This window comes from Blautia intestinalis (genome assembly GCF_014297355.1).
GTDB classification, from domain to species: Bacteria; Bacillota; Clostridia; order Lachnospirales; family Lachnospiraceae; genus Blautia_A; species Blautia_A intestinalis.
On record NZ_JACOQE010000001.1, the window covers coordinates 1 to 57,671 of the forward strand.

The 57,671-nt window shown below is 43.0% G+C and carries 51 protein-coding genes and 1 pseudogene (1 of these 52 running past the window's edge); 45 read left to right on the forward strand and 7 right to left on the reverse strand.

Features of this window, described 5'->3' with window-relative positions; all coding sequences use genetic code 11:
- Window positions 1–294 precede the first annotated feature (294 nt).
- From H8Z79_RS00005 to H8Z79_RS00085, 17 genes and pseudogenes are all read left to right on the forward strand, one after another.
- Window positions 295–714, forward strand: coding sequence for a dihydrofolate reductase family protein (locus H8Z79_RS00005; RefSeq protein WP_456298196.1), 420 nt, complete (start codon window positions 295–297; stop codon window positions 712–714).
- 84 nt (window positions 715–798) lie between these two features.
- On the forward strand, window positions 799–1,533 hold the full coding sequence (locus H8Z79_RS00010) for a replication initiation factor domain-containing protein (protein ID WP_263970802.1): 735 nt from the start codon (window positions 799–801) through the stop codon (window positions 1,531–1,533).
- Window positions 1,534–2,403: 870 nt separating this feature from the next.
- A complete protein-coding gene (locus H8Z79_RS00015) occupies window positions 2,404–2,613 on the forward strand; it encodes a hypothetical protein (protein WP_002303258.1) in 210 nt (69 codons plus the stop codon).
- A gap of 111 nt (window positions 2,614–2,724) precedes the next feature.
- Window positions 2,725–4,338 (forward strand): recombinase family protein, encoded by a 1,614-nt coding sequence (locus tag H8Z79_RS00020; protein ID WP_044904667.1) that lies wholly within the window; start codon window positions 2,725–2,727, stop codon window positions 4,336–4,338.
- Between the two features lie 64 nt (window positions 4,339–4,402).
- Window positions 4,403–4,858 (forward strand): XRE family transcriptional regulator, encoded by a 456-nt coding sequence (locus tag H8Z79_RS00025; RefSeq protein WP_187002652.1) that lies wholly within the window; start codon window positions 4,403–4,405, stop codon window positions 4,856–4,858.
- Between the two features lie 1,080 nt (window positions 4,859–5,938).
- Window positions 5,939–7,246 carry a Na+/H+ antiporter NhaC family protein gene (locus tag H8Z79_RS00030; RefSeq protein ID WP_015541745.1) on the forward strand — a complete coding sequence of 436 codons (1,308 nt, stop codon included), beginning with the start codon at window positions 5,939–5,941 and terminating at the stop codon, window positions 7,244–7,246.
- 151 nt (window positions 7,247–7,397) lie between these two features.
- Window positions 7,398–8,039 (forward strand): MerR family transcriptional regulator, encoded by a 642-nt coding sequence (locus H8Z79_RS00035; protein ID WP_015541746.1) that lies wholly within the window; start codon window positions 7,398–7,400, stop codon window positions 8,037–8,039.
- Window positions 8,020–8,331, forward strand: coding sequence for a YbjQ family protein (locus tag H8Z79_RS00040; RefSeq protein ID WP_005423341.1), 312 nt, complete (start codon window positions 8,020–8,022; stop codon window positions 8,329–8,331). The genes H8Z79_RS00035 and H8Z79_RS00040 overlap by 20 nt, the downstream gene beginning before the upstream one ends.
- A gap of 75 nt (window positions 8,332–8,406) precedes the next feature.
- Window positions 8,407–9,033 (forward strand): DUF3786 domain-containing protein, encoded by a 627-nt coding sequence (locus tag H8Z79_RS00045; protein ID WP_015541747.1) that lies wholly within the window; start codon window positions 8,407–8,409, stop codon window positions 9,031–9,033.
- Between the two features lie 12 nt (window positions 9,034–9,045).
- A complete protein-coding gene (locus tag H8Z79_RS00050) occupies window positions 9,046–9,252 on the forward strand; it encodes an RpnC/YadD family protein (protein ID WP_118039267.1) in 207 nt (68 codons plus the stop codon).
- Between the two features lie 150 nt (window positions 9,253–9,402).
- On the forward strand, window positions 9,403–10,740 hold the full coding sequence (locus H8Z79_RS00055) for an MATE family efflux transporter (protein WP_118039268.1): 1,338 nt from the start codon (window positions 9,403–9,405) through the stop codon (window positions 10,738–10,740).
- A gap of 4 nt (window positions 10,741–10,744) precedes the next feature.
- Complete coding sequence (locus H8Z79_RS00060) at window positions 10,745–11,830, forward strand: endonuclease/exonuclease/phosphatase family protein (RefSeq protein ID WP_118039269.1); 1,086 nt, start codon at window positions 10,745–10,747, stop codon at window positions 11,828–11,830.
- A 127-nt stretch (window positions 11,831–11,957) separates the two neighbouring features.
- A pseudogene (locus tag H8Z79_RS00065) lies at window positions 11,958–12,062 on the forward strand (glycerate kinase); the annotation flags it as partial.
- Window positions 12,063–12,143: 81 nt separating this feature from the next.
- On the forward strand, window positions 12,144–12,935 hold the full coding sequence (gene udp, locus H8Z79_RS00070) for a uridine phosphorylase (RefSeq protein WP_118039270.1): 792 nt from the start codon (window positions 12,144–12,146) through the stop codon (window positions 12,933–12,935).
- A 41-nt stretch (window positions 12,936–12,976) separates the two neighbouring features.
- Entirely contained in the window at window positions 12,977–13,396 is a 420-nt protein-coding gene (locus H8Z79_RS00075) for a cytidine deaminase (protein WP_118039271.1), read from the forward strand.
- Window positions 13,397–13,424: 28 nt separating this feature from the next.
- Window positions 13,425–14,204, forward strand: coding sequence for a protein-ADP-ribose hydrolase (locus H8Z79_RS00080; protein ID WP_118039272.1), 780 nt, complete (start codon window positions 13,425–13,427; stop codon window positions 14,202–14,204).
- Window positions 14,205–14,275: 71 nt separating this feature from the next.
- Window positions 14,276–14,764 carry an ureidoglycolate lyase gene (locus H8Z79_RS00085; RefSeq protein ID WP_118039273.1) on the forward strand — a complete coding sequence of 163 codons (489 nt, stop codon included), beginning with the start codon at window positions 14,276–14,278 and terminating at the stop codon, window positions 14,762–14,764.
- A gap of 36 nt (window positions 14,765–14,800) precedes the next feature.
- On the opposite strand, the gene H8Z79_RS00090 is transcribed toward H8Z79_RS00085, so the two are convergent.
- Window positions 14,801–16,201 carry a sodium-dependent transporter gene (locus tag H8Z79_RS00090; protein ID WP_015541754.1) on the reverse strand — a complete coding sequence of 467 codons (1,401 nt, stop codon included), beginning with the start codon at window positions 16,199–16,201 and terminating at the stop codon, window positions 14,801–14,803.
- A gap of 236 nt (window positions 16,202–16,437) precedes the next feature.
- Here H8Z79_RS00090 and H8Z79_RS00095 point away from each other — a divergent pair, with 236 nt between their 5' ends.
- The 8 genes from H8Z79_RS00095 to H8Z79_RS00130 all read left to right on the forward strand — a co-directional run bounded on the left by H8Z79_RS00095 (window position 16,438) and on the right by H8Z79_RS00130 (window position 23,751).
- Entirely contained in the window at window positions 16,438–17,142 is a 705-nt protein-coding gene (locus H8Z79_RS00095; RefSeq protein WP_118039274.1) for an HAD family hydrolase, read from the forward strand.
- Between the two features lie 85 nt (window positions 17,143–17,227).
- Complete coding sequence (locus H8Z79_RS00100) at window positions 17,228–17,686, forward strand: ferritin-like domain-containing protein (RefSeq protein ID WP_118039275.1); 459 nt, start codon at window positions 17,228–17,230, stop codon at window positions 17,684–17,686.
- A gap of 223 nt (window positions 17,687–17,909) precedes the next feature.
- Entirely contained in the window at window positions 17,910–18,773 is an 864-nt protein-coding gene (locus tag H8Z79_RS00105; protein WP_117943743.1) for a substrate-binding domain-containing protein, read from the forward strand.
- A gap of 129 nt (window positions 18,774–18,902) precedes the next feature.
- A complete protein-coding gene (gene pstC, locus H8Z79_RS00110; RefSeq protein ID WP_072523394.1) occupies window positions 18,903–19,760 on the forward strand; it encodes a phosphate ABC transporter permease subunit PstC in 858 nt (285 codons plus the stop codon).
- Between the two features lie 31 nt (window positions 19,761–19,791).
- A complete protein-coding gene (gene pstA / locus H8Z79_RS00115; RefSeq protein WP_118039427.1) occupies window positions 19,792–20,655 on the forward strand; it encodes a phosphate ABC transporter permease PstA in 864 nt (287 codons plus the stop codon).
- A 6-nt stretch (window positions 20,656–20,661) separates the two neighbouring features.
- Complete coding sequence (gene pstB / locus H8Z79_RS00120; protein ID WP_015541760.1) at window positions 20,662–21,420, forward strand: phosphate ABC transporter ATP-binding protein PstB; 759 nt, start codon at window positions 20,662–20,664, stop codon at window positions 21,418–21,420.
- Between the two features lie 2 nt (window positions 21,421–21,422).
- Window positions 21,423–22,076, forward strand: a complete 654-nt coding sequence (phoU, locus tag H8Z79_RS00125) for a phosphate signaling complex protein PhoU (protein WP_118039276.1) — start codon at window positions 21,423–21,425, stop codon at window positions 22,074–22,076.
- Window positions 22,077–22,080: 4 nt separating this feature from the next.
- Complete coding sequence (locus H8Z79_RS00130; RefSeq protein ID WP_118039277.1) at window positions 22,081–23,751, forward strand: sensor histidine kinase; 1,671 nt, start codon at window positions 22,081–22,083, stop codon at window positions 23,749–23,751.
- 52 nt (window positions 23,752–23,803) lie between these two features.
- Here H8Z79_RS00130 and H8Z79_RS00135 read toward each other — a convergent pair whose 3' ends face one another.
- Both H8Z79_RS00135 and H8Z79_RS00140 read right to left on the reverse strand, forming a co-directional pair.
- Window positions 23,804–23,992 carry a hypothetical protein gene (locus tag H8Z79_RS00135; protein WP_015541762.1) on the reverse strand — a complete coding sequence of 63 codons (189 nt, stop codon included), beginning with the start codon at window positions 23,990–23,992 and terminating at the stop codon, window positions 23,804–23,806.
- A 111-nt stretch (window positions 23,993–24,103) separates the two neighbouring features.
- Window positions 24,104–24,964: a class I SAM-dependent methyltransferase gene (locus H8Z79_RS00140; protein WP_118039278.1), complete on the reverse strand. Its 861-nt coding sequence runs from the start codon at window positions 24,962–24,964 to the stop codon at window positions 24,104–24,106.
- A gap of 322 nt (window positions 24,965–25,286) precedes the next feature.
- On the opposite strand from H8Z79_RS00140, the gene H8Z79_RS00145 reads away from it, so the two are divergent.
- From H8Z79_RS00145 to H8Z79_RS00170, 6 genes are all read left to right on the forward strand, one after another.
- Window positions 25,287–26,576, forward strand: a complete 1,290-nt coding sequence (locus tag H8Z79_RS00145; RefSeq protein ID WP_015541764.1) for a PLP-dependent aminotransferase family protein — start codon at window positions 25,287–25,289, stop codon at window positions 26,574–26,576.
- Window positions 26,577–26,633: 57 nt separating this feature from the next.
- Entirely contained in the window at window positions 26,634–28,067 is a 1,434-nt protein-coding gene (locus H8Z79_RS00150) for a L,D-transpeptidase family protein (protein ID WP_118039279.1), read from the forward strand.
- Between the two features lie 258 nt (window positions 28,068–28,325).
- A complete protein-coding gene (locus H8Z79_RS00155) occupies window positions 28,326–29,360 on the forward strand; it encodes a D-alanine--D-alanine ligase family protein (protein ID WP_015541766.1) in 1,035 nt (344 codons plus the stop codon).
- Window positions 29,361–29,370: 10 nt separating this feature from the next.
- Window positions 29,371–30,741: a UDP-N-acetylmuramoyl-tripeptide--D-alanyl-D-alanine ligase gene (locus tag H8Z79_RS00160; protein ID WP_118039280.1), complete on the forward strand. Its 1,371-nt coding sequence runs from the start codon at window positions 29,371–29,373 to the stop codon at window positions 30,739–30,741.
- A 106-nt stretch (window positions 30,742–30,847) separates the two neighbouring features.
- Window positions 30,848–31,468: a hypothetical protein gene (locus tag H8Z79_RS16785; protein WP_015541768.1), complete on the forward strand. Its 621-nt coding sequence runs from the start codon at window positions 30,848–30,850 to the stop codon at window positions 31,466–31,468.
- Window positions 31,469–31,492: 24 nt separating this feature from the next.
- Window positions 31,493–32,563: an acyltransferase gene (locus H8Z79_RS00170; RefSeq protein WP_118039281.1), complete on the forward strand. Its 1,071-nt coding sequence runs from the start codon at window positions 31,493–31,495 to the stop codon at window positions 32,561–32,563.
- Here H8Z79_RS00170 and H8Z79_RS00175 read toward each other — a convergent pair whose 3' ends face one another.
- Window positions 32,564–32,830 carry a hypothetical protein gene (locus H8Z79_RS00175; protein ID WP_118039282.1) on the reverse strand — a complete coding sequence of 89 codons (267 nt, stop codon included), beginning with the start codon at window positions 32,828–32,830 and terminating at the stop codon, window positions 32,564–32,566. It lies immediately after the preceding gene.
- Between the two features lie 210 nt (window positions 32,831–33,040).
- Between H8Z79_RS00175 and H8Z79_RS00180 the strand changes: the two genes are divergently transcribed.
- The 6 genes from H8Z79_RS00180 (at window position 33,041) to H8Z79_RS00205 (ending at window position 44,428) form a co-directional block, all read left to right on the forward strand.
- Window positions 33,041–35,299: a hydratase gene (locus H8Z79_RS00180; protein WP_118039283.1), complete on the forward strand. Its 2,259-nt coding sequence runs from the start codon at window positions 33,041–33,043 to the stop codon at window positions 35,297–35,299.
- 1,769 nt (window positions 35,300–37,068) lie between these two features.
- Window positions 37,069–37,770 (forward strand): RluA family pseudouridine synthase, encoded by a 702-nt coding sequence (locus tag H8Z79_RS00185; RefSeq protein WP_015541772.1) that lies wholly within the window; start codon window positions 37,069–37,071, stop codon window positions 37,768–37,770.
- Between the two features lie 141 nt (window positions 37,771–37,911).
- Window positions 37,912–39,036, forward strand: coding sequence for a substrate-binding domain-containing protein (locus H8Z79_RS00190; RefSeq protein ID WP_015541773.1), 1,125 nt, complete (start codon window positions 37,912–37,914; stop codon window positions 39,034–39,036).
- Window positions 39,037–39,330: 294 nt separating this feature from the next.
- Window positions 39,331–40,827 carry a sodium-dependent transporter gene (locus tag H8Z79_RS00195; RefSeq protein ID WP_118039429.1) on the forward strand — a complete coding sequence of 499 codons (1,497 nt, stop codon included), beginning with the start codon at window positions 39,331–39,333 and terminating at the stop codon, window positions 40,825–40,827.
- A 206-nt stretch (window positions 40,828–41,033) separates the two neighbouring features.
- Window positions 41,034–42,224, forward strand: coding sequence for a pyridoxal phosphate-dependent aminotransferase (locus H8Z79_RS00200; protein ID WP_015541774.1), 1,191 nt, complete (start codon window positions 41,034–41,036; stop codon window positions 42,222–42,224).
- A 17-nt stretch (window positions 42,225–42,241) separates the two neighbouring features.
- Window positions 42,242–44,428 (forward strand): alpha-galactosidase, encoded by a 2,187-nt coding sequence (locus tag H8Z79_RS00205; protein WP_118039284.1) that lies wholly within the window; start codon window positions 42,242–42,244, stop codon window positions 44,426–44,428.
- 120 nt (window positions 44,429–44,548) lie between these two features.
- Here the strand turns inward: H8Z79_RS00205 and H8Z79_RS00210 are convergent, their stop codons facing one another.
- Window positions 44,549–45,259, reverse strand: a complete 711-nt coding sequence (locus H8Z79_RS00210; protein WP_015541776.1) for a GTP pyrophosphokinase — start codon at window positions 45,257–45,259, stop codon at window positions 44,549–44,551.
- Window positions 45,260–45,657: 398 nt separating this feature from the next.
- Between H8Z79_RS00210 and adhE the strand changes: the two genes are divergently transcribed.
- Together adhE and H8Z79_RS00220 are read left to right on the forward strand one after the other, a co-directional pair.
- Entirely contained in the window at window positions 45,658–48,267 is a 2,610-nt protein-coding gene (adhE, locus tag H8Z79_RS00215; protein WP_118039285.1) for a bifunctional acetaldehyde-CoA/alcohol dehydrogenase, read from the forward strand.
- A gap of 261 nt (window positions 48,268–48,528) precedes the next feature.
- The gene (locus tag H8Z79_RS00220; RefSeq protein ID WP_225876891.1) at window positions 48,529–49,830 is read left to right on the forward strand and encodes an AI-2E family transporter; all 1,302 of its coding nucleotides are present in this window, start codon (window positions 48,529–48,531) and stop codon (window positions 49,828–49,830) included.
- A gap of 83 nt (window positions 49,831–49,913) precedes the next feature.
- On the opposite strand, the gene typA is transcribed toward H8Z79_RS00220, so the two are convergent.
- Window positions 49,914–51,746 carry a translational GTPase TypA gene (gene typA, locus H8Z79_RS00225; protein WP_015541778.1) on the reverse strand — a complete coding sequence of 611 codons (1,833 nt, stop codon included), beginning with the start codon at window positions 51,744–51,746 and terminating at the stop codon, window positions 49,914–49,916.
- 198 nt (window positions 51,747–51,944) lie between these two features.
- On the opposite strand from typA, the gene H8Z79_RS00230 reads away from it, so the two are divergent.
- From H8Z79_RS00230 to dapB, 4 genes are all read left to right on the forward strand, one after another.
- Window positions 51,945–52,571 carry a single-stranded DNA-binding protein gene (locus H8Z79_RS00230; RefSeq protein ID WP_015541779.1) on the forward strand — a complete coding sequence of 209 codons (627 nt, stop codon included), beginning with the start codon at window positions 51,945–51,947 and terminating at the stop codon, window positions 52,569–52,571.
- Window positions 52,572–52,714: 143 nt separating this feature from the next.
- Window positions 52,715–53,224, forward strand: coding sequence for a cob(I)yrinic acid a,c-diamide adenosyltransferase (locus H8Z79_RS00235; protein ID WP_118039286.1), 510 nt, complete (start codon window positions 52,715–52,717; stop codon window positions 53,222–53,224).
- 37 nt (window positions 53,225–53,261) lie between these two features.
- Window positions 53,262–54,155 (forward strand): 4-hydroxy-tetrahydrodipicolinate synthase, encoded by an 894-nt coding sequence (gene dapA, locus H8Z79_RS00240; protein WP_118039287.1) that lies wholly within the window; start codon window positions 53,262–53,264, stop codon window positions 54,153–54,155.
- 26 nt (window positions 54,156–54,181) lie between these two features.
- Window positions 54,182–54,940 carry a 4-hydroxy-tetrahydrodipicolinate reductase gene (gene dapB, locus H8Z79_RS00245; protein ID WP_015541782.1) on the forward strand — a complete coding sequence of 253 codons (759 nt, stop codon included), beginning with the start codon at window positions 54,182–54,184 and terminating at the stop codon, window positions 54,938–54,940.
- 101 nt (window positions 54,941–55,041) lie between these two features.
- Here dapB and H8Z79_RS00250 read toward each other — a convergent pair whose 3' ends face one another.
- Complete coding sequence (locus H8Z79_RS00250) at window positions 55,042–56,289, reverse strand: serine hydrolase (RefSeq protein ID WP_118039288.1); 1,248 nt, start codon at window positions 56,287–56,289, stop codon at window positions 55,042–55,044.
- Between the two features lie 134 nt (window positions 56,290–56,423).
- On the opposite strand from H8Z79_RS00250, the gene H8Z79_RS00255 reads away from it, so the two are divergent.
- A complete protein-coding gene (locus tag H8Z79_RS00255; RefSeq protein ID WP_118039289.1) occupies window positions 56,424–56,870 on the forward strand; it encodes a hypothetical protein in 447 nt (148 codons plus the stop codon).
- Window positions 56,871–57,087: 217 nt separating this feature from the next.
- Window positions 57,088–57,671 carry the 5' portion of a phosphoribosylformimino-5-aminoimidazole carboxamide ribotide isomerase gene (gene hisA, locus H8Z79_RS00260; RefSeq protein WP_118039290.1) on the forward strand. The gene runs 184 nt beyond the window's last position, so only the first 584 of its 768 coding nucleotides appear in the window; it begins with the start codon at window positions 57,088–57,090; the stop codon falls past the right edge of the window.

The following is a 57,671-nucleotide window of genomic DNA, read 5'->3' on the forward strand; positions in this document are numbered from 1 at the left end:
GATTTTTCTTGCCCTTGTATTTGCCCTTATCAGAGTGCATAAACACTGATGGGACGATATAACACAAGGGAAATAATAAGGGAAAGCTCACCTGCGACAAATCCAGTGTTTTCAAGGGGTTGCGAAGAATTTAATAATAAAATATAACAGTTATTAAATTTCTTAAAACAGGTGAAATCTCAATCGTAAGTTGGTGGAGGATGCTATAATGAATTTTACAATCAGACCATATAGACAAGGTGAAGAAAAGTATGTTGCAGATCTTCACAAAGCACTCTATTCAACTGAATACTCATGGGAACCGAGCTTACCAAAGATATAGATACTGTCTTAATGGGGTGGAATACTTCTCATCAGGTTGTTACTGAACTTTCTCCGCAAGAATGGGTATATAATAAATTTACAACTTATGTATTAACACATAAAGAGTGCAATTCTTCCCAACAAATTCATTTTACAAGTGAAAATCCTGTTTTATTATTGGAACGGCTAAAACAAGAAGCAGGAAAGGATATTTGGATTTGTGGCGGAGCAAATCTTGTTCAGCAGTTGGTAAGCAAAAATATGATTGATAAATATTACATTTCTGTTATTCCTACTCTGTTAGGAAATGGGGTTCGTCTTTTGGGCAACATAGACAGGGAAATAAAGTTAAGGCTTTGTAAAACACAGACTTATAACGGAATAACCGATTTGATTTATATGCGTAGATAACTAGAGAGAAACAGAAAAGCTGTTAAACCGACGGAGCGATCCGACCACGTTGGCGGGAAAATCCTTAAGATTTTTCCGCCATGCTTGCAAGGGGGCGGTTCGCTTCGGCGGTTCGGCGAGCTTGCGAGCCGTTCAAAGCCCCCGTTATCTAACAGGGGGGTAGCAATCAATGATATGGGCGGATTGCTGGATATAGAAATTCTAAGGGAACGCTATTATGCCAACAAGGTATGGAAACGTTCAAGAACCCATGAAGCAGTAGACAGCGGAAAATTATCGGGTACAAATGGAGATACTGCAAAAACTTTTTATATTGGTTCAAAGAGTAGTTCTATTTACTTTTGCTTGTATGAAAAAGAAAAGGAACAAAAAAGCAAGGGCATAAAAACAGACATTAAGAACCGCTTTGAAATTCGTTTGAAAAATGGAAAAGCAGAACAAACGATAGAACAACTTGTTTTTTCAAGAAATCCCGAACAGACCATAGCAAATCTTATCCTCACACAAATAGATTTTCCCGATTATATTTTATGGGATATATTTTTAGATAATGTAACGACTTCACTTCCATTTATTATGACACCTGTTGCTGTCAATATGGATAAAACAAAACGCTGGTTAGAAAGACAGGTCATGCCCTCTTTATTGATGATAAAAGAGATTGAAAAGAAAACAGGAGCAAAGTATCTGGAAGAAATCGACAGGCATACAAGACTAACAGAAAAGCAGGAATTAAAAATCAAACAAATGACAACAGATATAGCAGATATGATTGAGAAAGATACCGCTGTTCCACAAAGGAATGACGGTATTTTTTAATTTCTTCAAAAAATCTGCAACAAAACGGCTACTTGTGTACAGATATGGTGCGAGGAAAGGAAATCTAACTTTTTAAATAAGGTCATAAAATCTTCCTTTGGTGTACAGATACGGAATGTAAGAAGAAATTGAAATTTTTTTGAAAAACCTGCAACAAAATAAGACTTCTATTCCTTATATGGTGCGAGGAAAGAAAATCGAAACTTTTTTTGAAAACAGGTCATCAAATCGGTGGTTGCTGTCCTTATATGGTGTGAAAGAAGAAACTATTTTCATTTTTAACTTAACAATCCGTAGTTTCCGTTCCCTATATGGAGCAAAGAAAATCTTTCATTCCATTTTTGGCAGGAACGGTAGTGTATGGGGAGTTAGGGCGTGGAAAGAAAAACAATCTTTTTTCATCATCAACTTAGCAAACCGATACTTGCTATCCCTATATGGTGCATGAAAAGAAGTTAAAATTTTTCTATTTCAACTTAGCAAATGGACGTTTGCTGTACAGATAGTAGTGAAAAAGGGAAAAAGTTTTGAATTTTAGTTACATTTCTCCTCTTTTCCAACGCGGTATATAGGAAAGATGATTTTCTTCTTTCAATCGTTCTTTGACAACTGAATAAAGCAATTCAATACGTTTGACAGACAGCGAGCCGTTGAAACAGATACGCCATGACCTTTCCCCTGCAAAAGCGAGCGATAACCTATCTGTGTTCTTGTAAAAGACTTGTCCTCTTTTATCGCTATGACCTGTGCTGTCAGATAATGATACTCCCGTACAGCCACAGCTTGAGCGTTCAGAGCGTCGCACGCAATGGGTACGGCTACATAAGAACTATGCAGAGGTGGAACTCCTGTGGGCTATGACAAAAGCCGTTGAATTGCTTAGAAAGATTTTACAGAAAGGGGGTATGTGTTATTGATAATGCTGTAAAAACAATTCAAAAGAAAAATGGCAAGTGTGGCATTGGCAACAGAGGAAAGACAAAGATTGTTGTAAAAGAGCATTTTTCCGAAAAGGGAAAGACAATGGAAGAACTTCTAACGGATGTCATGTTGGAAAAAGCAAAGCAGACAATCGCATAAAATCGGTGCAGTTGTAAGAAATAGATTGAATGACAAAAAGTACCCGTGTTATACTTTACTTGCAAGCAGGTATTGTAAACACGGGTTAGTTATAAAGGAGGATAACTGACAATGAAACAACAGATTTACAATACTGCACTTTATCTTAGGTTAAGCCGAGATGATGAATTACAGGGCGAAAGTTCCAGCATTACCACACAAAGAAGTATGTTGCGTCTATATGCAAAAGAACATCATTTGAATGTGATTGATGAATATATTGATGACGGCTGGTCGGGAACAAATTTTGAAAGACCGAGCTTTCAAAGAATGATTGAGGATATAGAGGCAGGAAAAATCAACTGTGTTGTAACAAAAGACTTATCACGACTTGGCAGAAATTATATTATGACAGGGCAATATACTGAATTGTATTTTCCCAGCCATAATGTCCGTTACATAGCGATTGACGACGGTGTAGACAGCGAAAAAGGCGAAAGTGAGATTGCACCATTTAAGAACATCATCAATGAATGGGTAGCAAGAGATACGAGCCGTAAAGTGAAATCAGCGTTTAAGACAAAATTTGCAGAGGGTGCGTATTATGGGGCTTATGCTCCGTTAGGATATAAGAAACACCCCGACATCAAAGGGAAACTGTTGATTGATGATGAAACAAAATGGATTATTGAAAAAATCTTTTCCCTAGCTTATCAAGGTTACGGAAGTGCAAAAATCACAAAAATACTGCGAGAAGAAAAAGTCCCGACAGCGTCTTGGCTGAATTTTACAAGGTATGGTACTTTTGCTCATATCTTTGAGGGAAAGCCCGAAAGCAAGCGTTATGAGTGGACGATTGCTCATGTAAAGGCGATATTGAAAAGTGAAGTCTATATCGGGAACAGCGTTCATAATCGACAGTCAACCATTTCTTTCAAAAGCAAGAAGAAAGTACGAAAACCCGAAAGCGAATGGTTTCGAGTAGAAAACACGCATGAACCGATTATTGACAAGGAAGTGTTCTATCGTGTACAGGAGCAGATAAAATCAAGGCGTAGACAGACAAAGGAAAAGGCAACGCCGATATTTGCAGGGCTTGTCAAGTGTGCGGATTGTGGTTGGTCTATGAGGTTTGCGACAAATAAGGCAAATAAAACACCGTATAGTTATTATGCTTGCAGTTACTACGGGCAGTTTGGTAAAGGTAATTGTTCTATGCACTACATTCGTTATGACGTGCTGTATCAAGCTGTATTGGAACGATTGCAGTATTGGGCTAAGGCAGTACAGCAGGACGAAGAAAAGGTATTGCATAAGATACAGAAAGTCGGCAATGCAGAGCGAATACGGGAAAAGAAGAAAAAGGCAAGTGCCTTGAGGAAAGCCGAGAACCGACAAAATGAGATTGACCGTTTATTTGCGAAAATGTATGAAGATAGAGCCTGTGAGAAGATAACGGAACGAAACTTCATCATGCTGTCGGGGAAATATCAAAAAGAGCAGATAGAACTGGAACAGCAGATAACCAACCTAAGAGAAGAATTAAGTAAAATGGAACAGGATATGATAGGTGCTGAAAAGTGGATTGAGTTAATCAAGGAGTATTCCGTACCAAAGGAACTGACAGCACCATTATTAAATGCAATGATAGAAAAAATCCTTATTCATGAGGCAACAACGAATGAGGAGAACGAAAGAATACAGGAAATAGAGATATACTACCGATTTATTGGAAAAGTAGATTGATAAAGAGGGTTCATATCTTTAACTAAGGGAAAGCGGAAACAATATGCCGGATATCAGTATTCTTGTGGATATTGCAGATTATTATGATATCAGCATTCCTGAGATTATCAGTGGAGAAAGGAAAAGCGAGATGATGAACGAAGAAGAAAGAAAAATTGCTAAAACAATGTCAGATTATGCAACTACAGAGAAAGAGAAGATTTTTAAGGAAATGAAGCTCCAAAGTGTCATGGGAGTTTGTGCATTGGTTCTATACTGGATTCTGCATGAAACAGGTGCATATATGTATAATGATGTGTTAGGAAAGCTTGCCGGCTATTGTGAGACCTTGGTATCTGTGTCAGTCATAATGATGGCAGCATTTACGACAGGATCTTTAAGCAAGGTGCGGAGCAAGAGTAGGAAAGTTTTTGTGTTCGAAAATTTCCCAAAACCTATGCAATTAGTTGTAACTGCAGTTGTTGCTTTTGGTGGAGCTGCTGTGATCAAGCTGGTACTGGTGTATTTTTTCGGCTTATAAGTATTTTCAAATTCGTATTACATACTATGGAAAAAGAACTTTTTGACATTTTCACAGATGCGTGATAATATGATTATAGAAAAAGAGTGCTACCGATAGACGGTTAGTCCGTTTTACTATTAAGATATCAAAGATAACCGCTTAGTTTGCAGACCGGGCGGTTATTTTTGTGGTTTATGATTATCTTTGCCTAGTGTATATCCGATACTAAAGCAGGTTAAGCCGAAGCTAACCACAGCTATAAAATCAACAATACTCATGGCTTAGCCCTCCTTTCCAGTGGATTCCCTTTCGGGTTTCTATGTAATCAGAGGGGTGCTGAGTGCCGGTGGCACTCGTTTAGCACCGACCGTAACGGAGTGTAGACCACAGTCCCTCTGTTGAAGGACTAACCGCCTACCGTTATGGTAGCACTCATATTCTGATTATAACAGCCTGAAACTGTCGGCGCAATATGAAGTTGACAGATGAGAGTAGGGCAACTGTAAAAAAGAATTTTTTCGACCAGAGTTTCCGGTGCCAAAACGGTGCCAAGAAATCAGGCAAATAAAAATAGAGCATGTAAATCAGCCATTTTTCACTGTATTTTGGATAGAAAAACATAAAAAATGCAGGGTAAAACGGGATTAAAGTATCGTGAAGGTGGACGTACTGTAGGATCAGGACGTGTTGCTACAGTTATTGAGTAAGAATAACTAATTATATATAGAGTACCGCAAGGTACATTGTGTCCAAACGTAAGATACCCCGGAACCGTAAGGTTTCCAGGTTTTTTCTGTTGTGTGGAAATATATTTAGACCGGTATTACAGATATTTGAATATGTCGTACAAACGGAACGAGAATTTATTAACCAACAGCAGGTGGCAAATTTACTCGGAATCAATCACACGATATTTTATAGGATATATAGTTGCTGTGAACGGTGACACTTAAATTATTTTGGGTAAGGGTTCTGGGATTGTAATTGACAGGAGTGGTGAAATAACCTATTATAATTACAGAGATAAAGATTTCTATGTGGGAAGCTTAGACTTCCCATATTTTTTTACTTTACTAAATGGAGGAGGGAATTTTGATAATGAAGAAAGAAAAAGGCAATGCCATTGCACTTCTGCCGATCGGGGTATTTCTTGTATTGTATCTGGGGCTGGGTATCTTATTTGAATATGTAATGAAAATTCCGATGGGATTTTATAATGTGCCGATTGTTGTTGCGTTTCTTGCGGCAATTCTGGTCGCATGCCTGCAGAATCGAAAAGTAGATTTTGATAAAAAACTGGAGCTTATGGCACGTGGTGTCGGGGACAAAAATATCATCACAATGCTTCTGATTTTTCTTGCAGCAGGCTCTTTTGTCGGCGTAGTAGGAAGAAGCAGCGCGGAAAGTGTGGCATACTGCATGCTGACACTGATTCCGGCAAGATTTTCCGTGGCGGTATTATTTGTCGTGGCCTGTTTCGTTTCTGTGGCAATGGGCACTTCAGTTGGAACGATTACACTTCTGGTACCGATTGCGACAGCAGTGTCAAAAGCGTCTGGTTTTGATCTTGCATTTTGTGTGGCATCGGTTATGGGCGGAGCAATGTTTGGAGACAATCTTTCATTTATTTCCGACACGACGATTGCGGCATGCAACGGACAGGGTTGTGAAATGAAAGATAAATTCCGGGAAAATTTCTGGATCGCATTTCCGGCGGCGGTCGTAACACTGGCCGTGATTCTTATTCTTTCTTTTCAGACAGAAATAAAAGGACATGTCACGCAGTCCTATCATTTGCTTCAGGTGCTTCCGTATGTGCTGGTGCTGATCGGTGGAATTATCGGCATCAACGTATTTGTGGTTCTTTTGACCGGAATTGTGTCAGGAGCTGTTATCATGCTTGCCGGAGGACATATCACCCCGGTGGAACTTCTGACAAACATGGGTTCTGGTGTATCTGGAATGTTTGAGACATGCATGGTAGCGATTCTTGTTGCGGCGATGTGTGCCCTGATTCGTGAATATGGTGGATTTGATGCGCTGCTTGGATGGATTCACAAGATTTTTCGAGGCAAAAAAGGCGGGCAGCTTGGCATGGGACTTCTGGTTGGTGCGATGGATATTGCGACGGCAAACAACACAGTTGCAATTGTGATGGCAAATCCGATCGCAAAAGAGATGGCACAGGAGTATGGCATTACACCACGAAAGACAGCGTCAATTCTCGACACATTTTCCTGTATCTTTCAGGGAATCATTCCATATGGTGCACAGATGCTCGTGGCAATTTCGGCAGTTAATGAGCTGGGCAGTGAAATTTCTGCTTTTCAGATTATGCCGAAGCTTTTTTATCCGATGCTCCTTTTGCTGGCATCCATTGTCACAATATTAAAGAGTGACAAATAGCAGTGGTTCAGAGAAAGCGGCATATTTATATACAAAAATAAAGAAATTTGAAAAAACACTTGACCTTCCACCTTATGGAAGCTGTATAAAACAGATACAGACAGCGACGTGAATGGTTTCCGGGGCTGTCAGAAAAGTAAGAGGTAGCAGTATGAAAATCAAACAGGTGGAAGAGCTGGTTGGAATCACAAGAAAAAATATCCGTTTTTATGAAGAGCAGGGATTACTCAATGTAGCACGTGCAGAAAACGGGTACAGGGAATATCATCAGGCAGATGTCGATCGGCTTATGGAAATCAAACTGTTCCGCAAGATGGATATTTCCATAGAAGAAATGAAAGCTCTCTTCGAAAAAAAGAAAAGCCTGCAGATTTGCCTCGAACAGCATCTGAAAGAACTGGAACACCGTAAGGAGGGTCTTTCGAAAATGCAGGATATCTGCGAACGCCTGATTCTGGAACACCGGTCACTGGATTCTCTCAATGCGGAGGACTGTCTGGAAGAAATTGAGCAGATGGAGAAAGAAGGTGCAAAGTTTATGGATATAAACAAAATGGATGTCCATAAGAAAAAAAGAAACGGGGCGATCATAGGTGCGGCAGTTATGATATTGCTTATGCTGATTACGATCGTAATCGTATTCTGGGCAAACACACAGGATCCGATCCCACTGGGAATGCTTCTGCTTATAGCAGGGATTCCGGCAGTGATCATTGTGGGAACACTCGTAGCACTTGCAGGAAGAATGAAAGAGATCGAAGGAGGAGAAGAGGATGAAGCTTCTAAGTATTGAGTATATTCCGGGTGTGGATTTTGAGCCACTTGGAATTGTAAAAGGAACAGTTGTGCAGACAAAAAATGTCGGCAGAGATTTTATGGCAGGTATGAAAACTCTGGTCGGCGGGGAAATCGTCGGTTATACGGAGATGCTGAACGAGGCAAGACAGATTGCCACAAAGCGTATGGTCGACGAGGCCAAAGAGATGGATGCTGATGCAGTGATCGGTGTAAAGTACGGATCTTCACAGGTCATGTCCGGTGCCGCAGAGGTGATTGCTTACGGAACAGCGGTGAAGTATAAATAAACGTTAAAAACTCACATCACAATAAAACGTGGTGTGAGTTTTTGGCAGCTGACGGAAATTTATGGGGAAAGAAATATGCAAAGAGAATCTAATTATGAGATTATGAAACACCGAATGCGAGATGTTTTTGCACAGAAAGATCTTGTATTGGCAGCGGAAAAATGGAATCTTGTCATAAATGCAAAAAATATTTATGTCCGTTTTATAGCAAGAGACTATGCTATTAATGTAGAAAATGGGATTATCCTGCGAGCCGATGATGGTACCGAAGCCGATTATAATGAAGCAATGACATTGTATGACATTTTATCTCGAGAACCGGCACTTGCATTTAAAAAATATGTCTCTATTGATTCATTAAGTAGCCTGAAAAGCACATTTGGAAGAAATAATATTTTTGACAGCATAAAAGGTACATTTGATCATCAGGAACCAGAACTTGCACGTGCATGTGAAAAACTTGGCGGTGTGCCCTTTGGTAAATCAGATGTAGGCTACAAATTGCCGGTTTTTCAGGAGTTAAGTGTAATATTACAATTCTGGAGCAGCGATGATGAATTTGAGCCAGAACTGAAACTTCTGTGTGATCAGAATATTATGTCTTTTATGAAATATGAAACAATGATGTTCATGTTAAGCCATCTTATAAACAGATTATGTGAGGAAATGCAAAAAGATGGATATTCCCATAGAAAAAGATAAAGCTTCTAAGTATTGAGTATATTCGAGTATGACAAAGAGGAAGAAGAACGGAAGCTTCGAAAGGCAGAATATGAGGCCGGAATAAAAGAAGGAGAATTGCAGAAAGCAAAGGAAACGGCGGTAATGATGAATAAAATGAAGTTTCCGGTAGAGAAGATTGCCCAGGCGCTACAGGTAGATGAAGATGTAATTGTGGAATGGATAAAGACTAATAAATGATATGTTTTGTGTGCTGGTCAGGAGTCAAATCTGACCAGCTTTGTTGCCGTAAAGAAATTATATAATTAGCAGAATTATAATGAAAATGGAACATGAACCATGTATAATAGGAGTACTGGATGGATGAATAAAAACGGATGAGGGAAGAGAATGGAAGGAAACTTAACAAAAGGTCCTATTCTGAAGACACTGACGAAGCTGGCGATTCCGATCATGGCTTCTTCGTTTCTCGGGACCTTATATAATATTACAGACATGGCATGGATTGGACTTCTTGGGTCGAAGGCAGTTGCCGGAGTAGGTGTCGGCGGTATGTTTACCTGGTTTTCGCAGGGACTGGCAGCTATGGCAAGAATGGGTGGGCAGGTGCAGGTAGCACAGTGCATCGGACGCGGTGAACGTGACAGAGCACATAGATTTGCTCAGGCAGCAGTACAGCTTGCGACACTTATGGGAATGGCATACGCGGTTATTTCGCTTTTGTTTACACGGCAGATGGTCGGATTTTTTCAGTTGACGGATCCGGAGGCACAGACCGCAGCGTTAGCTTACACAAAGATTGCGTGTGGTCTGATCGTATTTTCGTTTCTGACGCTGACAATGACAGGGTTGTATACGGCACAGGGTGATTCGAAGACACCGTTTCTGGCAAATCTGATCGGACTTGTCACAAACATGATACTTGATCCTGTGCTGATCCTCGGACCGGGACCGTTTCCGAAGCTTGGAGTGGTCGGCGCCGCAATCGCAACAGTAACAGCTCAGGCAATCGTTATGACGATTATGATCCTTGGTGTGTTCATACAAAAGAAAGAGAATGTATTAAAAGGCATCAGTCTGACGGCGAAAATTCCAAAAGAATATCTCAGTGGTATCTGCAGGATTGGCATTCCGACTGCAATTCAGGGTATGGCTTACTGTGCGATTTCCATGGTACTGACGCGAATGGTATCTGCCTACGGTGCCGAAGCCGTTGCCACGCAGAGAGTCGGCGGACAGATCGAATCTATTTCATGGAATACGGCGGATGGTTTTGCGGCAGCGCTGAATGCCTTTATTGCACAGAATTATGGCGCCGGAAAGATGGATCGTGTCCGTAAAGGATATCGCGCGTCTCTGTGGACGGTAGGTATCTGGGGACTGCTGATCAGCTTTGTATTTATCTGTTTTCCTCAGGCAATTGCAGATATCTTTTTTCATGAACCGAAAGCAGTCGCAACGGCTGTCGGCTATCTGGTGATTATTGGTTTCAGCGAGGCTTTTATGTGCGTGGAACTGACGACCGTCGGGGCCTTGTCCGGACTAGGCAGGACGAGACTTTGCAGTATCATTAGTATTACCTTTACCAGCGCAAGAATTCCACTTGCAATCATACTGGGTGGTCTGATCGGACTCAGCGGAATCTGGTGGGCACTTTCCGTGACATCAATCGTAAAAGGAATCATATTTACATGTACATTTCTGTGGATAACGAGGAAACGAGGATAAAACCATGAAAACAGCGAAAAAATTTTTTAAGATCATTGGTATCATCATTAGCATTCTTGTAATTGTACTTCTTGCATATCTTATTTATCTTTATGCGAGCTATCATCGAATCGAAGACAATCTGCCGCTTGAGGTGGAGTCCCGCGTGGAGCAGGCAGATGCGAAACTTACAACAGGCAAAGAGTATTCTGCGCTTACATACAACATTGGTTTTGGAGCATACACGCCGGACTTCAGCTTCTTTATGGATGGCGGGAAATCTTCCTGGGCAAAGAGTAAAGACAGCGTTCTAGAGACAGTTCAGGGAGCCGGAGATCTGGTTACATCTTATGATCCGGATTTTGCACTGATCGAGGAAGTGGATCTGGATTCTACAAGAAGCTATCACGTGAATGAATATTCTATTCTGAAAGACTGTATGCCAGATTATGACTGCGTATTTGCACAGAATTACGATTCTGCGTTTCTGTTTTATCCTTTTACACAGCCGCATGGCAGCAGTAAATCCGGGCTTGCTCTGTTTTCCAGATATCCGGTGACGGATTCTCTGCGAAGGAGTTTCCCGGTATCCACTTCTTTCAGCAAGTTTTTTGATCTGGACCGCTGCTACAGCATCTCTCGCGTTCCGGTTGACAACGGAAAAGAACTGGTGATTTTTGAACTTCATATGTCTGCGTATGGAAACAGTGACGAGATCCGGGAAGGCCAGATCCGGATGCTTACGGCAGATATGAAGAAAGAATACGATGCAGGTAATTATGTGCTTTGTGGAGGTGATTTTAACCATGATCTGAAGGCGGCTGAGGACGATTCCGCAGAGAGAGAATCATGGGCATATCCGTTTCCGAGAGCAGAACTTCCGGATCATTTTTCTTTCTGTATTGACCAGCTGAGTGATGAAGAGCGTGCTTCCCTGTGGGACAGTGCACGTAATGCAGATATGGAATATATTCCGGGCGAGACATATACGGTCACCCTGGATGGTTTTATTGTTTCTGACAACATTGAATGTACGAAATATGAAAATATCAATACCGGTTATTCTTATTCAGACCATGATCCGGTATATGTACAGTTTAAATTACAGTAAAGACAATAAAAAGAACGGAAGTATTGGGAAATTGAGGTACGCCTCAAAATACTTCCGTTCTTTTTTATTTGACAATAATTTTATCCACGGAATAATAATATGCCATATTGCTGTTTGAGCGGGGTATACAACCTCCTATGGAACAGGTGAAATGATTCTGGATGCTTTAAATAAAGGCTTCCATGATATTTCTATAACAATCGGTGGTTCTGCGACAAATGATGGAGGAATGGTTGAAAAAGCTTTCAATGGCATTTATACTTAATATAGATTAAATGATTGTTCTTATCAACCGGAAAAGGAGGAAGCGAACATGAAAAATTACTCAGAAGATGCAAGCAAACAGTATCATATTCAGGTGGGAAAGGGAGAGGTCGGCCGTTACGTGATCTTGCCGGGAGACCCGAAACGCTGCAAAAAGATCGCGGAGTATTTTGATGATCCGGTTTTTGTAGCAGACAACAGAGAATATGTAACTTATACAGGAACACTGGATGGTGTAAAGGTAAGTGTGACTTCTACAGGTATCGGCGGTCCGTCAGCTTCAATTGCAATGGAAGAACTTTATCGTTGTGGTGCGGATACTTTTGTCCGCATAGGAACATGTGGCGGAATGCAGCCGGAAGTAAAGAGCGGCGATGTGATTGTTGCGACAGGCTCTATTCGTATGGAAGGTACCAGCAAAGAGTATGCTCCGATTGAATTTCCGGCAGTGGCAAATCTGGAAGTGATCAATGCGCTTGTGGAAGGTGCAAAGAGAGAACACTGTGAATTTCATACAGGAGTAGTACAGTCTAAAGATTCATTTTATGGTCAGCATGAACCAGAGGTAAAACCTGTCAGCTATGAACTGATAAATAAATGGGAAGCCTGGAAACGTCTAGGCTGTCTTGCTTCTGAGATGGAATCTGCGGCACTGTTTGTTGTGGCAAATTACTTAAGAGTACGTGCGGGAGCCTGCTTCCTTGTGATTGCCAATCAGGAAAGAGAAAAATCAGGGCTGGAAAATCCGGTAGTGCATGACACGGACAAAGCAATTAAAGTTGCAGTAGAGGCAATTCGTGAACTGATCCGTGCAGATAAAGAACAGGAAAAAAGAAAATAAAACCGGACGATTCAGAGAGACTCAGAAAGGCAGGCAGAATCATGGACAAAAAACAGATTGAAGAAATGATTGATCTGGCAATTAAGCAACTGGATTATTCTTATGTACCGTATTCACATTTCCATGTGGGAGCGGCACTTCTGACAAAGAATGGAAGGTATTATACAGGGTGCAATATTGAAAATGCAGCTTATACTCCAACAAACTGCGCGGAAAGAACCGCTTTTTTTAAGGCAGTCAGCGAAGGGGTGAAAGAGTTTGATGCTATCTGTATTGTTGGCGGCAAGGAGGGGGTTCTTACAGAGTATGCGGCCCCGTGTGGTGTGTGCAGACAGGTAATGATGGAGTTTTGTGATCCGGAAACATTTAAGATCATTCTGGCTGTCAGCAAAGATAAATATGATGTCTTTACCTTAAAAGAACTTCTTCCGCTTGGGTTCGGACCGGCTAATCTGGCATAGACTGTAATAGAATAAAAGAGGTGATAGCATGAACCAGAGTGAGAGAAGAAGATATCTGATCCAGAAGTTATTAAACGAGCAAAAAGAATACAGCAATTATTCGATTCCGGAAGATTCACAGGGGCAGAAGGATCTCCTTCGTGGACTTCTTAATGTACGTGCACCGAAGGTGCTCAGCAGAGAATTTCTGAAGATTCAGGATGAGTATTTGAAAGAGGAGACAGAGAAAAAAGGCATCACAGAGCTTGCTGATCTCACTCCGGTCGAGCAGGGAATCTATCTCTGGCAGGGTGATATTACTACGCTTCGCTGTGACGCGATCGTCAATGCGGCGAACAGTGGAATGACCGGATGTTATGCACCGAATCACAAGTGTATCGACAACTGCATCCACACCTTTGCAGGTGCGCAGCTTCGCTATGAATGCGCACAGATGATGAAAGCACAGGGGCATGAGGAACCGACAGGGCAGGCGAAGATCACTGCCGCATATAATCTGCCGTGTCGTTATATCCTGCATACGGTAGGACCGATCATTTATGGCAGAGTGACGGAGAAAGATTGTGAACTGCTTGCCGAAAGTTATCGTTCCTGCCTCGAACTTGCAGCGCAGAATCATCTCGAAAGCGTAGCATTCTGCTGCATTTCCACAGGTGAATTTCATTTCCCGAAGGAACGCGCAGCCGAGATTGCTGTTCGGACAGTGAGAGAATTTTTACAAAAAGAAACCAGCGTAAAAAAAGTAATTTTCAATGTATTTAAAGATTATGACAGGGAAATATACGAACATACACTGGCAAAAAAATAAAGGAATGTGTTATACTAAATGCATTGAAATATCAATGGGGATTTTTTACAGAACAAGAGGAGGTTTTTCCAATGAGAGAAGTAAAAGCAGTCAAGATCAACGCAGCAGATTTTGCACCATACGGCACATTCTGCAATATGACAGAACCGGAGGGATATCCGCTGTCAGGAGAAATCCATAAGTTTTATCCGGACCGCATTTCCGGAACCTGTGTAGGCAGCATGGCATTTTCTCCGATCGCAGTCCGTAAGGACGACAGAATTGTCAAAATGGCAGAATATCATACAACGACATGGGAAGGCATTGTGGCACTGGATGATGATATGATCATTCATGTTGCACCGGCATCCGGCGGTACACCTGTTCCGGAACTGACGAAAGCATTTATCGTGCCGAAAGGATACATGGTAAAAATCAATGCGGCAATCTGGCATCTCTGTCCACTTCCGCTTAACAATGATGAACTTCATGCGATGATCATTCTTCCGGAATGTACATACGCAAATGACTGCACAGTTGTTGAATTTGAAGAAAAAGACTGGTTCAAAATTACAGTCTGAAAAAATCCTCCGGGTTTATTGCCCGGGGGACTTTTTTCAGAAAACCAGATCTGTGAATCCGGTGGATACAAGAAACAGGATCAGCATTACGACCGGCACGACATAGCGGATCATGAAACGGTACAGACCGGCACGTTTGAAATGCTCGCCATTTCGTTCTACCTCTCCGACGATCCAGTCAGGTCCGATTACCCAGCCGATCAGAATACTGGTCAGCAGAGAAATAAACGGCATCAGGAAGCTGTTGCTGATGTAGTCCATGACATCAAGAAGCTGTCCGACGGAACCATTTGGAAGGCTAAGTTCGAAGTACAGTTTGTTGTATCCGAGACAGATCAGAATTGCGGTGATCAGCGAATAAATACCGACAGCACCGCACATTTTTTTGCGCGGTTTATGGTAAAGTTCCATACAGTTAGCAACCAGAGTTTCCATGACGGAAACGCAGGATGTCAGCGCCGCAAAGCCCATCATCAGGAAGAACGCGACTGCGACAGGACGGCCGAGGAATCCCATGGCATTGAAGACTTTGGGCAGTGAGATAAAGATCAGGCTTGGTCCGGAAGCCATGCCGTCTGTGCCGAGAAATACGAATACAGCCGGAATGATCATCATTCCTGCAAGAAAAGCAACGCCCGTATCAAAAATTTCAATCTGGTTGGTCGCCTTGTTCAGATTGACTTCATTTTTTACATAGGATCCGTAAGTGATCATGATACCCATGGAAACACTCAGAGAAAAGAATAACTGGCTCATGGCATCCAGAAGAATTTCAAGAAAGCGCTTCACGGTAAGACCGCTGAAATCAGGCGTTACATAAAAAGCAAGTCCCTGCAGACCTGTACGGACACTTCCGTCTGTATCGGTGTGTGTCAGCGTCAGTGAAAAGATTGCGATGATCAGGATAAGTAAAATCAGGCCAGGCATAATGATCTTTGAAAACTGCTCGATTCCTTTTTCTACGCCACGATATACGACCCATGCGGTCAGTGCAAGAAAAATAAGCATAAATACGATCGGTGCGATGTCTGAGGTGATAAAAGATGTAAAATACCCGTCAGCTGCGGCATCTTTTCCATCGGAGATAATATAGGTAAGAAAATATTTTGTGATCCAGCCACCGATGACAGAGTAATATGTCATGATCAATGCCGGCACAAGAAATGTCAGTTTACCGAGAAACTTCCATTTCGGCTTGAGTGCTTCAAACGCCCGGAGTGCATTTTTCTTGGTTTTTCGCCCAATCGCAATATCTGTTGTGAGCAGAACGAATCCGAAGGTAAGCACCAGTACCAGATAAACCAGTAGGAACAGACCACCGCCGTCTTTCGCACAGAGATATGGGAAGCGCCATATATTTCCCACACCTACGGCGCTTCCGGCCGCGGCAAGAACGAAACCGATCGAGCCGGAAAAACTACTTCCTTTTTCTTTCATTATTAATTCCCCCTGCAAATTGAATTAAGGGCCAGGAAAACCTGACCCGTTAAGTCTATTTTAGCAGAAAAGAACAGAAGTGCAACCGGTAAAAATTATGCCTGAAGTACAGTTTCGTGTTTGTGAAGCAGAACTGTACAGGCGATGCTTCCGGTTGTCTTCTGGATCATAAAGGTATCTTACTGCATTTAAACTGAAAAATGATGAGGGGTTACAAAAAACAAAGGAGAATTTACATGGATCATAAGATAAAGGTCCTCTTTCTGGATATAGACAATACACTTCTGGATTTTGATGCAGGTGCTGCATGGGCGATGAATCTGTGCTTTGAAAAAGCAGGACTTAAGTACCGTCCGGAAATGTTTGCGGTATTTAAAGAAGAAAATAATAAAATCTGGCGTCGGATCGAACTCGGGAAACTGACGATGGACGACCTCTTTTATGTGCGCTGGCAGACGGTGCTCCGACATCTCGGACTTACCGCAGACGGTGTGGAGATGGAGAAAGAATTCCGCAGGCTTCTTCATTTAAGTGCAGTCCCGGAAGAGGGGGCAAAAGATATTCTCAAGTATTTATATAAGAAGAAATATTGCCTTTGTGCTGCAAGCAACGGTCCTTATGATCAGCAGATCAACCGTCTGAAAAGTGCGGATATGTTGAAATATTTTACACACTGTTTTGTTTCTGAGACAGTTGGGGCGGATAAACCCAGCCGGCAGTTTTTTGACGGCTGCATGAAAGAATTTACGGATGTTCTGCCATCGGAATGCATGATGATCGGTGATTCCCTGACCGCAGATATTGAAGGCGGACAGGCTTACGGGATGTCCACATGCTGGTTTGTGCACTCTGGGGATAAAAGTGCCATTCGGCAAAATAATGGTGGAAAAGTAGCTGATTATATCATCTATGAGCTTGCGGGACTGAAAAATATCTTATAAAAAGATTTCCGAAATCATGCATAAAATCCGTTTTCTTCCAGATACTATCACCGTATTGCAAATAAAAAGAGAGGAAGCGGATACGATGATATTAAAAGAAAAAGAACGCACAACGATTCAGGACTTACAGACACAGGAAAAAAGCTGTATTGAAAAATACGGAAGATATGCGCAACAGGCAAAAGATCCGGAACTGAAAAATCTTTTTCAGACTTTGCAGCAGAAAGAAAGAGAACATTACGAATCTCTGGATCGTGTACTTCGCGGAGAAGTTCCGCAGTGTAACTGTAACGACAGTGACGGCAGGGACTATCAGCCGAAAGCTGCTTATACTGCAATGAGTTCTCTGGAGGACAAACAGCAGGATGCTTTTCTGGCAACTGACTGTATTGCGACAGAAAAGCTTGTTTCCGGAGAATATAATTCAGAAGTGTTTGCTTTTGGCGACAGTGGTGTGCGCAAGCTGCTTGCAGACATTCAGGTAGAAGAGCAGAACCACGCAGAGATGCTTTACAAGTACAAAACCGTAAACGGTATGGTATAAAATACAACAACAGAATATAATAACAAAAAGCATATAAATGCTCCCGGACGGCAATTAACAAGGCTGTCTGAGGAGCTTTTTTGCGTTATGCTGTCAAAATATAAATTCATTTTTACAAACATTTTACAGTGTTATGATTATGCATTTTACTTTTCGCCCTTATACTTGCACTTGTCAATGAGGAAAACAATTGAATATAGCAAAATAAAGAGGAGATTTTATCATGAAGAAAAAATTTTTAGCAATCGTTACAGCAGCACTTATCGGAACAACCGCATTTGCAGCAACTGCAAGCGCAGCAAGCGGAACTATTGATGTAATTTCCCGTGAAGACGGATCCGGAACAAGAGGAGCATTCATCGAACTGTTCGGAATCGAAGAAAAACAGGGTGATGAAAAAGTTGATATGACAACAGAAGATGCAAGTATCACAAACAGCACTTCCGTTATGATGACAACAGTTGCAGGCGATGAGAATGCAATCGGTTACATTTCCCTTGGTTCTCTGAATGATACAGTAAAAGCAGTAAAGATTGACGGTGCAGAAGCATCCGCAGAAAACGTGGCAAATGATACATACAAAGTATCCCGTCCATTCAACATCATAACAACTGACAAACTCAGTGATGCAGCAAAAGATTTCGAAAACTACATTCTGAGCTCCGACGGACAGCAGATCGTGGAAGACAACGGATACATCAAAGTAGCAGATGATGCAAAAGCATATGAGCAGAGTGATGCAGAAGGTAAAGTCGTAGTTGCAGGTTCTTCTTCTGTAACACCGGTTATGGAAAAACTGAAAGAAGCATATGAAAAAGCAAACGGTGGCAAGATCACAGTAGAAGTACAGCAGAGCGATTCCACAACAGGTATCACATCCGCAGCAGAAGGTATCTGTGACATCGGTATGGCATCCCGTGAACTGAAAGACGAAGAAACAACTGAAAATCTTACAGCAACTGAAATTGCAAGAGACGGCATCGCAGTTGTAGTAAACAATGACAATGATATTGATGAGCTGACCAGTGATCAGGTAAAAGCAATCTTCACAGGTGAGACAACAGACTGGGAAGATCTGGCTAAATAAGTAAGACCGATACAAAACGACAGAAGATGAAGCCCGGGTCACCGGGCTTCGTGTATGTCCTGCATTACATATCAGGGACGTGCCGGCGGTGCGCATCCGATGATAATTATGAGAGAGGAAGAGTCCTGTATGAATAGATTTAAAGAACAGGCCATGAAAATTGTATTTATGGTGGCTGCCTGTGCTTCAGTCCTGGCAGTATTTCTGATTTGTTTGTTCCTGTTTGCCAATGGAATTCCGGCGATTGCCAAGATCGGACCGCTGAAATTCTTACTCGGAACAGTCTGGAAACCATCCAATGACAAATTTGGAATTTTCCCGATGATCATTGCCAGTATTTATGTAACAGGCGGCGCAATTCTGGTGGGTGTACCGATTGCCTTACTTACATCTGTATTTATGGCACGCTACTGTCCGCAGAAAATTTATCGTCCGCTGAAATCCGGAATTGAACTGATGGCAGGAGTTCCTTCCATAGTTTATGGTTTCTTTGGTCTTGTACTGATGGTACCGCTTATTCGAAACACATTCGGAGGAACCGGTACAAGCTGGCTGGCAGCATCCCTTCTTTTGGGAATCATGATTCTTCCGACAATTATCGGACCGACTGAATCCGCTCTTCGAAGTGTACCGGAAAGCTATTATGAAGGTTCACTTGCACTGGGGGCAACAAAAGAAAGAAGTATTTTTGTGGTTATGCTTCCGGCAGCAAAATCCGGTATTCTGGCAGCTGTAGTTCTCGGAATCGGTCGTGCGATCGGTGAGACAATGGCGGTGATCATGGTAGCCGGAAATCAGGCAAGAATGCCCGCAGGTTTACTCAAAGGTCTTCGTACAATGACAGCAAATATCGTAACTGAAATGGGTTATGCAACCGGACTTCACAGAGAAGCACTGATTGCAACAGGAGTTGTACTTTTTGTATTTATCCTGATCATCAACCTGAGTCTTTCTTTACTGAACAGGAGGTCAGAGAATGCAAACTAATACAGCAGTAGTTGAACCGACGGTGGAACATATGAAAAAAAGAAATCAGACATCAACAGCAGACCGCATTCGTTCGTATCTGCGTCATCCTGGCTCAGGAGTACTTGCACTCCTTACGATCGGGGCGGCAATAGTTACCTTTGCAGTACTTCTTTTTCTGGTAGCATATATCCTTGTAAAAGGTATTCCGTATCTGACACCGGATCTTTTCAGCCTGGAATATACATCCGACAATGTATCTCTTATGCCATCACTGATCAATACCTTTATCATGACAGCTTTATCGCTGGTGATTGCTGCACCGCTCGGAATTTTCGCAGCAATTTATCTTGTAGAATATGCAAAAAAAGGCAATAAACTGGTACAGGTTATTCGTATTACGGCAGAGACACTCTCAGGTATTCCGTCTATCGTATATGGTCTGTTTGGTATGCTGTTTTTCGTAACAGCACTTCACTGGGGAATGTCACTTCTGGCCGGTGCGTGTACACTGGTTATCATGGTTCTTCCATTGATTATGAGAACCGCAGAAGAAGCATTGAAAGCAGTTCCGGATTCTTACAGAGAGGCAAGCTTCGGTCTGGGAGCAGGCAAGCTTCGTACGATTTTTACGATCGTGCTGCCGTCTGCAGTACCTGGAATCCTTGCAGGAATCATCCTTGCAATCGGACGTATCATCGGTGAAACAGCAGCTCTTCTTTACACTTCAGGAACGGTTGCACAGGTACCGAATCTGATGGGGTCCGGCCGTACACTGGCACTTCATATGTATGTACTTTCCAGTGAAGGCTTTCACATGAATCAGGCATCTGCAACTGCGGTTGTGATCCTGTTATTTGTATTACTGATTAACAGTTTGTCCGGTATGGTGGCAAAACGTATCGCGAAAGGATAACGAAACATGAGTGATAATATTAAACTTTCTATTGAAGATATGAACCTTTTTTACGGGAATTTTCATGCATTACATGATATCAATATGCATATTCCGGAAAAAGAAATAACTGCTTTTATCGGACCGAGTGGATGTGGAAAATCAACTCTTCTGAAGTCTCTGAACCGAATGAATGACCTTGTTGAGGGATGTAAGATTACCGGAAAAGTAGAACTTGACGGAGAAGATATTTATAGTGACATGGATGTAAATATTCTCCGAAAAAGAGTCGGAATGGTATTCCAGAAACCGAATCCGTTCCCGATGAGTATTTATGATAATGTAGCTTACGGTCCGAGAACACATGGCATCAGATCCAAGGCCAAACTGGATGAAATCGTAGAAAAATCTCTTCGCGATGCAGCAATCTGGGACGAAGTAAAAGACAGATTAAAGAAAAGTGCGCTGGGTATGTCCGGTGGACAGCAGCAGAGACTTTGCATTGCAAGAGCACTGGCAGTTGAGCCGGAAGTGCTTCTGATGGATGAGCCGACATCTGCACTTGACCCGATCTCTACATCAAAGATCGAAGAGCTTGCAATGGAACTAAAAGGAAAATATACGATCGTGATCGTTACGCATAATATGCAGCAGGCGACCAGAATTTCTGATAAAACAGCATTCTTCCTTCTGGGAGAAGTTGTAGAATTCAGCGATACAGATACTCTGTTTTCCATGCCGAAAGACAAGAGAACAGAGGACTATATTACAGGGAGGTTTGGTTGATTATGGCAACGCATTTCGAACGGCAGCTTGAAGCACTTCATGTGCAGATTATCACGATGGGAAGCTTTTGCGAAAAAGCAATTTCTCTTTCTAATAAAGCAATCCGGGGTGAGGATTGTATTAAAGCAATCTTTGAGACAGACAGAGAAATTGATACAAAAGAACGTGAGATTGAGAATCTCTGTATGCGGATCCTGCTCCACCAGCAGCCGGTAGCAAGAGATTTACGAGAGGTTTCCGCAGCACTGAAAATGATCTCAGATATGGAACGAATCGGAGATCAGGCAGCAGATATTGCAGACCTTTCAAAGTATATTGATGAGAAACACGTTGAAATTCCTCCATTGATTGGAAAGATGGCAGAAATGACGGTCAACATGGTTACAGAAAGTGTCGATGCCTTTGTAAAACGTGATCTGAAACTCTGCCGAAAAGTAATCAATGATGATGATCAGGTTGATGATGCATTTAATCAGATCAAAGAGGAACTGGCAGAGCTGATGTACCAGAATCTGGATGCAAAAGCAGGACTGGATCTTTTGATGACTGCAAAATATATGGAACGAATCGGAGATCATGCGGTGAATATTGCTGAGTGGGTCGAGTATGCGATTACAGGCGAACACAGAAACAATGAGCACCAAATGGGAGGCTGATAACGTGACAAAGAAAATTTTTAAATCAAATATACTGGTGGCAGTGGTTGTGCTGATATTTGGGATTGCATGTGTGATGGCAATCCTTTATCAGCATTTCGGCAAACAGATCAATACAGAACTGGGAAAAGAAGCATCATATCTGGCATATGGAGTAGAACAGAACGGTGTGGATTATCTGAATCAGATTAAAGAAAAAGATGACCGTATTACGTATATCGCAGAGGACGGAACGGTTCTTTATGATAATCAGGCAGATGCTTCTTCTATGGAAAATAACAGTGACCGTAAAGAAATTCAGGAAGCGTTGAAATCAGGAAGCGGACGTGCAGAACGTGATTCAAAAACACTGTCACAGAAGACGATATACTATGCACTGCGCCTTTCAGACAATACAGTGCTCCGTGTTTCCAGTACGCAGTTTTCGGTATGGGTGCTTCTTATGGAGATGGTGCCGCCGATGATCGGTATTGCAGTCGTGATGCTGATACTGGCTGGTCTTGTGTCTATGCATATGGCAAATAAAATTGTGGAGCCGATCAATAATGTAGATCTTGAGCATCCGGAGGAAAATCAGATTTATGAAGAAGTAGGCCCTCTTTTAAGTAAGATATATAAGCAGAACAGACAGATCAGAAGTCAGCTGGAAGCTGCAAGACGAAATCAGGAAGAGTTTACGATCATTACAGAAAACATGCAGGAAGGTCTCCTTGTGATCGACAGTTATACAATGATCCTGTCGGGAAATTCCAGTGCATGGAAAATGTTTCAGATGCAGAAACCAAGGATTGGGGAATGCGTTTATTCGCTGAATCGTGGTGAAGAATTCCGTCTTATGATCGAACAGGTTCTGCGTGGAGAGCATGGAAGTGTGCGCCTGCATCTGGGCGGTGAAGTTATTCAGATGATCGCGAACCCTGTTACCAGAGAACAACGGGTGGAAGGTGCGGTTCTTCTGTTGATCAATGAGACAGAAAAGGTAGAACGTGAACAGCTTCGCAGAGAATTTTCAGCAAATGTTTCGCATGAGCTGATGACGCCTTTGACTGCAGTATCCGGTTTTGCAGAGATCATCCGAAATGGTATGGTCAGACAGGAAGATGTACAGAAATTTGCAGGCAGAATATATGATGAAGCCCAGCGTCTGATCGCGTTGATTGAAGATACGATCCGGGTGTCTCAGCTTGATGAGGGAGAAACTCCGTATGACTGGGAAGAGCTGGATGTTTGTCAGGTTGTCAGAGATGTGTGTGGGAGACTGAAAGAGATTGCTGATAAGAAAAACGTTCATTTTTATATTGACGGGGATAAAACGATGCTGTACAGCGTGCGTCCGATTCTGGATGAAATTATTTATAATCTCTGCGATAATGGAATCAAATATAATAAAGAGGACGGTACAGTAAGTATTCATCTGCGTGATCTGGGCGAACAGGTAGAGATTCGAGTCAAAGATAACGGTATAGGAATCCCGCCAGAAGATCAGAAGCGCGTATTTGAAAGATTCTATCGCGTGGACAAGAGCCACTCCAAAGAAATCGGAGGTACCGGTCTCGGTCTTTCTATTGTAAAACATGGTGTAGGTTTCCTGGGAGGAACTCTGGATCTGGCCAGTGAAATAGACAAGGGAAGCGAGATTACCATGACCTTCCCGAAAGAACGGAAAACAGTTTAAGAACACAAAAAAGATACTGACACAATTAAAAAAGCGGTCAGTATCTTTTTTGTTAGTAGCAATATGCGCCTTCATAGCTGTTGCAGGATTCTTTCTTACGGGAAAGATTTTCACAGGAGCTGCAGCGGTTGCAGAATTCCTGTTCATAACAGGTGGCGCAGACACAATTCCCACAGTTGCTGCGGTCATAGGCCGGAGTACAGGTGTAGGGAAGAGTATCGTTTGGGTGTTCTTCCGTCATTATTTTCACCTCTCCTGATATGTTCTTGATAACTGTATTATATCTCTGTGTATCAGCAGATTCAAGAAAATAATGATAAAAATTGTTAATTTTCAGAAGAATTAAAATATTCTATTTTGCTTCCCATCTTCCGGATGCACCGCATGGCAGCACCAGTCCGTTGGATGTTACAGGAAGTCCGATTTCCTGAGAATCAACATGTCCGTCAAAATCCTTAAGCTCTGTTGCGAGCATATAGGTCAGCACAGCCGGAGCAAGTCCTGTCGTATAGGAGTTGATCAGGAAAAACAGCGGATTCGGGCTTAAAAGCTGCACACACAGTTTAATGAGAGGATGGATGGCTTCTTCGATCTTCCAGATCTCGCCCTTTGGTCCACGTCCATAGGATGGTGGGTCCATGATGATCGCGTCGTAGTGATTTCCACGACGGATCTCACGCTCTACAAACTTTACACAGTCATCCACCAGCCAGCGGATCGGTGCTTCGGTGAGTCCGGATGCAGCCGCATTTTCTTTTGCCCAGTTGACCATACCCTTGGAGGCATCAACATGTGTAACATGTGCGCCGGCGGCGGCAGCAGCCAGAGTCGCACCGCCTGTATAGGCAAAAAGATTCAGAACTTTGATCGGGCGTCCTGCTTTACGGATCTTATCTCCGAACCAGTCCCAGTTGACTGCCTGCTCTGGGAAAAGTCCGGTATGTTTGAAACTGAATGGTTTCAGATGGAAGGTCAGATCTTTGTAATGAAGATCCCACTGCTGTGGCAGATCAAAAAATTCCCATTCTCCACCGCCTTTTTTGCTTCTGTGATAGTGGGCGTTCATATTTTTCCAGCCACGGCTTACCTTCGGGGTATCCCAGATAACCTGTGGGTCCGGGCGCACCAGCGTGTATTTTCCCCAGCGTTCCAGCTTTTCGCCGCAGGAAGTGTCAATTACTTCGTATTCTTTCCAGTCATTTGCAATCCACATATATATGATAACCTTTCTTATAGTCTTATTTATATAGTAAAATATCTCTATCTCATCAGTATAGGTGAATCGTGACGATTCCGCAAGTAAAACTATGTAGTTTCGGGTATACGGACGATACATTTTGCGGAAATTCGTTCAAATTCGCACTTTATCACTTTGATTTGAGAAAACTTTTATAAATAGAGAGGCGGCGGGGCTTGACAAGCAGTACTTTACAATACTAAAATATACGGGATAATAATTTAAGATCAAAAAGCTATTTAAGATGAAAGAATTTTTGCCGGGACAGGATTCTGGAAGCGGCACGAGGAGGACGAATATGCAGAAATACAGTGAGATGAGTAAAGAACAGCTTCAGGCTCTCAAGAAAGAGCTGGATCAGCAGTATGCAGAAATTAAGGCACAGGGACTGGCCCTTGATATGTCACGTGGTAAGCCGTCAGTTGATCAGCTGAATATTTCCATGGATATGATGGATGTTCTGTCAAGCAGTACAGACCTGAGATGTGAGACTGGTGTTGATTGCCGTAACTATGGTGTTATGGATGGTATTCCGGAAGCCAAACGTCTTCTCGGAGAGATTTCCGAAGTAGATCCGGAACACATTATCATTTACGGAAACTCCAGCCTGAATGTTATGTTTGATACTGTATCACGTTCTATGACGCATGGTGTTATGGGAAATACTCCATGGTGCAAACTGGATAAAGTAAAATTCCTCTGTCCGGTTCCGGGATATGACCGCCACTTCAAGATTACAGAATTTTTCGGTATCGAGATGATCAATGTGCCGATGTCACCGGAAGGCCCGGATATGGATATGGTTGAGAAACTTGTAAGCGAAGATCCGGCAATCAAAGGTATCTGGTGTGTACCGAAATACTCTAATCCGCAGGGATATACCTATTCCGAAGAAACCGTAAAACGTTTTGCACGTCTGAAACCGGCAGCACCGGATTTCCGTATCTACTGGGACAATGCGTACAGCGTACATCATCTTTATGATGACGAAAAAGAACAGGATTTCCTGCTTGAGATTCTGGATGAATGTGCAAAAGCCGGCAATCCGGATATGGTTTATAAATTTACTTCAACTTCCAAAATCAGCTTCCCGGGTTCCGGTATCGCTGCGTTAGCTGCATCAAAAGCAAACCTTGATGATATTCGTAAATATATTACAGTACAGACCATCGGACATGATAAACTGAATCAGCTCCGTCATGTAAAATTCTTCAAGAATCTTGACGGTGTGCATGCACACATGAGCAGGCATGCAGCAATCCTCCGTCCGAAATTTGAAATGGTAGAGGCAACTCTCGAGAAAGAACTCGGCGGACTCGGAATCGGAGAATGGACAACTCCGAAGGGAGGTTACTTCATTTCCTTCGAATCCATGGAGGGATGCGCAAAGAAAATCGTAGCAATGGCAAAAGAAGCCGGTGTCGTAATGACCGGAGCAGGAGCTACCTACCCATATGGCAAAGACCCAAAAGACAGCAATATCCGTATTGCTCCGTCTTTCCCGCCAATTGATGAGCTGGAAAAGGCTGCGAAGGTTTTCGTTGTCTGCGTAAAACTTGCCAGCGTAGAGAAACTTCTGGCAGAATAAACTCTGAGCTGAACAGCAATAATAAAATTTCATAGCCACGAACGTTAAGGAGGCGCCATGACGGAAGAAAACAAGAGTATGGACAAAGGAAGAAAACTACTGATCGGTTTAATCATTGTACTGCTCCTGCTTACCGCAGGCGCCTACTTTTTTGGTGTATACTATTTTACCGGTCACTTTCTTCCAGGGTCACAGGTGAATGGTTTTAACTGTTCTTACATGACTGAGGACGAGACCGAAAATCTTCTGAAACAAAAGACTGCAGTTTATGCACTTGCAGTCCGTACAAGGGGAGACGGGCAGGAAGGAATCACGGCGGAAGAAATTAATCTCCAATATACATCAGATGGAAGTGTAAGAAAGCTTCTTCATGATCAGAATCGTTTTATCTGGTTTCTCGCATTCAGCCAGCAGCAGACTTATGAACTGCCGGCATCGGTATCGTATGACGAAGATCTGTTTAAGGCGAAGATCGACAGCCTGAAGTGCCTTCAGAATAATGTAGAACCGGAAGATGCATACATCAGAGAGCTGGAGGACGGTTTTGAAGTCGTTCCTGAGATTGAGGGTACAAAGATTGATTATAAAAAACTGACAAAAGATATTTCCGATGCGGTTAAGACGGGGCGTACAGTTGCAGATCTGGAAGAAGACGGCTGTTATATCAACCCGACAGCCTATGCATCGGATCTTACTAAGGACTGTGAGCAGATGAATGATCTGACCGATGTTGTGGTGACTTATGATTTCAGTGACCGCAAGGAGACAGTAGATCGTTCTGTGATAAAGGGCATGCTTGACAGAGATGAAAATGATAATCTGGTCGTGAGTAAGGATGCAGTAGCTGCTTATGTGGCGGAGCTTGCCGGTAAATATGATACGGCAGGTACAGAACGGACATTCTCTACATACGATAACAGAGATATCACCGTATCCGGTGGAAATTACGGATGGGTGATCGACCGGCAAAAAGAAGCCGATGCACTGTACAAAGACATCACAGAGAAAAAAACTGAGGTGCGGGAACCGGTTTATGAACAGAAAGCATCCAGCAGAAAGATAAATGATATAGGATATTCTTATATTGAAATTGACCTGAGTGCCCAAAGAATGGTATTATATCAGAGTGGAAGTCCGGTGGTGGATACCGGGCTGGTGGCAGACAGCAGCACACCGACCGGTATATATGCACTGGGAGAAAAAGAATCTTCCGCAGTACCCGGCGGCGGGGCTGGTGAAACAGTAAATTTCTGGATGCCATTTACAGACAAAACCGGCATATATGGAAAAGCAGGTCTGGATGTAACGAGATATGACTTTTCAGATGACGCGGATATCGCAGCTTTCGGAAGTGATGATGAAAGCAGTGGAACCAGCGTATTTTCGGATTCGTCGCCGGGTATAGAAGGCTGCATAGCTGTACCTGAGGAACAGGCACAGACAATTTATCAGACAGTAGAATCCGGAATACCGGTTGTCATATATAAGTGATCATAACTGTGAAAAGACGTAACTATTCAGAAGGTAGTATCCCGCGAGGCGTTTTGGCATGTTTTTTGCCAAAATCCCGAGACATATAAGGCAAAATGCCATCACCGAAGGTGATTTGGAATGCATTTTGACTCGTAACTGTGAGGGTACTGAACAGTTACGAAAAGACAAAACAGTGTAACCAGTACAGCAAAGGAGCTGCAGGGATTCTGAGAGGGATCTTTGCAGCGGTTTTTGCGTTTCAGGAGAGGTGATAATATGAAAATTGTTGTATTAGCAGGGGGAACAAGTACAGAAAGGGATGTTTCAATCGTATCCGGCACAGGAATCTGCAGTGCGCTGCGTCAGAAAAATCATCAGGCAATTCTCGTCGATGTTTTTTGCGGACTGGAGAATGTAGACTGGGCAGATCCTTTTCCGGAAAGCTATGATGTAGAGCAGGCAGTTTCCTACATCAAGAGTTTTAACCCGCATATCGAAGAGTTAAAAAAGAGCAGGAAAGAATTTTTCGGACCGAATGTTCTGGAACTTTGTAAGAAAGCGGATTTTGTTTTCCTCGGACTGCATGGATCCAACGGCGAGGACGGAAGACTGCAGGCTGTATTTGACCTGATGGGAATTCTGTATACCGGAACAGGCTATCTCAGCAGTGCGATGGCGATGGACAAAGGTGTTACAAAAGCCATGTTCCAGATGCGCGGTGTACCGACACCGGGCGGCAAAGCCATGAAGAAAAAAGACCGCGTGGAGACACTGCAGGAGCTTGGCATGGATTTCCCTGTTGTAGTCAAGACATGCTGTGGAGGTTCCAGCATTGGTGTTTATATTGTAGATAATCAGGCTGATTATACAAAAGCTCTGGATGGAGCATTTACCTATGAAAATGAAGTTGTCGTAGAAGAATTTGTCGAGGGTACTGAGTATACGGTTGCGGTGGTGGATGGTAAAGCATATCCGGTTGTACAGATCGTTCCGGTTCAGGGATTCTATGACTATGAGAATAAATACAAACCGGGCGCAGTGAAAGAAACCTGTCCGGCACCGATTTCCGAAGAACTGACCAGACGTCTTCAGGAATATGCGGTAGAAGGCTATCACGCACTTGAAATGGAAAGCTATGGCCGTCTTGATTTCATCGTAACAAAAGATGAAAAAATCTACTGTCTCGAGGCAAACACTCTTCCGGGAATGACACCTACCAGTCTGATCCCGCAGGAGGCAGCAGTACTTGGTATGGACTATCCAACGCTGTGCGAAGAACTGATCAGAGTTTCAATGAAAAAGTACGAATGAGGAAAAATAAATGAAAAATCTTACCTTAAGAAATCTTACAGAGGTGTGCAGCGGAACCTGGCATGGCGATGACGCGCTTCTCGACTGTGAAGTTTCTGCAATTACCACAGACAGCCGTAAGATTGAGAAGGACTGTCTGTTTGTACCAATTGTGGGAGAGCGCGTTGATGCACATCGTTTTATCCCGGATGTCATGGCGAAGGGTGCACTTGCGACACTTTCCGAGAGAGAACTTTCGGATGCAGACTATCCTTATATTCAGATTACATCTTCTCTGCAGGCAGTAAAAGACATTGCAGAATTTTATCTGCAGCAGCTTCAGCTTCCGGTAATCGGAATTACCGGAAGCGTTGGCAAGACCAGCACGAAAGAAGTGATCGCATCTGTACTGAAAGAAAAATACCGTACCCTGAAAACACAGGGAAACTTTAATAACGAACTTGGACTGCCACTGACCGTATTCCGTCTGAGAGAAGACGATCAGATCGCCGTTCTGGAAATGGGAATCAGTGATTTTGGAGAAATGACACGACTTACCCGGATCGCGAAACCGGATACCTGCGTGATCACAAATATCGGAACCTGTCATCTGGAAAATCTTGGTGACAGAGATGGAGTTCTCAAAGCAAAGACAGAAATCTTCCGGTCCATGCAGCCGAGCGGTCATATTGTACTGAACGGGGATGATGATAAACTGGCAACGGTTGAGGGCTATCATGGTGTGAAACCGGTATTTTTCGGTTTGGATGCGAAGCGTGATGTTTATGCAGACCAGATCGTGAGCAGGGGGCTGAAAGGCGTTTCCTGCCGCATTCATATGGGCGAAGATGCTTTTGATGTACTGGTGCCGACACCGGGCATCCATATGGTCTACAATGCGCTTGCAGCAGCTGCTGTCGGCAGAATCTACGGACTTACGATCGAGGAGATCAAAAGAGGTATTGAAAGTCTGGAGACGATCCGTGGACGTTTCAAGATGATTGAGACAGAGAATTTCCTTGTTGTTGACGACTGTTACAATGCCAACCCGATGTCTATGAAAGCTTCTCTGGATGTACTTCATGATGGAGAAGGAAGAAGAGTGGCAATCCTCGGAGACATGGGAGAACTTGGCGAGAATGAGATTTCTCTGCATGAAGAAGTCGGAGAGCATGCTGCAAAATGTGGTATTGATGTCTGTATCTGTGTGGGAGAGCTTTCCTTACATATTGCAGAAGCCGCACGCAAAGCAGATCCGGACTTCGAAGTACATTACGAAAAAGACAGAGAATCTCTTCTTAAGAACCTTGGAGGATATGTCCGTAAAGGAGATACGATTCTCGTAAAGGCGTCTCATTTTATGAAGTTTGAAGAAGTGGTAGATGCACTGGAAAAGATGTAAAATTCTGCAGGAATTTGACGAACGATTTTTGTTCCATACAGGCCTTAAGAGGTGTAGAATGTGTTTAACGGATAACTGTTCACAGACTGTAAAACAAGGAGGGCTTATGCTGGAACGAATCATGAATCTGCATATACTGCTCTATCTGATGGCTGTTCTCGGAACAGCAGGAGGAGTAGGGATGCTGGCAGTACACCTTACTTACAGAAGAACCATGCGAAAGACAAAAGCGACAACGAACCTGAGAGAAAAATGGCTGAATCTGTGGAAAACAAGGGATAAGCTTCTGAACAGAATGAATCTTCTGGTCTGGATTCCTTCATTGTTATCTACAGCATGCCTGGGGCTGTCGCTTTTTTTTGTTACGAAACTCGGATCGGAGCGAGGACTTCCGCTGCAGTATCTGTATATCGGTACGGCAGTTCCGGTTGCGCTTCTGATCTTGCGTCAGGCGCTGGACTTTTCGTACAAAGAAGAACTGGTGACAAATTCCCTGGCGGATTATATCCTTCAGGCGCGATCGCGCAGGGAAAATCCACCCACAGCGCGTAAATATGAACCGCAGCAGACGGCGCAGAAAACAGATCCGGTTCTCAGGGAAGAAATGGTTGAGCGAATCGCATCCAGCATCCGCCAGACAGCAGCTACCGGGAGCCATTTCAGCAAAATGCTGAGTCCTGAGGAAGAAGAAATCATGCGTGAGATCATACGGGAATTTATGGAATAAACACAGAGAAATCTGGAGGTACAAATGAACAAAAGAAGAATTATCTGGATAGAGCTGCTTCGTATTTTTGCGTGCATTGGTGTTATCGGTATTCATGCGGCTTCGCAGCATTTTCGTGATGTGCCGGTAAATACATCTGTATGGGCAGTAACTAATTTTTACCATGGAATCAACCGCTTTGCAGTTGCGTGTTTTGTGATGATCAGCGGTTGTCTGTATCTTGACCGTAAACGGAGATGGAATCTTAAAAAGCTCTGGATGCGCAATATTCTGCCGATTACAGTAGCATATGTATTCTGGCAGGTGTTTTATGCGCTCTATCGCAGTCTGGTAAACGAAAGCCTGAAATTCGGATCAGTTGCTTTTTTCAAGCGCTTTCTGGTTATGATATCAGATCCCTATTTTCATCTGTGGTATCTGCCGATGCTGATCGGACTTCTTATCATCACGCCAATGCTCTGGGAGATTGTCAACAGTAAGAACGGGAAACAATGGGAAGAGTATATGATCCTCCTGTACCTGCTGTTTAAGCTTTTGCCATATACGGTCAAAGCTTTTCCGATACCGTGCAGAGAACATGTGATGAACCTTTTGAATACCGTGCAGCCGCAGATGGTTACCGGATTTGTCGGATATTATATCACAGGACACTATCTGTATCAGTATGGAGTATCCAAAAAGCTCGAAAAACTGATCTATATACTGGGAATCCTGTCAATCGGTGCGGCCATCCTGCTCTGTTATATCAGGGCACAGCAGACAGGAACGGATGTACAGAAATTTTATGAGAATTACACTATTGCGGCCTTTCTGTGGGGCAGTTCTGTATTTTTATTTTTCAAAAATCATGTTTCAAAGATCAAATGGAATGAAAAGCAGGAAAAAAGGATCTGCTTTGTCGGAAGCTGCACATTCGGAATTTTTCTTATCCATGTGCTGGTGAGATCACTTCTCCACAAAGCAGGTATTGACAGTATGATGATCAGTAATACATTTATAGCAATACCGATCGTGATCGTACTGATCTTTACGCTGAGCTTTGGGGCGGTAGTGATCATAAAGAAAATTCCGGTATTGAAGAAGTGGATCGTATGATCAGTCTTCTTCAATCACCTGGATCTCGAGATAATCAAAAGAAATATGTTCTATAAAACTGTCCTGGTTAAACCTGGTTCTGGAATGACGCTTAAAATCAGCAATATTGTTGTCAAGCCAGATCGGGTTTTCCAGGTCGAATTCATAGCAGATCTCCTGCAATGCATGAAAAATCTTGTGAGTTCTGGTATCTTCGGAATCATCATCTATTACAATATCTTTTATTAAGTGGTTACTTTCCCACATTTTTCCCCATAAACGAAACATAGCTGCCTCCTGTCAGAAATATTTTCTAAATCAGTATAGCCATTCTTTGCAGATAAGTAAAGAAATATGTAAAGAAAATTCATTGCAGATTTTAGCGAGATAAAGTATAATAATTATTATGAGCGGAGTGAACAGTAAGCTTAATGGAAATATATTTTGCATCGTTACAAAATACAGGATGCATATTTTTTATGAATGGAGGAGTTGTTAATGAAATTATACGACAGTGGCGTTTATCTGGTGAACGGTCATGACATCGTTGAAGAAGGCAGTATGAATCAGCCGGTATCCAGAGAAGAAGCGGCCAGAAATACAATGGCATACGGAATTCTTGAAGCACACAATACTTCCGGAAATATGGAAAAGCTCCAGATTAAATTTGATAAGCTGACATCTCACGATATCACTTTTGTTGGTATTATTCAGACAGCACGTGCATCAGGACTCGAGAAATTCCCGGTTCCTTATGTACTGACAAACTGTCATAACTCTCTTTGTGCAGTTGGTGGTACAATCAATGAAGATGACCATATGTTTGGACTGACCTGTGCGAAGAAATATGGCGGAGTTTATGTACCTCCTCATCAGGCTGTTATCCACCAGTTTGCACGCGAAATGCTGGCAGGCGGCGGCAAGATGATCCTTGGTTCAGACAGCCATACCCGTTATGGTGCGCTTGGTACCATGGCTATGGGTGAAGGTGGCGGAGAACTTGTAAAACAGCTCCTTTCCCAGACATATGACATCAATATGCCGGGTGTTGTGGCAATCTATCTGAAAGGGGAACCGCGTCCGGGAGTAGGACCGCAGGACGTTGCACTTGCAATCATCGGCAAAGTATTCGCCAACGGCTATGTAAAGAATAAAGTTATGGAATTCGTAGGACCTGGTGTTGCAGGACTGAGCGCTGATTTCCGTATCGGTGTGGACGTTATGACAACAGAGACTACATGTCTTTCATCTATCTGGCAGACAGATGAAAAGATTGAAGAATTCTATGAGATCCATGGCAGAAAAGAAGATTACAAAGAACTGAAACCAGGTAAAGTAGCTTATTATGACGGCTGCGTGGAAGTCGATTTAAGTGAGATCAAACCAATGATCGCAATGCCGTTCCATCCGAGCAACACTTATACCATTGATGAACTGAAAGCAAATCTTTACGATATTCTGGATGATGTTGAGAAGAAAGCACAGATCAGCCTTGATGGCAAAGTTCCATATACTCTGAAAGACAAAGTGATCGACGGAAAGCTTTATGTAGAGCAGGGAATCATCGCAGGATGTGCAGGCGGTGGTTTTGAAAATATCTGTGCGGCAGCTGACATTCTTCGGGGCGCAAGCATCGGATCAGATGCATTTACACTCAGCGTATATCCGGCAAGTACTCCGATATACATGGAACTTGCAAGAAACGGTGTCCTTGCAGACCTTCTTGCGACAGGTGCTGTTGTTAAGACTGCATTCTGCGGACCATGCTTTGGCGCAGGCGATACACCGGCAAATAATGCCTTCAGTATCCGTCATACGACCAGAAACTTCCCGAACCGTGAAGGCTCCAAAGTTCAGAACGGACAGATTTCTTCTGTTGCTCTTATGGATGCAAGATCTATCGCAGCAACAGCAGCAAACAAAGGTTTCCTGACTTCCGCAGAAGAATTTGACGGAAACTATACACATCAGAAATACTTCTTCGACAAGACGATTTATGAGAACCGTATTTTTGACAGTAAGGGTGTTGCAGATCCGAGCGTGGAGATCCAGTTTGGACCAAACATCAAAGACTGGCCGAAGATGCCTGCACTTGCAGACAATCTTGTGCTGAAGGTTGTATCTGAGATTCATGATCCGGTTACAACAACGGATGAGCTGATCCCGTCAGGTGAAACTTCCTCCTTCCGCTCCAACCCGCTTGGACTGGCTGAGTTTACTCTGTCCCGTAAAGATCCGGCATACGTTGGACGCGCAAAGGAAATCCAGAAAGCACAGAAAGCTCTGGAGGCAGGAGAATGTCCGGCAGAGGCAGTACCGGAACTGAAGCCTGTTATGGAAGCTATTAAGAAACAGTTTGCAGATATCAGCAAAGAAAACATCGGTATCGGAAGTACGATCTTTGCAGTAAAACCTGGTGATGGTTCTGCGCGTGAGCAGGCAGCTTCCTGTCAGAAGGTTCTTGGCGGATGGGCAAATATTGCCAATGAATACGCAACGAAGCGTTATCGCTCCAACCTGATCAACTGGGGTATGCTTCCATTCCTGATTCCACAGGGAGAGCTTCCGTTTGCGAACGGAGATTATCTGTTCTTCCCTGAGGTTCGAGAAGCCGTTGCAGATAAGGCTGACAGCATCACAGGTTATGTAGTAAAAGAAGAAGGCCTGAAAGAGTTCCAGGTAACTCTGGGTGAACTGACTGACGATGAGCGTGAGATCATCCTGAAAGGCTGTCTGATTAATTACAACAGAGGATAAATATATATTGCTATAAAGACGACAGGACGCCATCCACACAGCCCCGCAAATACCATTGCGTCTGCTATGTGATACATGCGCTTATGATCTGCCAGTCGCTCGAACTCGCTTACGCTCAGACAGCGAGCTTGGTGGCAGAAGCTAAGCATGTATCACATAACGCAGTACTCATGAGTATTTGAGGTTTCTGTATGGATGGCGTCCTGTCTGTTTATTAGTATGGGGAGGAAAGGCGGCGGGTATTTCGACAATCTGATTCATTTATTTTTGATCCGTCAACTACATACATTTGACATCTGAACAGAGAAGCTGCAGTTTTTGACCTGAATATTACTTTAGGTCTTTTCGGTCATGATATTTTCCGGCTTTTTATGACTTAGATACAACTTTTGCGCTTGTGAGTCATAGAAAGCGTTGATTTTCTATGACCTAGATAATACTTTTGCGCTTGTGAGTCATAGAAAGCGTTGATTTTCTATGACTTAGATACAACTTTTGCGATTTCAGGTCAATACAAGCGTTCATTTTTTATGACCGAAAGTTCAATTTCGCTCGTTTAGATCATTGTAAGATTTCGTTTTCAGACACAGGTATGCATTCTTTCATTTTAGACGTAAGGATTCATTAGGAGTTGATATAAATTTTATGATCTGCTTAAATTATCAGAAATTAATATAAAATATATAAAAATAGCTAAATAAATACAAACTAAAATATATATAAATAAATTATTTGAAAAATAATCGAAAAATGTGTTGACAAATGCACTGGACGGTGCTATTATAATGACATCAAAAGAAAACAAGAGAAAAACAAATCAAACAAAATAAAAAATCATTCAATTCATAGTATAAATAAATGTTACATGAAAGGAATGAAATCGAAAAGAAAGGGTAAGGTGATACCGTTGGGACACTAGCCACACATCATATCAATATGAGAAGTGACAGAGATTGAGTTTCCTGCAAGAAAGACCTGATACATAAATTATCCATTATTTATACCGATCATTACAGAACATTCGAAAGAAATATTTAAAATATTACCTGGTGAACAGGACTTTCCGAAAGTAATGAATCATACAAAAAGTATTACAGGTACATAGAATCGATCACTCATATTGAATAACTGTCACGAACCTGATACAAAGAATTTTAGAAATGTGTAAAGAAACATTTTTAAAAGTTGAGATCCAGATGATGTGAGTTATATGAATCGAAGCTTTGCATCAGAAGAATATCTTCTCACAAAAGATATTACATCAGAAATCAATGGGGTCTTATTCCCGATGAAAACAGTTCGAAATTTAAGCAGTTAAGTTTGGGGTTGCTCTAATCAGAAGGAAAAGATACTTTCATATTTCTAAATTAAATTATAATCCGTAAATTATAATTTAAACTCTATCAACTTTCTAAATGAACCGAATGATAAAAATCATCTCGTTTATGAGCAGGAAATTACAAGAAACCAAAAGACACAATATCAGATAAAAAGATAATTAATAAATATAAAAACTAAATATAGATAATTGAATGAAGTATACTAAAAGAGGTATCAAGGATTTCAATTAGTAAACAAGACGATAAGTTTTGAAAGAACAAAGAGGTTAATTAAAATTGAATAGCGAAGATTGTTAAGACGGTCATCATTTTAGATTATGAGAAGTTAATTATAAGAAAAAGTGATGACCGTCTTACTGTTGTGTAAAGATAGTTTTTACGTTATACTCTCCATAGAAAGTGCGGTAAGCACTAAAGGAGAGTTTTTTTATGTGGAATAATATAGAAAATATGATTTTATATGAGGATAAAGAAATCATTGTCTGCCACAAAGCGGCAGGCATTGCTGTGCAGAGTGCGAGAATCGGGATACCAGATATGGAAAGCACTCTGAAAAATTATCTGGCATCAAAAAATCCGGGGACAATGCCATATCTGGGGATCGTTCATCGTCTGGATCAGCCGGTGGAAGGGGTGCTTGTTTTTGCAAAAAACAAAAGGGCGGCTGCCGGGCTGACAGGTCAGATCACATCAGGAAGCGTTACGAAGGAGTATCTTGCCGTAACAGATCAGAAACCGGAGAATGTGCAGGGACATCTGGAGGATTATCTGAAGAAAGACGGAAAAACAAATACGTCTGCAGTAGTTACATCAAAAACCGATAGGGCAAAAAAAGCAGTTCTGGATTATGAAGTACTTAATGAAGTTTCAGATGAGCGGACTTCGACCGGAAAAAGAATTCTGGTCAGGATACAGCTTGGAACAGGCCGCCATCATCAGATCAGGGTACAAATGGCACATGCCGGAATGCCGCTTCTCGGAGACCGGAAATATAATCCGGAGGATTCTTCAGGACTTCCGCTGGGACTGTGTTCCTGTCATCTTGTGTTCCGACATCCGGTCACAGGAAAGAAACTGGAATTTCAGGTAACTCCGAAAGGAGAATGTTTTGCAGGTTTCCCAAATATCTGAATCAGAATATAGTGAAATTGCCGTATTTTCTCCGAAAAAATGAAAAAACTATGAAATCTATAGACGGAAAAATGAAAATGTGTATAATGTAGAAAAGAATCGCATTGGTGTAAATTTTATAGTAGAAAAGAGGAAAATACAATGAAAAAAGCAGCTATTGCGGTGCTTTTTCTTGCCGGTGCAGTCGTAGCGGCAGGCGAGAATGGTAAGATGGGCGGCTTTGGTAATTTTATTTCAGATGTGCAGGCCGAAGATGAACTGTCTGAAAGTGATAAAGAGCAGAAAGAGATTATAGAAGAGACCGACACTACAGAGGAAGACAGAGTTGCTGCGATTGATACTTCGATCACACTCGGGGCTGGCAGCAGAATTGCAGTTGTGAGCAAGGCTACAGATGGAGAATACTGGAAACTTGTCCATCAGGGAATGGAAGATGCAGTTAAGGATATTAATAAAGCCTATGAGTTTTCATCCGATGATGAAATTTCTATGACTTTCGAGGGCCCTTCGGATGAGCAGGATATTGAAACTCAGGTTAATACGCTCGATGCGGTAATTGCAGAGAATCCTACCGTTTTGTGCATGTCAGCCGGAGATATTGAATCCTGTCAGGCACAGCTTGAGGCATCCAGTGAGAATGGCATTCCGGTTGTAGTTTTTGATTCCAATGTCAGTGACGATGAGCTGGTAGCAGCGTTCCGTGGCACAGATAATGCATATGCAGGTAAGCTTGCAGCAGAAAAACTTGTAAATGCAATCGGAGAATCAGGTAAGATTGCAGTATTTTCTGCACAGGAAAAAACGGAGAGCTCACAGAAACGTGTCGAAGGATTTAAGGAAGCACTGGCAGATTACGAGGAAATTTCAATTGTAAGTGAATTATATACCGATAAGGTCAATGATATGTCAGAGGCAATGGCAGATGTATTGAGGCGTTACCCGGATCTGGATGGAGTATTCTGTACCAATGAAGATGTGGCGGATATGTATCTTGGACTGGATAAAGGAGAAAATACGCCGGTTATGGTAGGTGTAGATGCGACAAGCGTACAGCAGAAGGCAATCACGGACGGACAGGAGCTTGGGACCGTATCACAGGATCCATATGATATCGGCTATCAGACGATCATAGCTGCAGCACGGGCTATGTCTACAGATCCGGCACAGGCGGCTTCTGTAGAAAAAAATGTTCTGCTTGAGCCGAAATGGATTGACGCATCTAATATCGATGATGCGTCAAACGGCAATTATCTGTACAGCAAATAAAAGAGAATATACGCAGGATGACGTGATATGATATGTAAAAGAAAAGTTAATCCTGATATCCGACAGGGACAGTTCACATTGGACTGTCCCTGTGTTATAATGAAAAAGATTGAATTGAAGTAACTATTCAGAAGGTAGTATCCCGCGAGGCGTTTTGGCATGTTTTTTGCCAAAATCCCGAGACCTATAAGGCAAAATGCTATCACCGAAGGTGATTTGGAATGCATTTTGACTCGTAACTGTGAGGGTACTGAACAGTTACGAATTGAAATAAAAAGCAACTTCGATCAAAGTATGTTATGGCAAAACAGAGGAGGAAATTTTTTGAAGGAAAGAGAAACATTTGGATCAAGACTTGGTTTTATTCTGGTTTCCGCAGGATGTGCCGTAGGGCTTGGAAACGTATGGAAATTTCCATATATGACAGGAAAATATGGCGGGGCAGCTTTTATCCTGATCTATCTGGTATTTCTGGTGCTGCTGGGTCTGCCGATCCTTGTAAGCGAGTTTGCTGTAGGACGAAGCAGCAGATTAAGTACAGCGAGAGCATTTCACAAACTGGAGCCGGAGGGTTCCAATTTCCATAAATACAGTTATATGGGAATGATCGGTAACTATATGCTGATGATGTTTTATACCATGGTCGCCGGCTGGATGATGTATTACTGTTATGTTATGGCAACCGGTAAGCTGAGTGGAGCATCTTCTGATGAGGTCAGTGGGTTCTTTTCCAATCTGATGACATCGACAGGTACTATGACCGGCTGGATGATCGCAGCAGTTCTTCTTGCATTTGGAGTATGTTCACTTGGACTTAAGAACGGAATCGAGCGCATCACGAAGGTGATGATGATCTGTCTTTTTGCACTGATCGTTGTGCTGGCAGTTCATTCTGTGACACTTGACGGTGCAATGGAAGGTGTGAAATTTTATCTGGTGCCAAACCTTGACAACATCCGTGAGGCAGGTCTCGGAAATGTGATCTTCGGTGCACTTTCTCAGGCATTCTTCACATTAAGCATTGGTATCGGTGCGATGGAAATCTTCGGAAGCTACATGGGTAAGGAATGTACGCTTGCAGGCGAAAGTGTCAATATTCTGATCCTTGATACATTTGTAGCGTTGATGGCTGGATTGATCATCATTCCGGCATGTTTTGCATTTGGTGTAGAGCCGGGGGCAGGTCCGGGACTTGTATTTATCACACTGCCAAACGTGTTTAACCAGATGGCAGGCGGAAGACTCTGGGGAGCTTTGTTCTTCCTGTTTATGTCTTTTGCGGCACTGTCTACGGTCATTGCTGTATTTGAGAATATCCTGTCCTTTGCAATGGATCTGTGGGGATGGAAACGTAACAAGGCAGTTGTGTTTAATATTGTACTGATCATCATTCTTTCCATGCCGGCAATCCTCGGATTCGGACCATGGTCCGGTATCCAGATTCTCGGTGAAGGAACCAACATCATGGATCTTGAGGACTTTATCATTTCCAATAATATCCTGCCGCTTGGTTCTGTAGTTTTCGTCATTTTCTGTGCATCGAAGAATGGATGGGGATGGGACAATTTTATCAAAGAAGCCAACACAGGATCAGGACTGAAATTTCCGAAATTTATCAGAAATTACATGCTCTGGGTGATCCCGGCAGTTGTTGCGGTTATTTACCTGAAAGGGTACTATGATATGTTCCGGCCGAAAGGAATGAATTATCTGGTTCCGTGGATGATCATCGGTATTGCGATGCTTGTTCTTGTCGGATGGATATCTTTCGGGCACAGTAAAAAGAAATAAGATACCAGGGTCAAAAGTTCTAAATCCACATGAGCTTGCTCATAAGTGGATGTAAGAACTTGGGACCCGCCCCGATATGAGCATAAAAGTGGGATGAAATCCCGCGATATGCGAATAGAGGGTAGGATTGTGAGAGTGCGTAGCACGGAACAATCCGTGGGTATCGCAAATAATATAAAAGAAACAAAATTAGAGGAGGCACAATTATGATAGCAGAAAAAATGAAACCTTTTGTCCAGAACAACTCAGCGATCCGCATGATGTTCGAGGAAGGAAACCGTCTCCGTGCAAAATACGGCGCAGATAAAGTATATGATTTCAGTCTTGGTAATCCGAGTGTTCCGGCACCGGATTGTGTACGTGAGGCGATCATTGATCTCGTAAATAACGAGGAACCGACAGTCCTTCACGGATATATGAACAATGCTGGTTTTGAGGATGTCAGAGAGACCATTGCGCAGTCTCTGAACCGCCGCTTCGGAACCGCTTTTTCTGCACATAATCTGATCATGACCGTTGGTGCTGCCAGCGGACTGAATGTCATCCTCAAGACGATCCTGAATCCGGATGAGGAAGTGATCGTTTTTGCACCGTATTTTCTGGAATATGGTGCATATGTACGTAACTATGACGGCAAGCTTGTGGAAATCTCTCCGAATACCGAGACTTTCCAGCCGAATCTGAAAGAACTGGAAGAAAAGATCAACGCCAACACCCGGGCTGTGATCGTAAATACACCACATAATCCAACGGGTGTCGTTTATTCCGAAGAGACGATCAAAGAACTTGCAGCAATCCTTGAGAAGAAACAGGAGGAATTTGGTTCCGTCATCTATTTGATTTCTGATGAGCCATATAGAGAGTTGGCATACGATGGTGTGGAAGTTCCGTATCTGACAAAATACTACAAGAATACAGTTGTAGGATATTCCTACAGCAAATCTCTGTCACTTCCGGGTGAACGTATCGGTTATCTGGTTATCCCGGACGAGCTTGAGGACAGTTCGACCGTGATCACGGCAGCAGCAATCGCCAACCGTGTACTCGGAAGTGTCAATGCACCGTCGCTGATGCAGAAAGTCATCCAGAAATGCGTGGACGCAGAGGTGGATGTGGCTGCTTATGACCGCAACCGTCTGGCACTTTACAACGGACTGAAAGAATGCGGTTTCGAGTGTATCAAACCGCAGGGAGCTTTTTATCTGTTCGTAAAATCTCCGGTCGCAGACGAAAAGCAGTTCTGTGAAGCCGGAAAGAAATACAACATTCTGATGGTACCGGGAAGCTCTTTTGCATGCCCGGGTTATGTAAGACTGGCATATTGTGTATCCTATGACACAATTCAGAATTCTCTGCCGGAATTTAAGAAGCTTGCAGCAGAATTTGGTCTGAACTAAATTAAGGGAGGAACCTCATGGCGATTTCATTTGATGAAAATAAAAAGATCTTCAAGCTGGACACAGCAAAAAGTACATATCTGATCGGACTTTCACCGGAAGGATATCTCGGACATATTTATTATGGAGAAAGGCTGAACCATCCGGCAGATAATTATCTTCTGCGTATGGCGGAGCATCCTTTTACACCTTCCGTAAACAAAAGGGAAAAAGCCATGTTTCTTGATTTCTTCCCTGAAGAATTTCCGTCAGGCGGTGTGGGCGGTTACAGAGAAAGCTGTATCAACATCCGTGACAGTCACGGATGCATGGGAAGTGAATTCTTTTATCATTCTCATGAAATCTACAAAGGCAAACATAAACTGAGCGGACTTCCGGCTTCTTTCGGAACAGAAGATGAGGTAGAAACACTCGATATCCACTGTCGCGATGAGGTGCTTGGACTGGAGCTGATTCTTTCTTACTCTGTTTTTGAAAAAGAAAATATCCTGACCAGAAGCGCCAGAGTAGTCAATAATGGCAGTCAGAAAGTGCGCATCGAGAAAATCTACAGTGCGTGTCTGGATATGGACAATGAAGACTTTGAAATGATTTCTCTTCATGGCGGATGGGCGAGAGAACGCCATATTCAGCAGTGCGCGCTCCATTACGGCAAACAGAGCGCTGAGTCTGCCAGAGGTGAATCCAGTCATCAGGAGCATCCGTTTATCGCACTTGTGACGCCGGGAACTACGCAGAAACAGGGGCGTGTATATGCGATGCATTTCGTATATTCCGGAAACTTCCTTGCACAGGCAGAACTGTCACAGTTTGATTCTGTGCGTATGGTCATGGGTATCAACAGTGAAGAATTTTCATGGGCGCTTGCACCGGGCGAAGAATTTCAGGCACCGGAAGTTGTCATGACTTATTCAGGGGCAGGTCTTGGTCAGATGAGCAGGAGTTATCATGATTTCTACAGAAATCATATAATCAGAAGTAAATACAATCACAAAAAACGCCCGATCCTCATCAATAACTGGGAAGCAACTTATTTTGATTTCAATACAGAAAAACTTCTGGATATTTCCCGTGAGGCAAAGAAATGCGGAATCGAAATGCTTGTCATGGATGATGGCTGGTTCGGACATCGAAATAACGACGACAGTTCTCTCGGTGACTGGTTTGTTAATGAAAAAAAGATTACGGGCGGTCTGAAGAATCTGGTCGATCAGGTCAATAAGATCGGTCTGAAATTCGGTATCTGGTTCGAGCCGGAAATGATTTCTCCGGATTCAGATCTTTATGAGAAACATCCGGAATGGGCAATTCAGATTCAGAACAGAGAGGCAACCCAGAGCCGAAATCAATATGTACTTGACCTGTCATGCAGGGAAGTACGTGACTATGTATATGAGTGTGTGGCTTCCGTTCTTCGAAGTGCCAATATCGAATATGTTAAATGGGACATGAACCGTCAGCTCAGTGATATGGGAAGTGCTTATCTTGCCGAAGATGCGCAGCAGGAGCTTTTCCACAGATATGTACTCGGTGTTTATGAACTGCAGGAGCGTCTGGTGACAGACTTCCCGGATCTTCTTTTGGAGAACTGCTCCGGCGGTGGTGCACGCTTTGACCCGGGAATGCTGTATTACAGCCCACAGATCTGGTGCTCTGATGATACTGACGCGATCGAGCGCCTGATGATTCAGGAGGGAACAGAGCTGATTTATCCGCTGTCTGCCATGGGCGCGCACGTCAGTGACTGTCCGAACCATATAGTAGGCAGGGTGACACCGTTCAAGACGAGAGGTCATGTGGCTCTTTCCGGTACATTTGGCTATGAACTGGATATCACAAAGATTGCAGAAGAAGAGAGAAATATGATTCCGGAACAGACACAGATGTATCACAAATATCACGATCTGATCCGTGAGGGAGACTATTTCAGAATTGCATCCTACAGAGAAAATCATCTGTATGACTGCTGGGCGTCGGCGGCAAAAGACCGTTCCGAGGTACTGGTAACGTATGTACAGGTGCTTGGACAGGCAAATGTGCACAGCCGCAGAATCTACCTTGATGGATTTGATCCGGACAAAACTTACCGTCTGGAAGGCACAGACGAAGTGTACACCGGTGAAATGCTGATGAAAGTGGGATTTCTGATGAGAGATTTCAGAGGAGATTTCCAGAGCAGGCTGTATCATTTCGTTGCGGAATAGAGTAAAAACGGAACTGTCATGCAGGCAGAGATACAAAAGACGCAGGAGCTGACGATGATGTCATGCCCCTGCGTTTTTTGACATTGCATATAAAGGAGGCACCGGCAGCGCGCCCACTGATCAGATTTTATCAATTCTTTTGCGGATGTCCAGCATTTTCTGATCCAGTTCGGAGATAACAGAAGCACATCTCTGCAGTTCCTCGTTGATGACAGCGGCCTGTTTCTGACCACGTTTATAACGAAGCTGATGATCGAGATTTGCCCAGTAATCCATGGCAGCAGTGCGAAGCTGAAGTTCTGCTTTGATCCACTGACTTTCATTCTGAAAAGGCATGGCAACCTCAAGAATCAGGTGCAGGCTCTGATAACCGGACTTCTTTGGTTCCTTTATATAATCCTTTGTTTTGAGGATACGGATATCCTGTTGCTTTTCAATCAGTTCGGCAACTTTATAAATATCATCTACATAAGAGCAAACGGCGCGGACACCGATCAGGTCATTGATTTTTTCCAGTGCCTGTGAAAAATTCAGATCCAGTCCCTTTTTCTGCATTTTTTTGCAGACGCTGTCATAGCTTTTGAGCCTTCCGGTCGTCATCTGAATAAAATTCCGGTTATATTTCATCAACAGAAAAGTATTGATGATTTCCAGCTTGGTCATCATAAGGTTGATGACGCATTGTCCTTTGATGCTGAATTCTCCATCAGTCAGCATAGTCTTTAAAAGTTCTTTCTTCTTCAATTTCTGTCTTTCTTCCTCTAACTGTATTAACGTAAAATTTTCATTCGTATAAATTTCAGCTGTTTGTAATGCATTGCAGGTTCCCATAAAAATACTCCTTCTGTAATAAATCTGTAAGTGATTTGCGTTAAATCAACGTTAAATAAGAAAAGTAAGGGCGAATCACCGACTTTCTTATTTCCGTTTCCCATCAATTAATGTATGAAAGCATATGGAAAAATATGACAAAAATGACTATGGGTATCGAGATATGAAATAGATACCTGATATTTCAATTTGTAGAATCTATAGAAAAAGAGAGAAGATATTTGAAATAATTTGGGTAATTTTTTGACGAAATGAAGATTGACAAATGATTAACGAACCCGTATAATAAGCGCATACCAATCATTGATAAATAATTAACGTTAATCAATTAACAGAATTGTTTATCGGACTAAATCAAAAGGATCATATCATAAGAGGAAAAACAGGAGGATTCAGAAATGGCAAAGAAAGAAACCCACATCCCGGCAATCATTGATACTCCGGAAGCACTGGAAGCAAAGATTGCTGCGATGAAAGAAGCACAGAAACTTTTCGCCACTTACACACAGGAGCAGGTTGACAAGATCTTCAAAGCCGCTGCAACTGCCGCTGACAAAGCACGTATTCCGCTTGCAAAAGCAGCTGTGGAAGAAACAGGAATGGGTATTGTTGAAGATAAAGTCATCAAAAACCATTATGCATCCGAATACATCTACAATGCATACAAAAACACAAAGACCTGCGGTGTGATCGAAGAAGATCCGGTTTACGGAATCAAGAAAATCGCAGAACCGATTGGACTGATCGCAGCAGTTATCCCGACTACAAACCCGACTTCCACCGCAATCTTCAAAACTCTGATCGCGCTGAAGACAAGAAATGCAATCATTATCAGCCCACATCCGCGTGCAAAAGGAAGCACCATTGAAGCTGCAAAAGTTGTTCTGGAAGCAGCAGTCAAAGCAGGCGCACCGGAAGGCATCATCGGATGGATCGACGTACCGAGCCTGGAACTTACCAACATGGTAATGAAAGAAGCAGACATTATCCTTGCAACAGGCGGTCCTGGAATGGTTAAGGCTGCATATTCCTCCGGAAAACCAGCACTCGGTGTTGGTGCAGGAAACACACCGGTCATCATTGATGATACAGCAGATGTACGTCTTGCAGTAAACTCCATCATCCACTCCAAAACTTTTGACAATGGTATGATCTGTGCATCCGAACAGTCCGTAACAGTTCTGGAAGGTGTATATAAAGCAGTAAAAGAAGAGTTCCAGTACAGAGGATGCTACTTCCTTAAGAAAGACGAAATCGAAAAAGTAAGAAAAACAATCCTGATCAATGGCGCACTGAATGCAAAGATTGTCGGACAGAAAGCGGCTACGATCGCTGAGATGGCAGGTGTAAAAGTTCCGGCAGAAACCAAGATCCTGATCGGTGAAGTGGAATCTGTAGATATCAGCGAAGAGTTTGCACATGAAAAACTTTCTCCGGTGCTTGCCATGTACAAGGCAAAAACATTTGACGAGGCGATTGCAAAAGCAGAACAGCTTGTTGCAGACGGCGGATACGGACATACATCTTCCCTTTACATCAATGTAAATGAGAAAGAAAAAATGGCAAAACATGCAGCAGCCATGAAGACCTGCCGTATCCTGATCAATACTCCTTCTTCCCAGGGTGGTATCGGAGATCTTTACAACTTCAAACTTGTTCCGTCCCTGACACTTGGCTGCGGTTCCTGGGGAGGAAACTCCGTATCCGAAAACGTTGGTGTAAAACATCTGATCAATATCAAGACTGTTGCTGAGAGGAGAGAGAACATGCTCTGGATGAGAACCCCGGAAAAAGTTTATTTCAAAAAAGGCTGCCTGCCGGTTGCTCTGGATGAGCTGAAAAACGTAATGGGCAAGAAACGCTGCTTCATCGTTACAGACTCCTTCCTTTACAAGAACGGATACACAAAGAAAATAGAAGACAAACTTGATGAGATGGGAATCGTGCATACATGCTTCTCTGATGTAGAACCAGATCCGTCCCTTGCCTCTGCAAGAGCCGGTGCTGCAGCAATGCGCGCATTCGAGCCGGACTGCATCATCGCTATGGGTGGTGGATCCGCAATGGATGCCGGTAAGATCATGTGGGTTCTTTATGAAAACCCGGATGCAGATTTCGATGACATGGCAATGGATTTTATGGATATCCGTAAGAGAATTTACACATTCCCGAAAATGGGTAAAAAAGCGTACTTCATCGCCGTACCGACATCTTCCGGTACCGGTTCTGAGGTAACACCTTTTGCTATCATCACAGACAAAGAAACAGGAATCAAATGGCCGCTGGCTGACTACGAGCTGATGCCTGACATGGCAATCGTAGATACAGATAACATGATGAGCGCACCGAAAGGACTGACAAGCGCTTCCGGTATCGACGTTATGACACATGCGATCGAGGCATATGTTTCCATGATGGCATCTGACTATACAGACGGACTTGCACTTCGTGCCATCAAACTGGTATTTGATTATCTGCCGAGAGCATACAGAGACGGTAATGATGTAGAGGCAAGAGACCATATGGCAAACGCGTCCTGCATGGCAGGTATGGCATTTGCAAATGCATTCCTCGGAGTAAACCACTCTCTGGCTCACAAACTGGGTGCTTTCCATCACATTCCTCACGGAATCGCAAATGCTCTGGTACTTACAGATGTTATGCGTTATAATGCAGCAGAAGTTCCGACCAAGATGGGTACTTTCCCACAGTATCAGTATCCGAAGACACTGGCTCGTTATGCAGAAATCGGTCGCTTCGTAGGACTGACAGGAAAAGACGACAATGAAGTATTTGAAAAACTTCTGGAGAAACTGGAAGAACTCAAAAAGATCATCGAGATCAAACCTACGATCAAAGATTACAACGTAGATGAAAAATACTTCCTTGAGACTCTGGATGAGATGAGTGAACAGGCTTTCAATGACCAGTGCACCGGCGCAAACCCGAGATACCCACTGATCGCAGAGCTGAAAGAAATCTATCTGAAATCATACTACGGTAAATAAGCAGGATAAGCTTTCTGTTTCTTCCATAAAAATATTATAAGCAGCGACAGCCCCGGCGTTACAGGAACGTGATGCCGGGGCTGTTGCTTTAATAACAGGAGAAATATTGTAACAAAATTAAGAATCTATGTATTGCAAGTGGCAGGATATGGGTGTTACAATAAATACCAATGACAATGTTAATATAAACAGAGAACTTATATACTGACTTTTTTGGTTATATATAAGAAAAAGAAGCAATAGTTTCAGGAGGCATGATTATTGAAACATAATGAAAACACAAAATACGTGAAACTTGGTATCACAGGCGCTGCCGTTCTGGCATTTGGATTTGCAATCCTGTATATCCTGAATCAAAGTACAAATATTGTGGCGGGTATCCGGGTAGTATTCAACATTTTGAAACCGTTCCTGTACGGCGCACTGATCGCCTATATCCTTGCACCGATGTGCAACCGGATGGATGAACGCTTTCTGAAATGGTTTCCGAATGCGACAGAGAAGCAGAAAAAGGGAATGAAATTTCTGTCTATTGCAATTGCGGTTATTTTTGCTGTGACCGTTGTGGTATTGTTGATCATTTTGATCCTTCCGCAGGTATGGGACAGTACAGTGAGACTTATCCGTATTCTTCCGGCACGACTTTCCTATGCGAATCATATGATCGATCAACTGCTGAAAGACCAGCCGGAATTGCAGAAATTTTTTAATCATTTTTCATCTCAGATTGAAAGCGGGCTGAATGATATCCTGAGTGCCAACTCCAGTACGATGCAGACGATTCAGGGAATTGTCAACAATATTACCGTACAGCTGATCGAGGTTTTGAGTGTATTCAAGAATATGTTTCTTGGATTCCTGATTGCAGTATATCTTCTTGCAAGCCGCAAACTGTTCGGCGCACAGGCGAAGCTTCTGCTTTATGGTATTTTTCCGAATAAATGGGCGAAGATCATCGAAGAAGAGGTTCGTTATACAGACAAGATGTTTAATGGATTCTTTGTCGGCAAGATCATTGATTCTGCGATCATCGGTCTGATCTGCTTTGCGGGAACAACTCTGCTGGGATTTGAATCCGCTGCATTTATCAGTGTTGTGATCGGAGTGACGAACATTATTCCGTTTTTCGGGCCGTTTATCGGTGCAATCCCATGTGCATTATTACTGCTTCTGGGAACTCATCCGTGGGATGCTCTGTATTTCCTGATCTTTATTGTGATTCTGCAGCAGATTGATGGAAATATCATCGGACCGAAGATTCTCGGAAATACAACGGGTGTATCCAGTTTCTGGGTATTGTTTTCCATCCTTTTATTCGGAGGTCTCTGGGGAATTGTCGGTATGGTGATCGCGGTTCCGCTCTTTGGTGTTATTTATGATATTGTGCGTAAGCTTACTGCACGTGGGCTGGAACGAAATCAGCGGGAAGACATACTTCAGGAGTACAATGAAGAATTTCATGAGAAAAAAGAAGAGGCGAAGAAGAAATCAAGTCCTTCTGTCAGTGATAAAGTCAATAAATGGATTAATGAGTACATTAATAAAAATGTAAATGATAAATAAGGTATATAAAAGAAAACCCCATGGGCGATTGCTCATGGGGTTTTGTACGCTCTAAAATATTGTATTGATTTTGCTCAGAGAAATTACTGTTTGCGGAAAGCGGCACGTTTTCTTTCTCTGGGATCAAGGATTCTCTTACGGATACGGAGACTTTCCGGTGTTACCTCAAGAAGTTCATCCTGATCAATGAATTCAATTGCCTGCTCCAGACTGAGAACTCTTGGAGGCGTCAGCTTCAGAGCTTCATCAGCGGAGGAAGAACGTGTATTAGTCAGATGCTTGGTTTTGCAGACATTCAGTTCGATGTCTTCGGCTTTACCATTCTGTCCGATAACCATACCGCTGTATACTTTTTCTCCAGGGCCTACAAAGAGTGTTCCACGATCCTGAGCGGAGAACAAACCGTAAGCAACTGCCTCACCGGATTCGAATGCAATCAGAGATCCCTGCTTACGATACTGGAAATCTCCCTTGTATGGTGCATATCCGTCAAATGTGGTGTTCAGGATACCGGTACCCTTGGTGGAGGTAAGAAACTCACCACGGAAACCGATCAGACCACGGGACGGGATATGGAACTCAAGACGTACGGAACCATCGCTGGCAGTACTCATTCCCTGAAGTTCACCTTTACGTTCACTTAATTTCTGGATAACTGTACCGGAAAATTCTTCCGGAACATCTACATAAGCGATTTCCATTGGTTCAAGTTTCTTACCGCGTTCGTCGATATGATACAGAACTTCCGGCTTGCTTACTGCAAATTCATAACCTTCACGGCGCATGTTTTCAATCAGTACGGACAGATGAAGCTCACCACGTCCGGAAACTTTGAAGCACTCGGTAGTCTCTGTGTCTTCTACACGAAGGCTGACATCTGTATTCAGCTCACGGTACAGACGGTCACGAAGATGACGGGAAGTGATGTATTTACCTTCCTGTCCGGCGAGAGGGCTGTCATTTACCATGAAGTTCATGGAAAGAGTGGGTTCGGAAATCTTCTGGAACGGGATTGCTTCCGGATTGTCACCGCCGCAGAGGGTATCACCGATATGGATATCTTCGATACCGGATACAGCTACGATGGAACCGATGGATGCTTCTTTTACTTCGATTTTGTTCAGTCCGTCAAATTCATAAAGTTTGCTGATCTTGACTTTTTTGCGTTTGTCAAGGTCATGATGGTTCAGAAGAGTAAGTTCCTGGTTGACAGCAATCTTACCGTTTTCTACTTTACCGACACCGATACGTCCGACATATTCGTTGTAGTCGATGGTGCTGATCAGTACCTGTGTGTCAGCGTCCGGATCACCTTCCGGTGCAGGGATATATTTCAGAATGGTCTCAAACAGCGGAGCCATGTTTTCCGGTGTATCTGCAAGGTCAAGAACTGCATGGCCTGCTTTTGCAGATGCATACAGGAACGGGCAGTCAAGCTGCTCATCAGATGCTTCCAGATCCATGAGAAGTTCCAGAACTTCATCAATAACTTCTTCCGGACGTGCTTCCGGACGGTCGATCTTGTTGATGCAGACGATGACATGGAGATCAAGCTCCAGTGCTTTACGAAGTACGAATTTGGTCTGCGGCATAGCTCCCTCGAATGCGTCTACGAGAAGAATAACGCCATCGACCATTTTCAGAACACGTTCTACCTCACCACCGAAATCAGCATGTCCAGGTGTGTCGATGATGTTGATTTTGACTCCTTTGTAATGGACAGCAGTATTTTTGGATAAAATAGTAATTCCACGTTCACGTTCGATATCATTGGAGTCCATGACACGTTCCTGAACTTCCTGATTTTCACGGAATACACCGCTCTGTTTCAGTAACTGGTCTACCAGAGTGGTTTTACCATGATCGACATGTGCAATGATGGCAACGTTGCGTACGTCTTCGCGTTTGGTATTCATAAAATCGAAATCCTTTCTTTAATTACTTCTATATTAATGTGTTTTTTACATAGTACGGTATTTCAGTTTACCACATTTTTCGCAGATTACAAGGAAATCCTGAAAATTTTTTTTATTTTAAAGTTTTGGTTCTAAACCTTGCAGGGTGTTCATAGTCTAGTATAGACAAAATACCCAAAGAGGAAGGAGAACAACATTATGGCAGACAAAATCATCGAAAACAATCAGGTATCAATCATGGGGAAAATTGATACAGGCTTTACATTCAGTCATCAGGTCTTTGGCGAGGGCTTTTATACAATGGAAATCCTTGTGCGCAGACTGAGTGATTCCGAGGACCGGATTCCGGTCATGGTTTCTGAGAGACTTCTGGATGTGACGCAGGATTACACCGGTGAGTATATTGAGATTCAGGGACAGTTCCGTTCGTACAACCGTCATGAAGAGAAACATAACCGGCTTGTCCTTTCTGTATTTGCAAGAGAACTGAAATTTGTGGAAGAGGACGAGGAAACAGTTCCACTGAACCAGATTTTTCTGGATGGCTATATCTGCAAACCGCCTGTATACAGAAGGACACCTCTCGGAAGAGAGATCGCGGATATGCTTCTTGCAGTCAACCGTCCATATGGCAAGTCAGATTACATACCATGTATCTGCTGGGGCAGGAATGCGCGATATGCTTCGGCCTTCACAGTGGGAGGACATGTACTTCTGTGGGGAAGGATCCAGAGCCGTGAGTACATGAAGCGGATTGGAGAAAATCAGACAGAGCGGCGGATCGCTTATGAAGTATCTGTAAGCAAACTGGAATATATTGATTAGAAAGTATAGAGAAGAGATGAATCTGGACGGAGAAGTTCAGGTATTGCTTTTTTGGCTGAACTGCGGTAAGATAAAACCAATAATGCGAATTATATGCGTGCCGCCCTTTGAGGCGGTGTTTATCAACATTAAGAGGAAGTATTATGGAAAAAGAATTAACAGAAGTGTACTGCGGAAACGGTAAGGGCAAGACCGCTCTGGCAATCGGTCAGAGTCTCCGTGTGGCAACGCAGGGCAAAAGCGTGATCGTGATCCAGTTTCTGAAAGGAAGAGAGACACATTCACTTGATTTTCTGCAGGATGTGGACAATCTGGATTTCAAGATTTTTCGCTTTGAGAAGAGAGACTGCTGTTATGAAGACCTGACAGAGGAAGAAAAGGCTGAAGAGAAGTCAAACATTTTAAATGGTCTTAATTTTGCACGTAAGGTAATCGCGACGCAGGAATGTGATTTTCTGTTACTGGATGAGATTCTTGGACTTCTGGACTGTGGGATTGCGACAGTGGATGGGATCATTGATATACTGAAGCAGAAAGATGAATCCATGCATATCGTAATGACGGGCTGGAATTTTCCGGAAGAGCTGAGACCTTACGTAGATATGATTACTACATTAAATACGGAAGAAACTCATCCGCTTGACGGCGAATGAATACAATAAATTACAGAAGAATGAAGGAGGAGTTCTAATGGCAATTTTTAAAGGTGCAGGTGTTGCAATCGTTACACCTATGTATGATGATGGAAAGGTGAACTACGATAAACTCGAAGAACTGCTTGAGTACCAGATTGCAAACAGCACAGATGCAATCATTATCTGCGGTACCACAGGTGAATCTTCAACGATGACTCATGGAGAGCATTTAAAGACAATCAAATTCGCAATCGATAAGGTAAACAAACGTGTGCCGGTCATTGCAGGAACAGGTTCCAACTGTACAGAGACTGCGATCATGATGTCCAGAGAAGCAGCGTCTTATGGTGCAGATGCACTGCTTGTTGTAACTCCTTATTATAATAAAGCTACACAGAAAGGTCTGATCGCTCACTACACTGCAATTGCAAATGCAGTTCCGGAGACACCGATCATCATGTACAACGTACCGAGCCGTACAGGATGCAATATCCAGCCGGCAACAGTAGCTTCACTTGTTAAGAATGTCAAGAATATCGTTGGTCTGAAGGCTGCAAGCGGAGATCTTTCTCAGATCGCCAAGACAGTATCTCTTGCAGGTGCAGATCTTGAACTGTATTCCGGAAACGACGATCAGGTACTGCCGATCCTTTCACTTGGCGGCCTTGGTGTTATTTCCGTGCTTTCCAACGTTGCTCCGAAGGAAACACATGATATGGTTATGAAATTCATGGAAGGTGATGTTGCAGGCGCAGCTAAGATCCAGATCGATGCAATTCCGCTGATCAACGCACTGTTCTGCGAAGTAAACCCGATTCCGGTCAAGACTGCACTCAACCTTATGGGAATGAATGTAGGACCTCTTCGTATGCCGCTCTGCGAGATGGAAGAAAGTAACAAAGAAACTCTGATCAAAGCAATGAAGGATTTCGGTATCAAACTGGCATAAAGACATACGCAGGAGGACAATAAATTATGGTAAAAATCATCATGCACGGATGCTGTGGTCATATGGGACAGGTGATCTCAGACCTTGTAGAAAAAGACGCAAATGCTGAGATTGTGGCAGGAATCGATGTCACAGACAAGGGCAATACCAGTTACCAGGTATTTACAGATATTCATGAATGCAAGACAGAAGCGGATGTTCTGATTGACTTTTCCTCTGCAAAAGCAGCGGATGCGCTTCTTGATTACTGCGTAGAGCGCAATCTTCCGGTAGTACTCTGTACGACAGGGCTGTCTGAAGAACAGCTTGCAAAAGTGGAAGAGACTGCAAAGAAGATTCCGGTTCTTAAATCAGCAAACATGTCTCTTGGCATCAATACTCTGATGAAGCTGATTCAGGATGCTGCGAAAGTTCTTGCAACTGCAGGATTTGACATGGAGATCGTTGAGAAGCATCATCGTCTGAAACTGGATGCACCGAGCGGTACAGCTCTTGCACTGGCTGACAGTCTGAATGAGGCAATGGATAACCAGTATCATTATGTATATGACAGAAGCCAGAGACGTCAGCAGAGAGATGATAAAGAAATCGGTATTTCTGCAGTACGTGGCGGTACGATTGTCGGAGAACATGAAGTAATCTTTGCGGGTACGGATGAAGTGATTGAGTTCAAGCATACCGCATACTCAAAAGCTATCTTCGGCAAGGGTGCGATCGAAGCAGCCAAATTCCTTGCTGGCAAACCGGCAGGACGCTATGATATGGCAGATGTGATCGAAGGTTAACATATTTTTATACAAATAAATCCCCCGGATCTATATCTTATCAGGTACAGATTTGGGGGATTTTTTATATGCCAGAAGATGCCGGTGGCAGGTTTTCTGCATTAACCTTTTTTGTATGCGTAAGTGAGCAGAATTTTGGAATCTCGCCAGCGTGCGGCAGAAGTAGGTCCGCCCAATGTGACAGAGATGTAGGTGTTTCCTTTACGGGAACGACATAAACCAACGAAACAATATCCGGCTTTGTCAGTTACACCGGTTTTTAAACCAATGACACCGGCCTGCTTTCCGAGGAGAGCATTCGTTGTTGCGACAGTGAAGTTACGCTTTGTATTGAGACTTTTAAAGGAATAACGCTTAGTGTTGATAAGTTTTCGGAATGTCGGATTTTTGATCGCATAGCGTGCGATGATTGCAAGATCCGATGCGGTTGTATAGTGATTCAGTCCGGTATCCAGACCGTTCGGTGTGACGAAGTGTGTATTCGTACAGCCGAGCTCCCGGGCCTTTTCATTCATAAGTTCGGCAAAAGCGGAAGTGGAACCACTGATGTGTTCTGCAATCGCAATGGCCGTATCATTGTGGGAAGGAACCATCAATGAATAAAGAAGGTCACGCATATAGAAGGTTTCGCCTGCTTTTGCATATAACTTGGATGGTTCGACAGCGGCAGCTTTTTTGGAAAAGGTTACTTTATCATTCAGGCTGCTGTTGTCGAGAGCAAGGATGCAGGTCATGATCTTGGTGGTACTTGCATTTGCATGACGCAGATTTTCATTTTTGCTGTAGAGCACTTTGCCTGTGTCGGCATTGATGAGAAGTGCACAGTCTGATGAGAGGTTATATTTCAGTCCGGAGTGATCCAGAGCACCATTTTTTCCGAAATAGTAGTTGGTTTTATTGATACGTTTGCGACCTGTATAAGCTTTTCCGGTGGAATCAAAATAATAAGTTTTGCCGGATTTTGTGGTATGCCATCCGGTGACGATGGATCCGTCTTTTGAGGCATAGTAGTAATAACCCTTATAACGGAAGAGACGGTTGCGATAGAGATACCCCTGGGCATTTGTGCCGAAGTAATATTTCTTACCGTTCACTTTGTGAAATCCATGCCAGCGCTTGCCGGATTTATTGAAATAACAGAGCTTTTTGTTAATGCGCAAATATTGATTTCTGGCATAGGTTTTGTCTGTGTAGCGATAATAGTAGTAGTGTCCGCGCTGTACAATTTGTCCGGACTCTGCGTTTTGCAGTTTGGGAAGAGAAAAAGCAGAGACACTTGTCGAGCTTGCGAAAAGTCCGATAAACAGTACAGCGAGAATCAGAAGCAAAAAGTTTCTTTTCTTTTTCATTTGTCATACCCTTCTTTTATATAAAAATCTTTTTAAAGTTTACCATGAAACACCAGTTTTTTCCAGAGTAGGATTTTGCCATTTTGTACATATTATCAGTACAAGTAAAAAACACGGTAAAGGAGAAGACGGAAATGAAAAAAATAAAGCAGATTCTGACAGGAGTATTACTTATTATGGCACTCAGTGTGTTTACAGCCTGCGGAAACAACAATATGGCAGCAGATGAGGCTGATACCACGAATGAGAATAATGACAACACCAATACGACGACGGAAGATGAAAATCAGAATGCAGATAAAGATGATAAAAATAACAACGATAACAAAAATAATGCAGACAATAATGCGACAGACAATGAAAACATGACAGATGATGCAGTAATCGACAATGGAGATACTGTATCTGAAGGTACGGAGGGTGCCGGAACAACAGATAATACAACGGATGGAACAACTGCGGAGGATGGAACCGTGGCACAGGATCTGGGCGACGGAGTCCGCGCAGTTGGAGATGGCGTCGGAGATGCAGTAGAAGATGTCGGTGACGCTGTAGGAGACGTTGTGGATGGAAGAGAATAAAAAGTATTGGTGGTATGAAACTTTGAGGTAGCTGTTCTGAGAGAGTAAAGGATGATAAATGATTTATCGTAGTAATTTGATAAAGCAAAAATACTTGCATGAAACTGGATTTCATATTATCATAGCATCAGAGAAATGAAATACGCAGATAAACGGGAAGCCCGGGTTCCGAAGTGAATCCGGCTCCTGTTTCTGTCGGACAGGGAGTATTGGAATTATGAAATTTCGTCCATGCATTGATATACATAATGGCAAGGTCAAACAGATCGTCGGTGGAAGTCTCAAGGATGCCGGAGATCAGGCAAGAGAAAACTTTGTTGCTGAGCAGGATGCCGCTTTTTATGCAGAACTGTATAAAGAAGCAGGGCTGAAGGGAGGGCATGTAATTCTGCTGAATGGGAAAGATTCAGAGTATTATGAGGCAACGCGGGCGCAGGCAATAAAAGCTCTTAAAGTCTATCCGAAGGGACTGCAGATTGGCGGTGGTGTGTGTCCGGGCAATGCGGCAGAATACCTTGAGGCGGGTGCGAGCCATGTGATCGTGACCTCCTATGTGTTTAAAGACGGCGGACTTTCCTGGGAAAATCTACAGAAGATGGAAGAGGCAGTTGGAACAGAGCATCTTGTACTGGATTTAAGCTGCCGCAAAAAAGACGATCAGTATTTTATTGTAACTGATCGCTGGCAGAAATTTACCGATGTTCCGGTGACTCTTGATACAATGAAAGAGCTTGGAAGCCACTGCGCCGAGTTTCTTGTCCACGCAGTGGATGTTGAGGGCAAAGCAAACGGAATTGAGAC

Excerpts from the sequence above, each read along its gene's own strand:
- H8Z79_RS00045 (WP_015541747.1), top strand. The coding sequence starts at position 8,407 with ATGCAAAGAGAATCTAATTATGAGATTATGAAACACCGAATGCGAGAT.
- udp (WP_118039270.1), top strand. The coding sequence starts at position 12,144 with ATGAAAAATTACTCAGAAGATGCAAGCAAACAGTATCATATTCAGGTG.
- H8Z79_RS00235 (WP_118039286.1), top strand. The coding sequence starts at position 52,715 with ATGGAAAAAGAATTAACAGAAGTGTACTGCGGAAACGGTAAGGGCAAG.
- dapB (WP_015541782.1), top strand. The coding sequence starts at position 54,182 with ATGGTAAAAATCATCATGCACGGATGCTGTGGTCATATGGGACAGGTG.
- H8Z79_RS00080 (WP_118039272.1), top strand. The coding sequence starts at position 13,425 with ATGAACCAGAGTGAGAGAAGAAGATATCTGATCCAGAAGTTATTAAAC.
- H8Z79_RS00040 (WP_005423341.1), top strand. The coding sequence starts at position 8,020 with ATGAAGCTTCTAAGTATTGAGTATATTCCGGGTGTGGATTTTGAGCCA.
- H8Z79_RS00090 (WP_015541754.1), bottom strand. The coding sequence starts at position 16,201 with ATGAAAGAAAAAGGAAGTAGTTTTTCCGGCTCGATCGGTTTCGTTCTT.
- H8Z79_RS00205 (WP_118039284.1), top strand. The coding sequence starts at position 42,242 with ATGGCGATTTCATTTGATGAAAATAAAAAGATCTTCAAGCTGGACACA.
- H8Z79_RS00030 (WP_015541745.1), top strand. The coding sequence starts at position 5,939 with ATGAAGAAAGAAAAAGGCAATGCCATTGCACTTCTGCCGATCGGGGTA.
- H8Z79_RS00145 (WP_015541764.1), top strand. The coding sequence starts at position 25,287 with ATGCAGAAATACAGTGAGATGAGTAAAGAACAGCTTCAGGCTCTCAAG.
- H8Z79_RS00160 (WP_118039280.1), top strand. The coding sequence starts at position 29,371 with ATGAAAAATCTTACCTTAAGAAATCTTACAGAGGTGTGCAGCGGAACC.
- H8Z79_RS00255 (WP_118039289.1), top strand. The coding sequence starts at position 56,424 with ATGAAAAAAATAAAGCAGATTCTGACAGGAGTATTACTTATTATGGCA.
- H8Z79_RS00105 (WP_117943743.1), top strand. The coding sequence starts at position 17,910 with ATGAAGAAAAAATTTTTAGCAATCGTTACAGCAGCACTTATCGGAACA.
- H8Z79_RS00250 (WP_118039288.1), bottom strand. The coding sequence starts at position 56,289 with ATGAAAAAGAAAAGAAACTTTTTGCTTCTGATTCTCGCTGTACTGTTT.
- typA (WP_015541778.1), bottom strand. The coding sequence starts at position 51,746 with ATGAATACCAAACGCGAAGACGTACGCAACGTTGCCATCATTGCACAT.
- H8Z79_RS00200 (WP_015541774.1), top strand. The coding sequence starts at position 41,034 with ATGATAGCAGAAAAAATGAAACCTTTTGTCCAGAACAACTCAGCGATC.
- H8Z79_RS00210 (WP_015541776.1), bottom strand. The coding sequence starts at position 45,259 with ATGGGAACCTGCAATGCATTACAAACAGCTGAAATTTATACGAATGAA.
- H8Z79_RS00150 (WP_118039279.1), top strand. The coding sequence starts at position 26,634 with ATGACGGAAGAAAACAAGAGTATGGACAAAGGAAGAAAACTACTGATC.
- H8Z79_RS00020 (WP_044904667.1), top strand. The coding sequence starts at position 2,725 with ATGAAACAACAGATTTACAATACTGCACTTTATCTTAGGTTAAGCCGA.
- pstB (WP_015541760.1), top strand. The coding sequence starts at position 20,662 with ATGAGTGATAATATTAAACTTTCTATTGAAGATATGAACCTTTTTTAC.
- H8Z79_RS00155 (WP_015541766.1), top strand. The coding sequence starts at position 28,326 with ATGAAAATTGTTGTATTAGCAGGGGGAACAAGTACAGAAAGGGATGTT.
- H8Z79_RS00085 (WP_118039273.1), top strand. The coding sequence starts at position 14,276 with ATGAGAGAAGTAAAAGCAGTCAAGATCAACGCAGCAGATTTTGCACCA.
- H8Z79_RS00005 (WP_456298196.1), top strand. The coding sequence starts at position 295 with ATGGGAACCGAGCTTACCAAAGATATAGATACTGTCTTAATGGGGTGG.
- H8Z79_RS00175 (WP_118039282.1), bottom strand. The coding sequence starts at position 32,830 with ATGTTTCGTTTATGGGGAAAAATGTGGGAAAGTAACCACTTAATAAAA.
- adhE (WP_118039285.1), top strand. The coding sequence starts at position 45,658 with ATGGCAAAGAAAGAAACCCACATCCCGGCAATCATTGATACTCCGGAA.
- H8Z79_RS00140 (WP_118039278.1), bottom strand. The coding sequence starts at position 24,964 with ATGTGGATTGCAAATGACTGGAAAGAATACGAAGTAATTGACACTTCC.
- phoU (WP_118039276.1), top strand. The coding sequence starts at position 21,423 with ATGGCAACGCATTTCGAACGGCAGCTTGAAGCACTTCATGTGCAGATT.
- H8Z79_RS00170 (WP_118039281.1), top strand. The coding sequence starts at position 31,493 with ATGAACAAAAGAAGAATTATCTGGATAGAGCTGCTTCGTATTTTTGCG.
- H8Z79_RS00060 (WP_118039269.1), top strand. The coding sequence starts at position 10,745 with ATGAAAACAGCGAAAAAATTTTTTAAGATCATTGGTATCATCATTAGC.
- H8Z79_RS16785 (WP_015541768.1), top strand. The coding sequence starts at position 30,848 with ATGCTGGAACGAATCATGAATCTGCATATACTGCTCTATCTGATGGCT.
- H8Z79_RS00075 (WP_118039271.1), top strand. The coding sequence starts at position 12,977 with ATGGACAAAAAACAGATTGAAGAAATGATTGATCTGGCAATTAAGCAA.
- H8Z79_RS00135 (WP_015541762.1), bottom strand. The coding sequence starts at position 23,992 with ATGACGGAAGAACACCCAAACGATACTCTTCCCTACACCTGTACTCCG.
- H8Z79_RS00100 (WP_118039275.1), top strand. The coding sequence starts at position 17,228 with ATGATATTAAAAGAAAAAGAACGCACAACGATTCAGGACTTACAGACA.
- H8Z79_RS00195 (WP_118039429.1), top strand. The coding sequence starts at position 39,331 with ATGTTATGGCAAAACAGAGGAGGAAATTTTTTGAAGGAAAGAGAAACA.
- H8Z79_RS00035 (WP_015541746.1), top strand. The coding sequence starts at position 7,398 with ATGAAAATCAAACAGGTGGAAGAGCTGGTTGGAATCACAAGAAAAAAT.
- H8Z79_RS00180 (WP_118039283.1), top strand. The coding sequence starts at position 33,041 with ATGAAATTATACGACAGTGGCGTTTATCTGGTGAACGGTCATGACATC.
- pstC (WP_072523394.1), top strand. The coding sequence starts at position 18,903 with ATGAATAGATTTAAAGAACAGGCCATGAAAATTGTATTTATGGTGGCT.
- H8Z79_RS00230 (WP_015541779.1), top strand. The coding sequence starts at position 51,945 with ATGGCAGACAAAATCATCGAAAACAATCAGGTATCAATCATGGGGAAA.
- H8Z79_RS00055 (WP_118039268.1), top strand. The coding sequence starts at position 9,403 with ATGGAAGGAAACTTAACAAAAGGTCCTATTCTGAAGACACTGACGAAG.
- dapA (WP_118039287.1), top strand. The coding sequence starts at position 53,262 with ATGGCAATTTTTAAAGGTGCAGGTGTTGCAATCGTTACACCTATGTAT.
- H8Z79_RS00185 (WP_015541772.1), top strand. The coding sequence starts at position 37,069 with ATGTGGAATAATATAGAAAATATGATTTTATATGAGGATAAAGAAATC.
- H8Z79_RS00190 (WP_015541773.1), top strand. The coding sequence starts at position 37,912 with ATGAAAAAAGCAGCTATTGCGGTGCTTTTTCTTGCCGGTGCAGTCGTA.
- pstA (WP_118039427.1), top strand. The coding sequence starts at position 19,792 with ATGAAAAAAAGAAATCAGACATCAACAGCAGACCGCATTCGTTCGTAT.
- H8Z79_RS00095 (WP_118039274.1), top strand. The coding sequence starts at position 16,438 with ATGGATCATAAGATAAAGGTCCTCTTTCTGGATATAGACAATACACTT.